This is a genomic window from Flavobacterium sp. CAU 1735, from assembly GCF_039888695.1.
Taxonomy (GTDB): domain Bacteria; phylum Bacteroidota; class Bacteroidia; order Flavobacteriales; family Flavobacteriaceae; genus Flavobacterium.
In genome coordinates this window covers 172,269-220,646 of the sequence record NZ_JBDQQQ010000007.1, presented here as the reverse complement: position 1 = coordinate 220,646, position 48,378 = coordinate 172,269, and the positions used below count along the sequence as shown (strand labels likewise).

Genomic DNA, 48,378 nt, shown 5'->3' with positions numbered 1-48,378 from the left:
CCATAACGATATGATTCTGAGGACTCATGACGGTTTGGTACTAGCATCCCAAACGGATAGTAATTTTATTTATGTAACTATCATGTTTATAATAACTTGAATTATATTTCTAACTCGATAAAAATACTAATTCCGGTAAAAAAGCCTCTTTTTTTTAACTAAAAAAATAGGATTTAACGACTCAAATTAACGTGTTTTTAGAAATAATATCGGTATAAAAAGGTTTTTTCTCAGGTTAAGGAAAAAATATTATCTTGCGTCGGTTAAAAATATAATTGAATCCCTTGAAAACAAAGACTTTATTTCGTTTTTTTTACATACCATTAGTAGTACTATTCCTTTCTTTTACGGATCCGTACCTGATAAAACGAATTTCTGATAGTAGCTTTCGTTACGAATTCTATACAACCGATAAAAGTATAAGTCCTAAATCCGGAAAAACCTATTATTGGTTTAAAGGTGGCGCTATCCATAACGCACAGGGTGGTGTTGCCGGTCAATTGCTACACGACGGTTATACCAAAATGTACCACAGTAACCAACTCGCAGAACAAGGGAAGTTTGACGAAGGACTAAAAACCGGCTGGTGGAAAACCTGGTATACTAACGGAACGCTAGAAACAACCCAATACTGGAACAACGGTTTAAAAACCGGAGCATTTAACCATTTTAATGACAAAGGAGAGTTAATCGAAAAAGGTTATTTTAAAAATGATCAAAGACATGGTAAATGGATCGATCTGGTAAAAAAAGATACGGTAGTCTATAAAGGCGGAGTTGTTTTTGTTGCCAAACCAAAGCTTACAAAAGAAGAAAAGGCCAAATTAAAAGAAGATCAAAAAGCAGCAAAAGCAGCTAAAAAAGCACAGGAGAAACTGGATGCAGAGAAAAAAGCGCGCGATAAAGAAAATAAAAAACAACAAAAGGAACGCGAAAAAGAACAGAAAAACCTGAATCAGCAACAACAGCCTCAGGAAAAGGAAAGTTTCTTTAAACGATTGTTCCGCAAAAAAGAACCAAAAGTAAATACCAATGGTAAAGGCGCATAGTCTGTTATACGCAGTCTATATCTGTCTGATTGTATCCATCATTTGCGGAGCATTGTTGTATTTCTCCGGTTTGTACAATCAGTTGAATTTATATTACAATTTACAAGAGGAATTATACATTCACAATCAGTCGGTGGTGAATTATGCCTTAGGGAATAAACTGGCGGGTGAGGAGCTTCCGGTAGACGAAGAATCCGGAGTGGAAGGAAGTTATGAAGCAAAACCGTATGGCTTATTGCACGTGCTGCTCGCCAAAACAATGCTTAGAAACGATACGGTTGTCTCGGCACACATCGTAGGAAGTTATTCCAAAGATAAAACCGCCATTCATTTGGCGAATCTATCGAAGTCGCTTCGGTATTCGGGAACGGTTCGGTTAAATGGTGATAATCAATTGCCGTCAACATTTATAGAAACATCGTATCTCACCAATAAAGCGAGTCAGCTTACGGTTACCGGACAAAATACGGTATCCGAAATTAAGCTTCCGGAGATCAATGCAAGTTTTAAAAAGATCTTTGAAGGAATCAAAACGGAAAAGGTGGCCTTGTCTGATTTTGAAAAAGAAAAAGGGATGCCCTATTTTAATTCGTTTCTAAAGGATACCAAAGAAATTGAGGTGGGCGTAAACACGCTTTCCGGTTTGAATGTGAAGGGAAATTTTGTGTTGCGAGCGAAAGATTCCATCGTGGTAAGTAAAAATGCCGTATTGGAAGATGTGATACTGATCGCACCGAAGATAACATTTGAAGAAGGTTTCAAAGGCACGGTTCAGGCGTTTGCTACCAAAGGAATTGAATTACAGGAAAAAGTGACTTTAAAATATCCGTCTGTGGTTTGTGTGTATAACGATACCGATGGGGAAAGTAAACTTAAAATCAAAAAGGAATGTAAAATTGAAGGCGCCATAGTGTTGTTTGGAAATACAATTCTGACGATTAATAAGAATCTCATGGTGATTGACGAAAAGAGTAAAATACTTGGAGATATCTATTGTACCGGAAAACTGGATTTGAAAAGCGACGTACAAGGTTCGGTTTATACCAATTATTTTTTCCATAAAAACGGCTCTTCCGTCAACGATAATATGATTGTGGATATTGAAATCGATCCGCAGAAGCGACCGGAATATTTTATGGCGATTCCGCTATTTGAGGCGAAAAAAAATAAATATGGCATTATTAAAAAAGTATTGTAAAATCCCGGCAAATTCCATTTTGGAATCTGTAATCGCGCTGACGATCATTTCGATCTGTCTCTATATCGCGATTTCGGTGTATGCAGCCGTATTTACACCACGTACTTCGGCGAAGTTTTACAATACGCAGAATAAAGTCAATGAAATGTTTTATCTGATGCAATTGCAAGGCGATTCGTTGCAATATGAGGGTGAAGATCCGAATCTGGAAATAGAAGAAGAAACCGTGAATCCCGGAGTGAAAAAAATATCCGTACACTATAAAGACAGTACCAATTTCAAGTTTGAAAAGAATTTTTACATACAAGGTAACGGCGAATAATACGCAGCTAAAAGCCTTTTCAATGATTGAGGCAATTGTGAGCATGGCGATTACGGCCATTATCATGAGCCTGATTTTTGCGGTGTTTTCGATTATTAGCGAAAGATTACTGGATTTTAAAAACCAGAATCAGCCGGTGAACGATCTGAATCGGTTTACGTATTCGGTGAATAAAGACATTTTTGAAAATGAAAAAATAAAGCTTCAGGAAGAAGCACTCCTGTTTACCGGATATGCCGGCGAACAGGTTTTTTATACAGTAGAGAATGACTATCTGTTGCGAACAAAAGGGGAGTTTGTCGACACCTTTAGAATTCAGATAAAAGAAATACAATTGGATTCGGTTTACAGTCGTTCCAAACAACTGGCTTTCCGAAAACTAAATGTAAAGCTCGATGTGAATGAAAAAGAAATGGGATTGCATTTTTATAAACAGATTTATGCCAGTGAATTAGTACAGGCAATACAGGAACCATGAGTTTTGATTTAAGTACCTATAAAAAGGAAGCCCCGGAAAAAAAAGAGTTTAAACTCGATACCGGACAATTTCAGTTCTCGAAAAAACTATCCGATAAAAAGAAGGAAGTTTTTTATCGCGAATTGGGAATGCTGCTAAAATCGGGTGTGGATTTTAAAAAAGCGCTGGAAATATTAAGTAACCAGTCGGCCAATAAACTGGAAAAGGAAATCATTCTCCGGATTAAAGAACGGGTGGTCGAAGGAAGAAGTATTTACGAATCGATGCGGGAAACCAATCAGTTTTCGCCCTACGAATATTACAGTATTCAGATTGGGGAAGAAACCCGAAAGCTGGAAGAAGTACTAACCGAGTTGCAAAAATATTTTAACCGTAAAATCCAGATGCAACGACAAATTGTTTCGGTGTTAACCTATCCGACGATTGTCATGTTGGTGACGATATTGGTACTGTATTTTATGTTGAATAAAGTGGTGCCGATGTTTAGCTCCGTTTTTAAACAATTCGGAAGTGAGCTACCAAAAAGTACGCAGGTGATTCTGAAAATTTCAAACCATTCGGGAACTATTTTTACGATGGTTGCCATTGTGATTTTTGGTCTGATTGCGGTTCATTTTCTGCTAAAAGGGAAAAACAGTTATCGGGCTTTTACAACCGGTTTGTTACTTCGGATTCCGTATTTCGGAAACCTGGTTCGAAAGATTTATATCTCCCGGTTTTGTCAGGCGATGAATTTATTGATCACATCAAAAACAACCTTGATCAATGCGCTTACGCTCACGTCCAAGATGATCGGTTTTTACCCGATTGAAGTCGCGATCGAAGCAATTAAGGAAGATATTACCCGCGGTGTTTCGTTAAGCGATAGCTTAAAAAAGCATACTGTTTTTGAAAATAAAATGGTTTCGATGGTCGAAGTGGCCGAACAGGTAAATCAGTTGGATACCATGTTCGAAAGACTTTCGGAGCAATACAATGAAGAAATCAGCCACCAAACCAAAATGATTGGTGTGGTTTTAGAACCGATGATCATCATTGTAATTGGCGTCATTGTCGGTGTTATCATGGTATCGATGTATGCACCAATGTTCGATTTAAGTAAAATAATTAGGAACTAATACACGTGTCATTAATGTTTGTATTTTAGCGCGCGTTTATAATTAACACTTTTTTAATAAATAAAATAATATAAAGATGTTTAACACTACTAAAAAATATCTTCAAAAAATAAAGAAAGCTGCTGTTAAAGCCTATTCCCTAACGGAGATTCTTATCGTTTTATGTATCATCGGAATTCTATTACTGATGGTATTACCCAATCAGACGTCGGTAATTAGTCAGGCCAAAGCCATCGAAGCGCAGGCGATGCTGAACCAGGTATACGGTTTGCAGAAAAGTTACTTTTACCGCCATTCCAAATATTCCAACAGTTTGGAAGAATTGGGTTTTGAACAGGAAAAAACGGTTCAGGAAGGCGGACAGGCGGTTTATAAAGTGGAAATTATCGAAGCGTCAAACGATTCGTTTATGGCTAGAGCCACTTCGGTTTCCGATTTGGACGGCGACGGAAATTTTAATACCTGGGAAATCGATAATAAAAAAGTACTGACAGAGGTTACGAAAGAATAATATGCTACTCGCGGTACTCCTTTTTTGTTTACTACTAATGGTTTTTCAGGACTGGAAAAACAGGATGATCCATGTGGCATTGCCCGTGGTGGTTTTTGTGCTATCCCTGTTGCAGGTAAAACAGGATTATGGCGCTACGGTCTGGACCATTACGGCTTATAATGTCGCCTTCTTCGGGATAACATTCGTAGGACTAATCGGCTATATGAGTTGGAAAAACAAAGGCTTTCTAAATCCGTTTGAACATTATTTCGGATTGGGTGATTTGTTGTTCTATCTGTCCATAACACCGTTGTTTTTGCTTAAAAATTATGTGGTTTATTTTATCGGATCGATGCTTGTTTCCATACTGTTACAGTTAACGCTAAAAAAGCGTATGAAGCATCAAACCGTACCATTGGCAGGGTTTGCATCGCTTTTATTAGTGGTGCTTATTCTTAAAGATCTCTTTTTAAATGTTTATAAAATTACATTGATCAACAAGATATGAATATAATGATCAATCAAGATATACAGCATATTATTTCCAGTGACATGGCGAACCATTACCGGGTTTTGCCAAAAGCAGTCACTGAAACGACGATTGAGTTGTATAGCGATGGCTCCGGCGATCGTAACGACTTGAAAGATGAATTGGAATTGTTGCTTGGAAAGCAGGTGGTGTTTGAATTGTGTGATGCGGTGGAAATAGAAAAAGCACTTTCCATTCATTATCGAAAAGAACGGGAAACCGGTAGTAAGAAATCGCTGAATATCGAAAAAGGGGATTTCCTGGAAAACCTGCTGGAAGAGGCGAAGTCACTTAAAAGTAGTGATATCCATTTTGAAGTATACGAAGAATCGGCGCGAATCCGTTTCCGAATCGACGGTCAGCTTATTGAGCGGTATAAAATCGAAAAGGAGAATTATCTGGAGTTGGTCAATAAGGTTAAGATTCGTTCGAAACTGAATATTACCGAAAAACGATTGCCGCAGGACGGACGGATTACCAACGAAACGTTCGATATCCGGGTTTCGATTTTGCCGACCTTATTTGGAGAGAAAATCGTAATGCGTTTATTGGGTCAGGATGCCTCCAATATCGATCTGAATACGCTTGGATTGGAAAAAGAGGAACTGAGAAGTTATCTGGAAGCGGTAAAAAAACCAAACGGAATTATATTGATCAGTGGTCCTACGGGTTCCGGTAAAACGACGACACTGTATGCGACCCTACGCTTGCTTAACGATTCCAAACGGAATATTGTAACCGTAGAGGATCCGATCGAGTATACGCTTAAAGGGATCAATCAGGTACAATTAAAAGAAGATATCGGACTAACGTTTGCCTCGGCTTTAAAATCGTTCCTGCGTCAGGATCCGGACGTGATCATGTTGGGGGAGATTCGGGATTCCGAAACGGCTTTAATGGCGATTCGGGCGTCCTTAACGGGTCACCTGGTATTGTCGACGATTCACACCAATTCGGCAATCGGAACCATTTCCCGATTGGTAGATATGGGCGTGCCATCCTATCTGATCGCAGAAACACTAAATCTTTCCGTAGCGCAACGATTGGTGCGAAAGCTGTGTAACGATTGTAAAAAAGAAACCGTTTGCAATAAAGAGGACTTTCCGTCGCATTTTGATTTTCCGTTTGAAATCGAAACCTATTTTAAACCGGTTGGTTGTAATAAATGCTACCATAGCGGTTACAAAGGACGACGTGCCATTTATGAGGTGCTAAACATCAATCATACGGTATCGGAATCCATAAAAAATAATACCATCGCGCAAACGATGGGGAATGATAAAAAACACCAGTCATTGTCCGAAAAAGCCTTTGCTATTTTGGCCGAAGGAGAAACCTCGCTGGAAGAAATATACTCTATTTTAATTAACGCATAAATAATGTTGAAACAAACTGTTTTTTTAATTATAAGTCTTCTGATTACGGGTCTGGCATCAGCACAGGATGCGGATCTGCAGCAAAAACTGGATGAATTTGCCAAACAGAAAAAAGGACTGAATGAAGTGATCAAAATTGATGTCTCCGGATTGACATTACATGATTTTATCCTTTCCATTGCCGAAGAGCATCAGTTAAACGTAAGTCCGGATGCCGATTTAACACAGTCGGTGGTGAATAACTTTTTCGATGTTACGGTAAAGGATGTATTTGTATTCCTGGCCCAAAAATACGATCTGGAGATCGGTTTTGTAAGTAATATCATCACCTTTAAAAAGCGAAAAGAGGTGAAAATTATCGAAAAGAAGCAACCTAAATTCGTCGATGTCACTTATAACCCGCAAAACGACTTCCTGTCGGTAAAATTGGAAAACGATTCCCTTCCGGCTGTAGCCAAAGCGATTATCGATAAATCGAGTAAAAACTTAATTCTGGCACCGGATATTAAAGGAATGAAGGTGTCGTCGTATATCCTGAACCGACCGTTTGATCAGGTTATCGATATGATGGCAAAATCGAACGATTTGATTGCGACCAAAGACGAAAACGGATTCTTTTATCTTGAAAAAAATAAAGAGGTAAGCGTAAATACAGGAAACGGTAGTATGTCCGGAAGTGGTAGCCGTAACAAGCAGGCCAAAGCGTCGGTAGGTGTGCCGGGTTATTATGAAGTGGATCTGAATAAAGCCGGTTATCTATCGGTAAAAGCGTATGTTGCCGATGTTTCGGATTTGATTACCGAAGCCGCCGAAAAATTACACATCAACTATTTCTTATACAACAAACCTGAAAATGAGAAAACGACTTTGGCAGCTGATAATATTACATTCGACGACTTGCTGGAACACGTTTTTAAAGGGAAAAAATATATTTTTAGAAAACAGGATAATCTATATCTGATTGGCGAACACATTACAGAAGGATTGCGGGCTACCGAATTGATCGCATTGGAAAATCGTTCAATCGAATCCGTACTGTCGTCATTGCCAAAAATATTTTCCGAAAAATTGGAAATCAAGGAGTTTGTAGAGCTTAACGGATTGGTGGTGTCGGGTTCTAAATTGACCATTGAAGAGCTTCGGGTGTATATGAAGCAGATCGATAAAGTGGTTCCTTTGGTACAAATCGAAGTGATCATCGCACAGTACAATAAATCCTACGATATCCAGTCGGGAATTAAAGCGGGTATTGATAAAAGTAATATCCCGAAAACAAGTGGCGGTTTATTTCCATCCGCGGATATGACCTTAAACGGTTCGTCTGTGAATAGTTTGATCAACGCATTCAATGGCTTCGGACTATTTAAACTTGGAAAAGTGACCGAGGCGTTCTATCTGAATCTGAAATTGCTGGAAAACAACTCGATAGTGAAAATCGAATCGACACCTAAAATTGCGACGATTAGCGGTCACGAGGCCAAACTGGCAATCGGAGAAACCAGTTATTATTTCGAACAAAACAACCGATTACTAACGAATAGTATCGGAAATGATATTTTACAATCCGGTACCTGGAAGTCGACCGATGCCAACCTGAGTGTGTCGATCAAACCGTATGTGTCGGCAGACGAAAACGTAACACTGAATATTGCAGTGGAAAAAAGTTCCTTCCTGGGAAGAGCGGGAGATACCGCGCCTCCGGGGAAAGCAACGCAAAAGTTTGAATCGCTGGTACGGGTGAAAAACAACGAAATGATTTTATTAGGCGGATTGGATGAATTGAAAAAGGAAAACTCCGGTTCGGGGGTTCCGTTAATTTCCCGTATTCCGATTATTAAGTGGTTTTTCAGTAGCCGTAAAAAAGCGAAAAACGATTCGAAATTGCACATTTTTATTAAACCTACCGTTGTTTACTAATGCTGACTTTTCTGTCTAAAATAATAAAGATCAACACGGTCAATATCGTTGGGGTTTCCAGAGATGAAAATACGGAAACCTATAATCTGCTTACGGTAAAACGCAAGGGGAATACGATTGATATTGTCGAAACGGCCACCTACGATTCGTTCGAAAATCTAAAGAAAAAGATCGATCTCAAATTACCGGTCATTATTGCGCTCGATGGTAAAGGCGTACTGAATAAAAAGATCGATTTTAATAATGAAGCCGACGTAAACTGGCAAAAGAATGTCGATTATAATTCGATTTACTTTACGGCCTATAAAGCGGGAACGGCCAATTATATGAGTTTTTGCCGGAAAAATGCCGTAACGGAAGTACTGCAAAAATTCACCGCCGAAAAATTTCAGGTAATCGATGTGTATGTCGGTGCTTTTCTGGCGGCTTTATTGCAAACGGCTATCGGGGAACCAAAAATCCTGGCGAGCGATCTGATGCTGGAATTTGACGATACCGGACTTTCGGGTTTTGAAAAACAATTCGCCGAAATCCCGATGAAGTTGAAATACAAAATAAACGACGATATAATCAACAGCGATTTTATCCCGCTTTATGGTGTACTGGTGCATTTCTTTTTACAACCGAAAGCCGTTACCAAAACGGAAAGCGGTATGCTTAATGTAGAGGAGATCATTTATAAAAAAGCATTTACGCTGTTCGGAACGGTGATGTTGGTGGGCTTTTTACTGAGTTTGCTCACGAGTTATCTGCTAATCCACTATTACGGGAGTAAAAATGCCGAACTCAATCTTCAGAATGTGTATTCCAATCAGTCGTATCAATTGGTACTGGATATGGAAAAACAAAAGGAGAAAAAAGAAAATATACTAAAAGAATCCGGTTTTGGTTCGTCGCGTTTCCTTTCGTTCTATTCCTACGAATTGATCAAAATGACACCGGGCGATATCGTACTGAATGAATTAAACGTTGTACCGTTGGCCAAAGAGGTAAAAGCGACCGAAAGGGTATTGCTCGATCCGGGAACGATTGTGTTAAAAGGAGAAACCTATAACGAAGCGTCTTTTAATAACTGGATGGGCAATCTGAAGAACAACAAATGGATCAGAAAGTTTGAGATTACACAGTTAAAAAAGGATAAAAAGAATAAAACCCAGTTTGAAGTAAAAATCACGATTAAAGATGTTTGAGAATTATTCCTATAAACAGAAATGCGGTGCGCTGGTGGTGGTTTTTATCATGCTGTCGGTTACTGCCTATAAAAGGTCTTTTTCGTCCCTGTTTCAGGTGGTAAAAGAGTACCGGGAGCTTTCATCGCGCGTGGAGGATATTAACAAGAAAGCCAAAAATGCCGACGAATTGCGAAAAGAGATTGCCTATCTCGATGCCATGCTGGGGAAAGAAGGCGTAACAAAAGAAATGGTACAGCAGGGAATGGTCGATTTTGCTACGCGGTCACAACCCGGAGTGTCGATCCACGAATTGGCGCCAATTCACAGTTTTACGGACGAGAATTATACGGTTTTTACGAACCAGCTGGATGTGGTCGGAAATACCAATCAGTTGTTGAAAATGGCCTATGATTTCGAAAAACAATACGACTATTCGCGAATGGTCGGAATCAAATTGTTTACAGCAAAAAAGAATAATAAAGAAGAAGTTTTACATTTAAAAATGATATTTCAAAACTATGAGAACAATAAGTAAGATTGCCCTTTTTCTGGTAGCGGTTTTTATGTCTTCCTGTGAAGATATTTTGGAAAAGGATATTTCCAATAGTACGGTTCAGGCGACTTATCCGTTAAATGCGGCAGTTGTTCAGAGCAATGTGGTGAATTTCCAGTGGAATAAAATGGACGGTGCCAAAACCTACAGAGTTCAGGTTTATGATAACCATCAGTCGCTGATTGCCGAAAAAGAAACGGAAGATTTGCATTTGGAACAAGAATTGCCATCCGGTCAGTACCAATGGCGTGTACGCGGGGAAAACTTTGCGTATCAATCGCAATATACATTCCCGATTTCGTTTTCCACACAAATCACTGAAGATCTAACCAATCAGTTGGTTGTATTATCCAGTCCGGATTCCGATATTTATACCAATCTGGCTACGATGACCTTAAGCTGGCAAAGTCTGCAGGCGGCGACAAATTATAGTGCCGAAGTAGTGAATACCAGTACGGGTCAGTCGGTATATTCCAATACCAACCTAACGGCAACTTCTATTTCGTTGGATAATGTGGCCTTGACATCAGATGGCGTTTACCAGTGGAAAGTTCAGGCGATGAACAGTAACAATAGTACACAAACGCAATTCAGTACCCGTAAGTTTAATATCGATCGTGTAAATCCGAATCAGCCGCAAAATACGGCACCGGCGAATAATGCTACGTTGAGTCTCAACCAGCAGATTACTTTTTCCTGGACGATTTCGCAGGATTCCGGAACGGTACAATCGCCAATAAGCTATGTTTTACAGTTTTCAGATAACCAGAGCTTTTCAAGTATCTCTCAGCAATTTGATGTAACGTCAACTTCTTTCCAGCAAACATTCACGACGGCTGGAACGTATTACTGGCGTGTAAAAGCTAAAGATAAAGCGGGTAATGAAGGAACGTATAGCGCAGGCTTTAAAATTGTTTTAAACTAAAATACTATGGCAAAAAAGAAAATAAATATTGTATTGATCCTGGCCGTTTTGGGGTTATGGGGAACCGTGGTCTATAAAGCCGTGTCTCAATATTTTTTTTCGGAAGAGGTAAAAACTGCTGCCGTTGCATCCGATTATAATTTTAAAGCCAGAAAGATCGAAAGGGATACGTTTACACTTGAAAAAATAAACCGGGATCCTTTTCTGAACAAGGCATTGCTACGCGCCGAAAGTAATCCTACTGTCGTGCCAAGAGCGGCTGTTTCGGGAGCGAAAAGGACTATGCCGGTAAAAACGGTTGACGATAAGCCTAAAGCGGCAAAATACTGGCCAATAGTGTCGTATTACGGTTATATCAAAAGTGGTGATAAAAACGAATTGGTGATGCTTAAAATCGGAAATAAAATTCATCGCCTTCATAAAGGCCAGGAAGTGGAAGGTTTGATGCTGAATAAAGTTTTTAAAGATTCCGTTGAGGTACGTTTTAATAAAGAAAACAAAATCGTCCGAAAAGGATAAGATAATAAGAAATGCCCTGTTTGTCAGGGTATTTTTTTTGTGATTACGATTCCTAAAGTAGCGATGGTTTTAAGGATAGCATCCACTGTGGTATAATTATCGAACCGATTCGAAGCCAATCAGGATCAAATGGAAGCACTTTGGGATAATAGTAAAACGATGGTGTAGATGAATTTGTAAAAGTTAAGGCAATAGGTAATTAACCGTAATATGTCAAATCTCCTATCGGTGTAGAAACGTATTTCTAAAGTTATGAGCAAAGTGAAGAAAGACTTATTGGTTTAAATTACTATATTTACAAGATCACTTTAAATTCGCTTCATCTAGGGAGCTACTGTAAAAAGTGATCCTTTTAAATGAGTAGTAAAATTATTGGTGTCGGTAATTACATTCCTTCACAAACCATTACTAATCTATTTTTTGATAAACATCACTTTTTAGACCAGGCAGGTTCCGTATTAAAACAAGATAATGCTACAATAGCGAGTAAGCTTAAAGAAATAACAGGTATTGAAGAAAGGCGTTATGCGAATTCGGATCAGGTGACTTCCGATCTGGGTTTTTTAGCGGCGCAATCTGCTATAACTGATTCCGGGATTGATCCGGAAACGTTAGACTATATTATTTTTGCGCATAATTTTGGAGATGTTCAGGTAGGGACAATACAGTCCGATATGGTTCCAAGTCTTGCCTCCCGGGTTAAGCATCTTTTAAAAATCAAAAACAATTTTTGTGTAGCTTATGATGTTTTGTTCGGATGCCCGGGATGGGTCGAAGGTATGATACAGGCTAATGCTTTTATAAAATCCGGAATAGCCAAAAGATGTCTTGTTATAGGAGCGGAAACACTTTCCCGTGTGGTCGATATTCATGACAGAGACAGTATGATTTATGCTGATGGAGCCGGTGCCGCTATTTTGGAACTATCGAATGATGAATCCGGAATAAAATCGCATATATCCGGTTCATTTACCTTAAATGAAAAGGATTATTTACATTTTGGAAAATCGTACAACAATGAAAATTGTCCAAGTATACGTTATCTGAAAATGGATGGTAAAAAAATTTATGAGTTTGCCCTTTTAAACGTACCGGGAGCCATGCAAAAATGTCTGGACGAAAGTGGTTATTCGATTAATGATCTTACTAAAATAATCATCCATCAGGCAAACGAAAAAATGGATGAGGCAATCGTTAAACGATTTTATAAAATCTATAAGACAGAAGTGCCCGAAAATATAATGCCAATGGTTATTCAAAAACTGGGAAATAGTAGTGTGGCTACCATTCCATCGCTATTAAAAATGATCATGAAAGGTGAGCTGCCCGAGCATTCTGTCAAAAAAAATGATATCGTTCTTTTTGCATCCGTGGGAGCGGGAATGAATATTAATGCATTTGTATATCGGTTTTAAAATAAAAAAAGGCGTGTATAAAATTTATACACACCTTTTTACAAACAGAACAGGCATTTATTTTCTTTTGACATTGATTGCCGTTAGTCCTTTTCTACCTTTTTCTACGTCAAATACAACTTTGTCATTTTCTTTAATATTGTCTAATAGTCCCGTGCTGTGGACGAAAATATCGGTATTATTACTTTCCTGAAAAATAAATCCAAACCCTTTGGATTCATTAAAAAATTTTACGGTGCCTTCTTGCATCTCTTGTTTATTTAATTTGTTATTATATTACTTTTTTTTAATAGTTGTGGCCTGATAGCCTTTTGGTGTTTGCTCCTTTTTAAAGTGAACCAAATCGCCCTTGCTGACAGGTTCGTTTAATTGGCCGTAGTGGAAAAACACGTTTTCGTTGGTGTTATCTTCCGTGATAAACCCATATCCTTTCTCGCTCATATAAGACACTATGCCTGAAAAATCAGAGTCGAGCATATCTGCCTGAGCCTTTTTAGCCCGTTTTGCTTTTGCAAAATCCTCTTCCTTATTCTGAAGATGAGGAGGTAATGTGGTAAAGTTTCCATTGACATCGATATAAATGATCATATCGTCAAGGCTTTTTCCTTTATTGTTGTTTGTTTTCCGTTCTTCCCTGCGGGATATTTTATCTTGTTGCTTTTTTTGCTTCTTTTTATTGTTCTCTTTTTTTGAAAACGAATCTGCCATATTTATTGATTTCTTTTAAATTAAACGGGAATGGAGTAGCTTTTTTTGGGATGTAGGACCATTGTGCTAGGACCAATTAGTTTCTGAATGCTTTTCAATTCTTTTTTCTCTTCATCATCACAAAATGAAATAGCAATACCTTGCATTCCGGCACGTCCTGTTCTTCCTATTCTGTGAACGTAGGTTTCCGGTACATTGGGCAATTCGTAATTGACAACATGTGGTAATTCATCTATGTCGATTCCTCTTGCTGCAATGTCGGTTGCAATTAAAACGCGAATACGATTGTTTTTAAAATCATTTAATGCTTTTTGTCGGGCATTTTGGGACTTATTGCCATGTATTGCGGCGGCATAGATTCCTGTTTTAGCCAGCCTTTTCGCTAACTTGTCGGCTCCATATTTTGTACGGGCGAAAACTAAGGATCTCTCGATCGAAGAATCATCCAGAATATTCATAAGTAAGTCAAACTTTTCATTTTTATCTACAAAATACACCGACTGTTTTACAGTTTGTGCGGTAGATGAAACGGGAGTCACATTGATTTCTATAGGGTTGTGTACCATAGTATGTGCCAGTTTCCGTATTTCGGGAGGCATTGTTGCCGAAAAAAACAGGGTTTGTCTTTTTGGCGGAAGCTTTGCCACTATTTTTTTGACATCCTTTACGAATCCCATATCTAACATACGATCGGCTTCGTCAAGTACCAGTATTTCGATAGCGGATAGGTTGACATGGCCACTTGCCAGTAGGTCTAATAATCTACCCGGGGTGGCAATCAGAATCTCAATATTTTTTTTAAGAGCCTTTATTTGGGGTTCTTGGGGTACGCCTCCAAAAATCACCAAATGATTTGATGCGAGTTTTTTGCTATACATTTTGAAATTTTCATCAATTTGTATTGCTAATTCTCTTGTGGGAGCCAATACTAAGGTTCGGATACGTTTTTTAGCAGTAGGATTCTGGTGTAATAATTGCAAAACAGGTATCGCAAATGAGGCCGTTTTTCCGGTTCCCGTTTGCGCACAACCGATTACGTCCTTACCTTCTAAAATAGGAGGAATCGCCTGATGCTGAATTTCGGTCGCCTCTTTATATCCGGCCAGATTTATGGCTTCTATAATAGGCGGTATTATATTTAAATTTTTAAAGTTCATTATAGGAGTGTCGGAATACCGATGTTTTTAGTATGTAAAATAGACTTATAAAACCATCTAAAAAGAAATATCTTTTGAGATGATTGCTGTTTTCCTTTTACGATTTAAATGATGGGAGATTTTTAAATCGTAAAGAATATGTATTAGAAAAGGGAACTATTGCTTATTACTACTAGTAGTTTTTTTTCTTAAAGGGAGTGTTGTTTTCTTGCGGTAGCGCTTCTTTTACTACCATCATACGGGAATCCAGTTCGGAATTGTTCAAATTGGTTATCGCATTTTCTGCTTCTGCTAATTCTGTCATTTCTACAAAAGCAAACCCTCTTGAATGTCCGGAAAATTTGTCTGTGATGATTTTAACCGAAGTAACTTTTCCAAACGTAGCAAATGCGTTTAACAATTGTTCTTCAGAGGTTTTAAAGTTCAGGTTGCCAACAAAAATATTCATAAGTAAATAAATTAAGATTAAAAAATGGCACCTGAAAAAAGCAAAAACTGAGAGAGAGAAAAAGAATGTTTTAAACTATTCCAGAGAAGTCAACAGAAACCTGTTTGTATTTTATTAGGACAAATGTAGTCAAAAATAATTGATAATCAGTAAAATATAAAATATATTTTGAAATAGAACGGTCGCTTTTAATTAATGCAGTAACAAAAGCCCATTTTTTGTATTGCGTTTTTGCGACTATAATCATTACAATTTCGCTAAATCAAACAACGGCGTTCATTTGCTTCGTGAAAAAAAGAAGTTCGCTAAAGCAATAAAAGGGATAATGAATATCCCTCGAAAAAAGGGCATTACCTGTTTGGTAAAATATGAAATGAAAAACTTGTGCAGAGGGCAATTAAAAAGCCCTTTCGCGTATAATTAGATTATGTGCTTACTCCGCCATTTTGTAATGCCCTTGTTGACTGTAGTTGTTTAACGGTTGTAATCTGTTACAGCTAAACTTTTAGGAATGGGATTGTTAAGTACCCATTTTACACCTAATTCACTCATTACATATATGTTTTCAGTATTTTTAGCTTTTACTTCATTTGTAATAATTGCCAGTTCTTCTATTTCTTCTTTGGAAAGTTGATTTTCTTGCTGAATATATTTGAAATAACCGTCTACCATTTTTTTATATTCAATGTCCCAATTGCCACCTCCATTGTCTAGTAATTCCCGGGCTACTTTTCCTGTGATACGAATAACTTCTCCCTGTACGGTTTGGGCAGCACCACGTCCGGGAACCAAAAGCGCCCATAATTCTTCGTGTTGCTTCTGCCAGGTTGTAGCTGTGACGGTAATAGGCGATTTGCCGTCATATACGATCCGTCTTGGAACAGGATCAACCTCGAAGATACTGTAAAGTTCATCTAAAGCATTGCTTGTTTGTTCCGTTTCTTCATTATAAAAATTCGGTCGGTGTTGTTCAAACCTTTTTCCGATTTCAGTAACGAATTCTTTCATTTTTTCTGTTTTCTCAGTACCGGCGTTTAGTAATATTTTGGAAATTTCAAGGGTATCTTCTATGTCGATATTGTTACAACTCCTCAAAGCCGACTCCAATGGGGTGTAGTCGCCATAACCGTCCGAAACCAAAGCCTTAATGTCGGCTCCGTGTTCAAGCAGTATTTTTATGTTCTCAGTATTATGGTTTTTTGCGGCACAATGTAATGCTGTTCCTTGACGGGTGTTTGTATTTACATTTGCGCCCAATTCTAATAAACTCCTTATGTTGCTCGAAAAACGTTGCTTAGAGCGCTCCTGAAGTGGCGTATAGCTATAGTCATTAAGCGCTTCTATATCGGCGCTCTGTTCAACCAGCCATTTGGCTAATTCGTGTGGGCATTCTGCAAACGACAACGCTGTTCCTTTGCTGTAGCCACCACGAGCTTCTATCTCGCATTTGTCGAATAGTTGAATAAGTTCTTGAATGTCTCCTTTCTTAAGAAGTTCCTTAAAGTCTTTCGGTAATGTTTTCTTTTTTGCCATATTGTTTTTTAATTGTAGCTAATGGTTCGGCAGCTTGGTGAAGTGGCGGATAAATTAGATGGAAAGTTCAATTTAGCAGAAATGTAAACAATGCAGCGAGCCGTTGACTAAAATAATAAAAAAGCCAATACGGAATAGTATTAGTAGTGAAAAAAATGTGCGAAATTTCAATCATTATCAAATCCCGATGGTGTGGATGTGTCTCGGGATGAGGTTTGCATTTGTTCTTTAAATACCCAAGCGAAGAGAAGGTGTGGTAGCATAAAGGATATAAAAACAAAAAAGCTCCAAACAACGTTTGGAGCTTTTGTACTCAAGGCGGGACTTGAACCCGCACGAACATTACTGTTCACTGGATTTTAAGTCCAGCGTGTCTACCAATTCCACCACTCGAGCATTTCTTGGTATCGGCTGCAAAGGTAGTATTATATTTTAATTCTGCAAGCTTTATTTGTAATTGAATGCCTTTAAACTACAGGGTTTTTCGAATGATGCTGAAAATAAGCACTGTTAGCGATTCAAAAAATGTGAAAAAGTGCTTTTAAAAGAAAACGTCAACGCTAAAATCCAGTACTTCGGCTATTTCGACATTGCGCTGAATCTCTTCAATTCCCTTGGCAATCCGTAATTCGGTTGTAAACTTCCGACTGGTGGCATAAATATGATCCTGAATGACCACACGGAAAAAATACTTTCCACCCGGGGTTTTAAACTTTAAAAACAAAGTGTCGGCATGGTAGAGCTTTAGCATCTGTATATCCCGTACGCAACCCACTTTCTGATTATGACTCGCGCCGGTAAGGATGATCTTTCCTTTCCGGGAAGTATAATTAAAGCGGTATTGTCCGTTTTCTCTTTTGGTGATTACAAATGCCCCCATCTAAATGTATGCTGTTTTTAAAGGACGGCAAAACTAACAAAAAAGTCCCTTATTAGGGACTTTTTACTATGCTTCTTTTTGCATTTCTTTCTTTTTTGTCACGTCATTTTTTACATAACTTGATTTGCAATTCCAACCGCTTGAGCATGATGCGGATAAAACAGATACAGTAATAATACCTGCAATGAATAATTTTTTCATGGCGTTTGTTTAAGTGTAATTATAGTGGTTTATTTTTTTATGATAAATTCAACTCGGCGGTTCTGGCTTTCCTGTTCTTCAGTACAATTGCCGTTGCATTTAAGTTTTGATTTTCCGTAACCTTTGTAAATTAAACGGTCTTTGGAAATACCATTGCTGGTTAAATATTTAAAAGCCGATTGTGCGCGTTTTTCAGACAATGCCATATTGTATTCCGGCTTACCTTTGGAATCGGTATGGGCATTGATGCTGATCTTCATTTCCGGGTTGTCGTTCAATACCTCGATGATTTTGTTTAACGATAATTCGGATTCCTTTTTAAGGGTTGCTTTGTTGAAATCGAAATAAATGTTCTCAATCTCAATAGCGCTATCGGTTACTTTTGCTTTTAACTGACTTAAGTCGATTTTACCGCTATAGGCAACACTATTTCCGTTTGGTTTAAAATAGTGAGTGTTCGGCTCGTAACCTTCTTTGGATGTTTCGATAGTGTAATCCACTAATGGATCCATTTTAAGACCGAATTTACCGTGGTCGTCAGATTTAAGGGTTTTGATGATGTCACCAAATTCGTTTTTAACAACAACGGTAGCATTTGGTAGTGCTGTTTTGGTTTTGTTTTCTTCTACTACACCGTTGAAATTCTGTTCCAATACAACCAATTCGAATTTGTAAATATCAAAATCGGATTTGTCGGCTTTTCGGTTGGATGAAATATAACCTTTGTTCTGATAGCTGAATGTAAAAGCGATCTCGTCGTTGTTGGAGTTGATCGTTTCACCCAGGTTCGAACGGTTGATAAAATCACCGTTTACCGATGAAACACGGAAAACATCATATCCGCCAAACGTTTCGTGTCCGTTAGACGAATAATACAGGTAACGGTTATCACCGGTTACATACGGATATTTTTCGTCTTTGGCGGAGTTAACCGTTGGTCCAAGATTGGTAACGTTGGTTAAAGTTCCGTCGGTCATTACATCGGCACTATATATATCGTAACCGCCAAAACCACCTTTCATATCTGATGAAAAGTATATTTTCTGACCGTTTGGTCCCATAAATGGGGTTTCGATAGAGTAGTTTCCATTAATAGCCAAAGGTTGGATGTCTTTCCAGAATCCTTTTGCTTCTAAATCAAGCGTAGCTTTATACAATGAAAATTGTTTGCTGTTTTCTTCTTTCGAACGAGTTAAGTAAATGGTCTTTTGATCGGCCGAAAAGGTTACGCCACCTTCATTACCATCGCTATCCAATAATTTGGAAAAAATTACCGGACGCGACAGGTTTCCCTGTTTGTCGAATTCAACACAGAACAAATTGTTGTTTGGCGTATTTGTTTTCGGATCGATTGAAACATTCGAAAACCCTCTTTTCTTATTGGATAAGATCAGGTACTTATTCATAAAGAAGGCGGTGCCAATTTCCGATAGTTCACTATTTACACCTGCGTCATAGGTAGTGAAACTAAAACCGTTACTTTGCGGTATTTTTATGTTTTTAGTAAAACTGCTTTGTCCTTGTGCAAATAATTGAATGGAAAAAAGCAGCGAAAAAACAAAAAGATTGGGAGATTTCATTTTTGTTATATTGTCAAAGTTTATACTGTATTATTCTGATACTGTCACGAATATATACTTGATTATTATGATTGCGTTAATAAATCTTTAAACAGACGTAAAAAATCGATAAAATGCACGGATGTAAAATTAGGATTACATTATGCGGATTTTACGCCTTTTTAAGAAATAACAATAGAAGATGGAAATGTGAAATTTAATTGCCGTTATTTCAGTAGTTTGTTTGTTGATTATGTGGTGGTTAGATTTTATTTTTGTATAGGGAGGTTGATCGTTTTGTAGTTGTTATGGTTCGTCCGTTTATGAAGAAAAAATTAAATTTTGACGAAATATTTGCGGTTTTTAAAAATGCGCATATGGGACGTTTTTTTTGCCCGACTTTTAGGAAGGGTTTTCTTAAAATATTTATTTTCACACTATTGTGAAAAATGTATAAACGCAAAATGTACTAACCCTAATCGGAATTAAGGAGTGTTTTTCTTTTGAAAAGAGGTGATGATTTGGATTTTGTAGATGAATAAGGTTGTTATAAAAATATTATTCGAAGTGTAAAGCTTCAATTGGGTCGAGTTTTGAAGCTTTTAAAGCGGGATAATAACCGAAAAAAATACCGGTTATGGCACAAACCAAAAACGAAAGAATAACCGAAGATTCTGAAATCAAAGTTGGCCACTGTAGGAATATTTGGATCAGTTTTGAGGCGATAATGCCTAATAGGATCCCGATAAGTCCGCCGGTTAAACTGATCAATATTGCTTCTACCAGGAATTGTAGTAAAATATCACGTCCGTTAGCGCCTATCGACATGCGTAAACCAATTTCTTTGGTGCGTTCCGTAACCGATACATACATGATATTCATAATGCCAATACCGCCAATTAATAAGGAAATGCCGGATATGGCCGTTAACAACACGGTTAGCAACTGACTAGTGGAGCTAAAGGTATTGATCAATTCGGCTTGGGTTCGCACCGAAAAATCATCGTCATCTTTCGCTTTTAATCGATGGGAAGTCCGCATGATTTGTTCGATTTCGGCTGTTGCCAAAGCGGTTTGGCTTTCATCGGCCGTGGCGGCATAAATATTTTGCAGGTAGATGGAGTTGGTAATTCGTTTCTGAACGGTACTATAAGGAGCAATAATCACGTCATCCTGATCTTGTCCGAATGCATTTTCGCCTTTGATTTCCAAAATACCGATAATTCGAAATGGGATTTTATTAAACCGGATGGTCTGTCCGATCGGATCGGTACCCGGGGGGAAAATATTGTCGGCTACCGTTTGTCCTATAAGGCAGACTTTATTGGCCACATGGATGTCCGATTCCCGAAAAGCAATACCTTCTTTTAACGGCCAGTTGCGAATCTTTAAATAATCCACATCAACACCCTGCATCGATGTTGGCCAGTTTAGCGAACCGTTGATGGCTTGTCCTTTTGACGATACGGCCGGTGATACAGCATTCAGATAGGTTGCTTCTTTTTTTAGCGCGTCCACATCGGCAAGTGTTAAAGTCTGTACGCTGGATATGTCTAAGCGCGCTCCGGCAGTAACATTACTGTTAGGGCGTATTGTAATCATATTGGAACCCATGCTCGATAACTGATCCTGTATGCTTTGTTTGGATCCTTGTCCGATGGCAACCATGGCAATAACCGATGCCACACCTATAATAATACCGAGCATGGTTAATAATGCCCGGAGCTTATTGCGGCGTAATGCCTTTAATGCGATTAAAAAAAGATTAGCTATTTTCATATTTGTAATCGTCATCGACATTAAAATCGGACAGCATCTGCTTCGCCGATTTTATGTTTTGGTTGTAAAAATCTTTCGTGATTTTGCCATCTCGCAGGGTTATCGTCCGACTGCTAAAAGCGGCGATGTCGGGTTCGTGGGTTACAAAGATGATCGTTTTTCCCTGAGCGTTTAATTCCTGAATCAACGCCATGATTTCGTAGGATGTCCGGGTGTCGAGATTACCGGTGGCTTCATCGGCAAGAATCATCACGGGATCGTTTACCAAAGCGCGTGCAATCGCAACCCGCTGTTGTTGTCCGCCCGAAAGTTGGTTAGGGAAGTGATCCAGGCGATCGGCCAGTTTTACGGCTTCCAGGGCTTTAATGGCTCTTTCCTTTCGTTCTTTTGTTGATACTTTGGAATTATAGAGTAGTGGCAATTCTACATTTTCTATAGCCGAAGTACGCGCCAATAGGTTATACGACTGAAATATAAATCCGATTTTGGTGTTGCGCAACGCTGCCAGTTCGTTTTTGGATAAGGATTTTACATTTACATCATCCAATAAATAATTCCCTTCCGATGGTTTGTCCAGGCAACCTAAAATGTTGAGCAGTGTGGTTTTTCCCGAGCCGCTGCTACCCATTATAGTCATGAATTCGCCTTCCATAACGTCAAAAGAAACGCCTTTTAAAGCCCGAACGGTTTCGGAGCCCATGACGAATTCTCTTTTCATATCCTGTATTTCCAGAATTTTTTTACCCATTGCGATTCATTTTAGGCTAAAATTAATTTCTACCGCCACCGCCGCCCGGACGTTTAGGAATAAACGGACTTGAATTGTTTGCTTTATTGTTTTTGGATTGCCGTGGTACGTTAATCCCGGTTGCAATCTCATTTTTGTCGGTTATACCTTTAATCACCTGAACATCTATATCGTTGTCTAATCCGATTTCGATTTGTTTCGGAACGAGTGTCATTCCTTCTTTTATCCATACGGTCGCCTTTTTGGGGATAATACTGTCGGTTTGATGAACGTTGCTTTTTGATGCCTTTCTGCCTGTCCTGTTGTGAGTGGGGGCTTTCCCGATTTTGTACTGTTTTGTCAAGGTCGAATCGGGTTGAAAAGCGATGGCTTTGGCGGATACTAATAAGGTGTTTTTGATTTCTTTGGTATAGATCACAATGTTGGCTGTCATACCCGGCTTGAGTTTTAGGTCGTCATTCGGAGCATTGATAATAGTGGTATAGGTTACTACATTGGACGAAATTGTTGGTTGCAGGCGTACTTCTATTACGGTACCTGTAAATACATCGTCCGGGAAGGCGTCTACGGTAAAACTGGCGCGTTCTCCAACTTTTACATTTCCAACATCGGCTTCGTCTACCGATGCCTGAACCTGCATTTTGGTAAGATCTTTAGCAATGCTAAATAAGGTAGGCGTGTTTAAGCTCGCAGCAACGGTTTGTCCTTCGCTAACTTTTCGGGATAAAACGGTGCCGTCTATCGGTGAGGCTATAGTGGTAAAAGAAAGGCTTTTTTGTATCGATCGCAATTGCGCCGATACACTATTTACATTGTCTCGGGCGACTTCATATTGGTTTTTTGCTGCTTCAAAGTCGGCTTTACTGATCCCTCCGGCATTATATAATTGTGTTTGTCGGGTAAAGTTGGATTGCTGGTAGCTATAATTGCTTTTTGCTTGTTGCAGGTTGGCGGTAATTTGTTGAACCTGGGCTAATAATAACGACTGATCAATCTGAGCGAGCAATTGTCCTTTTTTAACAACCGAATTAAAATCGACAAATACTTTTTGTATCGTGCCCGATACCTGAGTGCCGACAGCTACCGTATCGACCGGTTGTATCTTTCCTGTGGCCGATACGCTGGTCGAAATAGCGCCATAATGCGGTTTTTCGGTGGTTAACTGTATTATGTTTTCTTCTTTGTTAAATATAAAATATGCTATACCTCCTATAAGTAATAAGCCAATGATGATGCCAATGATTAATCTGCTTTTTTTCATGGTGCTTTTTTTAGAGTTTGATCGGTTCTCCTTTATAGAAGTCGTATATTTTTAAGCTCACTACGGCATTGAATTTTGCCTGTATAAAATTTTGGAAGGCCTGCACATACAGGTTTTTTTGTAATAAGTAATCGACGGTACTGATGCCGCCCAACCGCAATTGTTCGTTTGCAATTCGATAGTTTTCTTTGTTAGCATCCATCTGTTCTTTGGCGGCCGAATACTGGGATTGAGCATTGAGTGCACTGATATAGGCTTGTTCGACCTGTTGCGATAGTATTGTTTCAGTATTGGTCAGATTTAATTTGGACTGGTCAATCGCAATCTTGGATTTTTCAACATTGGTCTTTGCAATTCGGTTGTTAAAAATCGGGATGGAAAGCGAAAGCCCTAATCGTTGGTAAAAATTATTGTCCAATTGCGTCGCGTAGGCAATTTGCTGGTTGTCGGAATACCCGGAAGCCAGGGTTCCGCTTGCGCTTAGAGTGGGTTGAAAACCGGCTTTTGATTTTTGTAAATCCAATGCGGCACTTTCGGTAGCCAGCTGACTACTTTTTACTTCGGGCCGTTGTTCTAAGGCTATTTTTTGTGCTTCCGCTAAAGCAACCACGGGTAAAATTGTGATCAATGTATCGGGTTTCTGAATAACCAAATTATAGCCCGATGGAAGTTGTAGTAGTTGTTTTAGGGTTAATGTGTTTTGTTTTTCACTATTTTGAGAGTTGATGAGGTTGTAGTTGTCGGTGGCTAATTGTGCTTTTAACTGTACCAGATCTTTTTTGGCAATGCTTCCCGCGTTATATTTTAACTCGCCTAATTTTAGTTGCGCTTCGGAGGTGGTTGCAATTTCGCTTAAATAGGTGCTGTTTTCTTTTGTCAGTAAAACGGTCAGATAGGCTTGGGTAATTTGTAATGCAATCTCATTTTCGGCTGCTTGGGCATTGTATTTTGCGGTTTCGATTAATAGCTTTTTTTGTTTGACATCATTGTTTAGATAACCACCGTTATACAATGTCACCGATGAACCAAGGGAATAATTTCCGGCAAAAGTGGCTTGTGTTTGAAAACCGCCTACAACTAAATCGGCATTTTTAGCATTGGTATAGCTTTGTGAGGCGCTACCGGAAAGGCTTGGGAATTTTGCCGCTTTGGCTTGTAGTAAATCCTGTTCGGTGGATTTTTCGGTCAGTCGCAACGTGTTTATTTGTATGTTGTTTTCTTTGGAATAGGAAATGCATTGTTCCAGATTCCAGACCGAAGGGAGTTGCTCTTTTTGTATATTCTGAGCTTGAATATGAAACGTATGACAAATCGAAATTACAGTAAAACTGTTAATGATAAATGATTTCATACATGTACTCTAATTTAAATTCTGAAAAAATAAATTAAGTCTGGATTAGCTTATTATCAATCAATAGAGGTTCTTTTTAAATCGGAAAATCTTGTTTGAGAAATAAGGTATATCAAATATAATCAATATTTTAACTGTATTACTGATTTAACAATGTTTTAATTGTTAATTTGTTAGTCTATTCAGGTTGAAGTGCGTAAGAAAAGTGGCTGTTTGTATTTTGTAGCAAAAGGTCGGAGCTGGGTTTTGTGACTTGGTATGGATGCTAAATAAAAAAGCTCCAAACATCGTTTGGAGCTTTTTGTACCTAGGGTGGGAATCGAACCCACACACCGAAGTACACGAGTTTGAGTCGTGCGCGTCTACCAATTCCGCCACCTAGGCTTGTGGACAACTGGTTGTCAATTGTGGGTGCAAATGTAAATAAAAAAATTAGAAATAATCAAAAAAATAAAGGAAAATATTCTTTAAGTGTGGAATTTAATTTCTAAATTTGCACCTCGTTTAAACACGACAACACTAACTAACTACTAAACAACGAATTAAAATGTCACATATAGAACCGGAAGCAAAGATATTTGCATGTTCTCAAAGTGAATATCTTGCTGAACAGATAGCAAAACACTATGGTGTGGCGCTGGGTAAAGTTACAATTTCAAAATACAGCGATGGAGAATTCCAGCCGTCTTTTGAAGAGTCAATACGCGGATTACGTGTGTTTTTAGTTTGCTCGACATTTCCGAGTTCCGACAATCTGATGGAGCTTTTATTGATGATCGATGCGGCTAAAAGAGCTTCGGCGCGACACATTACAGCAGTAATTCCATATTTCGGATGGGCACGTCAGGATCGGAAAGATAAACCAAGAGTGCCGATAGGGGCAAAATTGGTGGCAAAACTGATCGAAGCGGCGGGAGCTACCCGAATTATGACGATGGATTTACATGCCGATCAGATTCAGGGCTTTTTTGAAAAGCCGGTTGACCATTTGTTTGCGTCGACTATTTTCTTGCCATATGTAAGAAGTCTGAACCTGGATAAATTAACAATTGCTTCGCCGGATATGGGTGGATCGAAACGTGCTTATGCATACTCGAAATTCCTGGAGTCGGATGTGGTAATTTGTTACAAACAAAGAAAACAGGCTAACGTGATCGATACTATGGAATTGATCGGAGATGTTACCGGAAGAAATGTGATTCTGGTGGACGATATGATTGATACCGGAGGAACGCTTGCAAAAGCAGCTGATATGATGATGGAAAGAGGTGCCCTGAGTGTTCGTGCAATCTGTACGCATGCTATTTTATCAGGTGACGCTTACCAGAAAATAGAGAACTCAAAAATTGAGGAATTGATTGTTACGGATTCCATACCGTTGAAAAAATCAAGCCCGAAAATCAGAGTGGTGAGCTGTGCCGAATTATTTGCCGATGTAATGCATATGGTACACAATAATAATTCGATCAGCAGCAAATTTATTGTTTAAGAATTTTTTATTAATTTAATTATATTTCAAAATGAAATCAATTACGATCAAAGGATCTGAAAGAGAAAGCGTGGGCAAATCGGCAACGAAAGCGGCACGTAATGCTGGAATGGTTCCTTGCGTGTTATACGGAGGAGAACAACCAGTACATTTTAACGCAGAAGAAAAAGCGTTTAAAAGTTTAGTTTACACTCCAAACGTACACACTGTTGTAGTTGAATTGGAAAATGGTAAATCATTCAACGCTATTTTACAAGATATCCAGGTTCACCCGGTATCTGATAAAATTTTACACATCGATTTCTATCAGTTACACGAAGACAGAGAAATCACTATGGAAGTTCCTGTGAAAATCGTTGGTAACTCTAAAGGTGTTATGGCCGGAGGTGTTTTACGTTTAAACCAACGTAAACTTAAAGTAAGAGCTTTACCTGCTAACCTACCTGATTTCGTTGAAGCAGATATCACTGAATTAGAAATGGGTAACAAATTGTATGTAACTAAATTACCTACAAACAACTACCGTTTATTACACCCGGACAATACAGTAGTATGTCAGGTGAGAATTTCACGTGCTGCTATGAAAGCTGCTCAGGAAGCTGCAAAAGCTGCAAAAGCACCAGCAAAAGGAAAGAAAAAATAATTTTATTTTTCAAATACTTGAAAAGCACCGGAATCCCCGGTGCTTTTTTTATGCCTATAGCCGGGTAGTCAGGGTGTGATTGCGTTTGGAAATAGTTTACTTTTGCAACATGAAAATAATTGACTGGTTATTCCGGAAAAAAGAAATAGAAGAAAATACAGATCCGATGAAAAAGTTTTTAATTGTGGGCTTGGGAAATATAGGAGCAGAATATGTCAATACACGTCATAATATTGGGTTTAAGGTTTTGGATCACCTGGCAAAAAAGGAAGGTCTTTCGTTCGAAACCGTAAAACTGGGTACTATGGCGGAATATAAAATAAAAGGACGTACCTTGCTGTTACTCAAACCGAATACCTATATGAACCTTAGCGGTAAAGCCGTTCAATACTGGATGGATAAGGAAAAAATCGCTAAAGAAAATATATTTGTGATTACCGACGATCTTAACCTGTCGTTTGGGACAATCCGTATCAAAGCCAAAGGGAGCGATGGCGGTCATAACGGACTTAAAAATATTCAGTTGTTGCTCAATTCAGTTGAATATCCGCGTTTCCGGTTTGGTATTAGTGATCAGTTTAAAAAAGGACAACAGGTCGATTATGTCTTGGGAGAATGGAGCGAAGAAGAAAAGAGTAAACTTCCGGAGCGACTGGATGTTGCAGTGGAGTCAATCCGTTCTTTTGCCTTGTCAGGTTTGGACATCACCATGAATACTTTTAATGGGAAATAATACTTTTAGTATATTTGCTTGATCATTAAATATTTAACGTATGAAAAAATTATTGCTTATTCCGGTATTGTTAACCATGTCGTTTTGCGATACCGCTAATCCAAATAAAAGTAATATGACAACTATAATCGCCTCCGAATGTCCTAGTGATGGTAAATGTACCATCCAATTGCTTAAAAATAAAGGTATGGATAAAAAAATTGATGGTATTGGTAAGTTGTATTATCAGCTGGTGGATAACGATAATAAATCCGTTATTATTTATGAATACAATCGAAATACGGAAGAAGGATTGGAGGATGGACAACACAAGGAAGAGATTGTCTTTGAAGTTGATAATGGTGTTTTTGATCTTAAATTAAAAGATGTTCAATTGGAAAATGTAAAGATGTTGTTTGGAAGGCATTGTTTTTGCCGTGGTCAGGCCGGTTACTTTGCTGTTGGCAAAGGGACTCTGGATTTATCACAAAAAGAAAATTACATAGCCTTTGATCTCGATTTTAAAGTGGATGAGGTGCCGCAACTGTATACAAAAGTAAAAGCTACCCTAGCAAAATAAAAAGAGCCCCAAATAGGGCTCTTTTTTTGTTTGTATTGAATGTTGTCTTATTCGATAACAATCTTTCTTACTTCTTTACGATCTCCGTCAAGAACAGAAACGATATAGATACCAGACTGAACATTGTTTAACTGAATATCCTGGTTGAATAAACCTGCATTTTGATACGATTGGTTAAAAATTTCACGACCTCTGATGTCATGTAATACCACTTTAATCTCATTGCTTGAATTCGAGTTAAATGAAACTTTGAAGTTTCCGTTGTTCGGGTTCGGGTAGATGTTGAAATCTTGTAATCCGAAGCTTTCGCTACCTAATGTTACCGTTCTGGAACAGATGTTAACACCAAAACTGTTTAAAGTTCCGCTGTTTGCTACTGTTAAATCGGCAATAACAAGTCTCCATGCTCCTAAAGAACTTTGTCCGTTAAAGATGTCTAACGTGTTAAGTGGTTTGTAAGCATTACCAGCGGTATTAATACCAGAACAGTTTAAGTTTAATCCTGCATCATCGAAAGTAGTATTCATGTTGCTAAACAATGTAGAACAACCTTGTTGGTATACGATACGGATTTCACCTACTGTTGTAGCTCCCGGTTTTAATAAACCGATATATAAATCGTTAATTCTTGTGTGTGTGATGTTCACGTTTAAGTTAAGATCAGAAATCGTTACGTTATCCGGAACGTTTACACTACCTTGAATTGCCCATGACGGTTGCGCAGAACCTGCAATAGCTGTATTAGGGTTTGCAGTATACGTGTTGCAAGTTGTAGTTACAGTATAACCAACCGCAATGTTTGGAGATAACGCATAGAAAATGTTTCCTACTGCTTCGATCATAATTCTACAGTTTGGAGAAGCAACGTTAGGAACGGTAATAGCTTGAGAACCGTCATTTGGAGTGTTGGCTACCAAAGTAGTAAATGTAGCTCCGTTATCGCTGGAGAATAAAATGTTTACGTTAGCAGTGTTGATTCCGTTTGCTGTAGTTCCGGCTACGTTCCAGGTAACTGTTTGTGTTGATCCCTGAGTCCAGGTAACGTCTGCTGTAGCAGGAGAAGTAACGCGGAAAGGTCCTGTGTTTGCAAAAGTTACTACCATGTTTCCACGGTTTGTTTGTCCTCCGTTTGGCGCTTTGTTATCACGTACAGTTAAAGCGAAATTCATCGTTCTGGCTGCATTTGGAACAACTTCCCATGTTGGTGTAAGGTTACCAGCCAATACGTCCTCGAAACGAGGCATATAACGGTTTGGTGACGTTGTTGGAGGGAAAGAACGGAAATTAGGTCCTGATGTAGACGTTGCTACCGGTGGTTGTGTCGAAATCTGAGTATCGGTTTGTTCCCAACAGTATGTTAGTACTTCTCCGGCTGTATCGGTTGCACTTCCTTTAAGAATAAAAGCTGTTCCGTATGGAATAGTGTAGTTGGCTCCAGCGTTTACTACCGGTGCTGCGTTACCATTGTTTGTTGTAACTGAACAGGTTCCTGTTGTAGTTACAAATGTTTGCATCTGAGCAATACTCACAGCGTGGAAATGTGCATCAGAGTTGTTCTGAACGTCAACTCCAGGACAGATACCAGCGTATCCCATAATCGTGTTACCACTACCTGGTTCTACAGCTGTTCCGGCGCTACGGGTTGAAGTAGTACAGTTACCACCAAGTCCGTTAAAGGTATGTGTTGCTCCAAACTGGTGACCCATTTCGTGAGCTACATAATCAATATCGTACGGATCTCCAACCGGCGAAGGAGAACCTGTGATTCCTCTTGCTTTGTTAGCAGTACATGGAGAGTTTAACTGTGCTAAACCACCACCACCTGTACTTACAGTGTGTCCGATATCGTAATTAGATGAACCGATGTTCGCGTCAATTACAGTCTGACTTTCGTTGATTAATGTATTCGCGTTATCGTTACTGAAGTTATCCGAATCGATAAAAATAATTACGTCATTGTTGGCTACAAGGTTCATGTGTATGGCCATGTCTCTTTCGTAAAGACCGTTAACACGTGCCATTGTAACGTTCATTGCAGCTAATACAGCTGCTTTTTTCTGTGCAGTTGTACCACCGCCTAATCCGGCTGCATTTACGTGGAAAGCTGCATATTCAATTGTACAAGCCATAGCAAGACGGTATACTCTGTATTTTCCGTCGTTAGCTAAAGCAGTTGTATTATCGTTCATTACTCGTCCGGCTACTTCCTCAGCGTCGTCTTCAGTCATACAGCTAAAAGAACGGTTCGTAGTTAGTTCGTTTCTTGAGTAAACGATATAGTTGTTCAAGTCTTTGGTATACGTGTCGATATACGAAGTGCCGTTTGTCCCGGATAATGTCATCGTGTGAAGACCAAAAAGGGTAACACTAAAGTTAATAGTCGCACTTGGATCGTCAATACCTTGACCAACATAGGTCTTAATACCAGGATATTTGGCCGCTAGTTCAGCTTCCATTACCGGAGATTCGAAAATACGGTAGTTTTCCAATTTTCCTTGTGGGTTAGGGAAGGCTAAAACAACATCGGAGTTGCCATTGGAAACATCGCGTAAAGGAGCATTTTGCAACTTGGCTTTCATCGCTTGAAGGTCAAGTGAAAACACTTCAAACTTCAGTGGTTGAGAAGCACGCTCCATCTTTTCGTACATCTGGATTCGCTCTTCTTTGACCTTCGTCCAGAGAGAACCCTGTGCATAGCCCGATGCCGCAAGACATAAGGCTGATACTACGAATAGTAATCTTCTTTTCATTAGTTATTTGATTTATAGTTAATAATTATAAGGTTCGAATCATATGATTTTGTGTAGAAATGCTATAAATAGAAAAGCCCCAGAAGTGTTTTTCTGAGGCTTTTTATTAAGTCGAATTATTCTATAACAATCTTTCTAACTTCTTTTCTGTCGCCATCCTGAACAGTTACCAGGTAAATTCCCGATTGTGCATTATTTAACTGTAAGTTTTGGTTAAATAAGCCTGAGTTCTGGTACGATTTGTTGAAGATTTCTCTACCTCTGATATCGTGAACAACCACTTTGATTTCGTTGTTTGAATTCGATTTGAACTCAACATTGAAGTTTCCGGTGTTCGGGTTCGGGTAGATGTTGAAATCTTGTAAATTAAAGCTTTCAGATCCAAGAGTTATCGAAGTTTCTGTTTTACAGAACTGGAATGTGATGCTGTTTAATGTTGCCGATCTTGACGCATTTGCTTTTTTAGCAGCTAACATCCATTGTCCGGCAGAGTTCATTCCTTCGTAAACGCTTAACGGTGAACTTGGTTTGTACGTCTGGTTGGTTCCTGTTGCAGCACAACTGAAGTTGGCTCCGTCATCATCGAAAGTAGCTTTTAAGTTACCAATTGATGCCAAACAGTTTCCTCCTGTAAAGAATAAAGAGTTAATTGTTGAAGAGTTTGGTAAGGCAATACCTAAACTTAAATCACTAGTTCTTTGACTGTTGATGTCTACTTTGATGTTGAAATCAGAGATAGTATAGTTGTCCGGAACTGGAATAGCATATCCTGTATAACCTGTTGGTAATTCAAGTGCACTAAATGTTCTGGTGTAATCCGTACAGATTTTTTGTACCGTTACAGTATATCCTACAGAGATGTTTTTAGATAGAGCGTAGAAAATATTTCCTACAGATTCTACTTTAATTCTACAGTAAGGAGCCGCTACGTTAGGAACGGTGATTGCCTGTGAACCGTCGTTTGGAGTATTTGCTACTAAAGTAGTAAATGTTGCTCCGTTGTCGCTTGAGAATAAGATGTTAACATTAGCCGTGTTGATGTTGTTAGCAGTTGTACCGGCAACATCCCATGTAATCGTTTGTGTAGAACCTTGTGTCCATGAAGCGTTGTCGTTTGCAGGAGAAGTTACTTTAAATGGACCTGCAGAAGCGTTAACAGTTACAGCCATTGAAGACGTGTTTGTTTGTCCTACGTTGGCAACGTTATCTCTTCCCGTAAGGGTAAAGTTAAGTGTTCTGGCTACATCGGATACCGATTCCCATGTAGTAGATAATTTGTTTTGTAATACAGTAGCAAAATCAGGCATATAACGAACCGGAGATGTAGACGGTGCTACAGAACGGAAAGTTGGACCAGTTGCTTTTGTTGGCGTTGCCACACTGTTTGCTCCTGTGTTACCCGAAACGGCAGTGTCGTTTTGTTCCCAGTTGTAAGTAAGTGGGTTTCCGTCCGGATCAGTTCCTGTACCTCTCAATACGAAAGCTGTTCCTTTTGGAATTGTATAGTTTGATCCAGCACTAATAACCGGAGCCTGGTTTCCTGTTGGAGTGGTTACCGGACAAGATTTACCAGCCATATTCGTTTGAATCTGTAAGATACTTCTGTAAGTGAAATAGTCATCAGAATGTGCCTGAACGTTATAGTCAGTAATTCCGGCATATCCCATGATAGAGGATCCTGAACCTGGCTCAACATTCACACCTGTTCCTTCGATATTGTGAGAGAACGTGTGGTTAGCTCCTAATTGGTGACCTAATTCGTGTGCCACATAGTCAATATCAAAAGTGTCTCCCATTGGAACATCATCAGCAGGCGATGTATAACCGCTACCTTTGCTGTTGTCTACGCAAACACAACCAATACATCCTGCATTACCACCACCTCCGGAAGCACCAAATAAGTGTCCGATATCGTATGCGGCATTCCCAAGAACACTGGTTAAGTTGTTTTGTAATTCGGCATTCCAGGCACCATTGGCACCAGCAGCTGCGTCAGAATAAGGATCTGTTGCGGCATTGGTGTAAATTACCAATGAGTTGTTGGCAATGATGTTTAAGTGAATGGCAAGGTCTTTTTCAAATACACCGTTTACACGCGCCATTGTTGCATTCATAGCGGCTAAAGCTCCGGCAACTGTACCACCGTGGAAAGTAGTGTATTCTCCTGTACAGGATAATGCCAAACGCATCGTTTTTAACTGTCCCGTGTTGGAAAGTTGTTGCGATGGGTTGATTTTATGTAATAATTCATCGTTTAATGCTTCTTCGTGCGGTGTAGAACAGTTAAAAGGAAGTTTTCCTTTTTCTCTTGCCGAAGTATAGAAAGCATAGGTTTTGCCATCTGCTGAATAAGGCTCCATGAATTCCGCTTTTTTACCAGCTCTGAATACCATAGTCTGAATACCTTCCGGAGCGATACTTATACGCAATTGTGCATATTGATCATCAATTCCGATTCCGATATAAGAACGAATATCCGGGAATTGTAATTGCAATTCCGGAGCAAAGTTAGAAGCTTCGTAAATTCTGAATTTCTCTATTTTTCCGTCTGCATTAGGGATGGAAATAATAACATCCGAATTGTTGGAAAAACGACTTGGAGCTTTGGAAAGTTCTGCTTTTAAGCTACTGAAGTCTAAATTATAAAGAGAATAGTTAGTAGGGAAAGATTCTCTCTGTGCTTTTTTTGAAATAACTACTCTTTCTTGTTTTGCAGGGGTCCATAATCGGCCATTTTGGGCATAGCCAACGGACATAGCAAATACTGATGCGAAAGACAAAAGTATTTTTCTTTTCATCTGAGGGATTTTAGGTTGTTAAACAGTTAAGTTTTGTAAAAGTACACCATTTATATAAAAAAAAAAGATTTTTCCTTTTTTTAACAAAAAACAGCACACTAAAAGCATTGATACTGTATATTATAGTCAAATTTATCAATAGTAAGTAAAGACTTTTTGGTGTTTTAAAATGTAAAATAAAAATCTGTAATGTTAAAATAAAACATTATTAAATGATTTTTATGTGATTTAATTGTTTTTAGTGTGTCTTTTTGTGGGATTTGAGGTGTTTTGTGCGAAAAAAAATACTTAAATTCTTGGGTTAAATAATTCTTATCAGAATATTATATAAAAACTACAGTATTACAATGTTAAGGTGGGGCTTATTTCGATGTTAATCCAAATTTACCGGCTTTAAACAAATAGAACCGGACGCTGCCAGATAACAATTGGTATCAGTTTACTTTTTTCGATGATTATAACGATAGTTTAGTTGCGACTATGGTGATAGATAGTATCGTATGGCAATACCTGCAGGGACAATTGCTGTCTAAGGTGGACAATTTGATAAGTAAGGAACAAACAATTTTATACGACTCCATGCACTGTCGGTTTGTTTAGACCCGGCAAAAGAAATTTTAAATGGCGTTGTGCTGAAAGGAGTTGATTTTACCGATAGCGGTGTAGTTTATAGTTATCTTGGTCAAGCTGTAGTACGACGAAATACTGAGGGCTACTGCGGCTCTGGCGATTAATATTGATGATTTAGATAACGGAGTGTCTTTTATAATGCTTGGTGAAACAGGTGGTTTTAAAATGATCAAATTTATTAAAGGCTAAATGGAAATAGACTGTTTTTTATAGAAGAGCTGTGTGGGTTTACGCACAGCTTTTTTTGTATAATAGGATTTTTTGAAGTTGATCACTAAAGTTTTATATATCAAAATAAATTTACTATTTGTTATATTTGAAACAATAAGTATATGTTTTAAAACAAAGAAATGTGAAGAGGATAGTCAGAAAACTATTTTTTTGGATTTTACTGTTTCTGATTTTAGATGGTAAGGCTCAGGAAATAAAACAGCAGAACCAAAAAGAATATACGAGATGTTATACTGTGGAAAATGAATTTTTTTTGCAGGAAGAAGAAACCGGAAGAGCAACGATCAACGAATTTGAAACCTGGTTGGCTCCATTGGTAGAACAAGTCAAAGAGGGAGGTGGAGATGGACAAAATAGTAGGATGAGTAGTGTAATCAGAATACCGGTAGTGGTTCATGTAATTCATAACGGACAAGAGGTTGGGGTAGGTTCCAATATTGCAGACGAACAGGTGTTGTCGCAAATTGAAGTGCTCAATCAGGATTTTAGAAAGAAAGTCAATACACCCGGATATAATGAGAATCCGGTTGGCGTAGATACCGAAATTGAATTCTGTCTGGCGCAACGAACACCAGATGGTAATCCGACTAATGGAATCGACAGGGTAAATACAGGTGTGTCCGGCTATACATCGCGACAACAAGTAGAGAATGTGTTAAAGCCAGCTACAGTATGGGACTCGGAACGCTATCTAAATATTTGGGTGATCAATATTGAGGGAACCGGAGAATGGTCGAAACGGCTGGGGTATGCCCAACCTCCTTCAGCTTCTAGATTAACCGGACTTAGAGGACCAAATGGAATGACATATAGTGATGGTGTCGTAATAAAATATAAGGCATTTGGTTCCAGAAGTATTTATCCGGATGGAACATACCAATTGTTATACGATCATGGCCGAACAGCCACCCATGAAATTGGACATTGGTTGGGATTGCGCCATATATGGGGAGATGGCGGTTGCGATGTCGATGATTTTTGCGCCGATACGCCCTTGGCAGCAAGACCTAACGAATTGTATTGTAAAGATCAGGGAGTAGATTCCTGTCCGGATTCGCCTGGTCGTGATATGGTCGAAAATTATATGGACTATACAAGAGATATTTGCATGAATGTATTTACCCGGGATCAAAAATATAGAATGCAGGCTGTTTTGTACCATGCACCCCGGCGTTCGGCATTGCGCTTTTCAAATGCCTGCGTGCCCTTACATCTTCAAACAGAAGCAGCCATTAGCATGAAGGAGTTGGCGATGCTAAAATGTGAAAATACCGTTGTGCCTTCTGTCGTTTTGAAAAATAATGGAAGTGAAACAATCACAAGTGCAAGCATAGCCTTTGGAATAGACGAAACAGACGAACAGCGTTATAACTGGACCGGAACATTGGGTAGTAATGCTTCCGTTACCATAAATCTTCCGGAACAAAATAGCATCCCGGGTATACATACGTTTTATGCGAGTCTGAAAACGGTAAATGACAAAACAGATGAGTATAGCGGAAATAATGATATAGGGAAAACGTTTGCAACCAGTTATACTGCCGATGAACTGATATTTACACTCCAAACAGATTATTTTGGAGCGGATACAACCTGGGCATTGACCGATAGTGCTGGAACCGTATTGTATTCGGGTGGGCCTTACAGGAATACGCCTAGATGGATTGGCTTTAAACCAAATCCACTTGATCCTCCAATTGTAGAAAACTGGAAACTGCAGGAAAGCGGTTGTTATACCTTTAGGATATATGATCTCGGTGATGACGGAATTAACAACAGAACAGACGGGGCAGGCTATTATAGTATAGAAACGGCAAATCATATCCCTATAGTAAGAGGGGGCGTTTTTGAAACGGAAGACGAACATAGTTTTAAAATCGATAAGTTGAATGCTGGGCTTGATGATTCCGATGAAGCAGGAACAATTAGTCTTTACCCGAATCCATCGAACGAAAAAATAACAATTTCACTTCCTGCCGCAATCGGATTGCCGGAGTACATGTGCTTGTTTAATAGCTTGGGACAGGAATTATTGCGGGTTGTCGTTCGAACGGATAGCGACTTAACGATGGGTGTTTCCGGATTGAGTACCGGTATTTATTTTGTTGAACTGAATAAATCAGGGCGCTTAAAAATGATGAAGTTTGTCAAAAAATAAAAGAAATAGCCTAATTATTGAATCAAAGAGGATTGTTTTATTGCAATCCTCTTTTTTTATATAAATGGGAACACGTAAATTTGCCAATCAAAATCAATCCATTGAAAGTATTTTCATCAATTCAGGAATTTAAAACAAATACCAGAACCGTAGTAACGCTGGGAACGTTTGATGGTGTTCATTTGGGGCACAGAAGTATATTGGAAAAAGTAATGGCCAGTAGTAAAAAAATGCAGGCCGAAAGCCTTTTGCTAACCTTTTTTCCACATCCGAGGATGGTATTACAGCAGGATTCGGATATCAAATTACTGAATACAATCGATGAAAAAATCATTTTACTACGCGAATTCGGAATCGAAAATCTGATTATTCATCCATTTGATCAGTCATTTTCAAGATTGACAGCGGAAGAGTTTGTAAAAAACATACTCGTGGATCAGTTTAATATCTGTAAAATAATTATCGGATATGATCATCGATTCGGACGAAACAGAACAGCGACAATCGACGATCTGATTCGTTTTGGAAAAGAATACGGTTTTGAAGTAGAACAGATTTCGGCTCAGGAAATCGACGACGTGTCCATCAGTTCCACCAAAATACGAAATGCATTGGCCGAAGGAAATGTGGCGCTGGCCAATTCGTACCTCGGATACCATTACTTTTTTACCGGAACGGTGGTAAAAGGAAATCAACTGGGACGAACCATTAATTTTCCAACTGCCAATTTTAAAATTGAAGAAGACTACAAGCTGATTCCGCAAAATGGTGTCTATATTGTGTCGTCTGTAATTGATGGTCAGTTTGTGCCGGGCATGATGAATATCGGAGTGCGTCCAACCGTAGATGGCGTGGCGTTAACCGTAGAAGTAAATTACCTGGACTTCGACGGTGATTTATACGGACAAAAACTGAGTGTTTCCATTTATGAAAAAATCAGGGACGAACAAAAATTCCCTTCCCTCGACGATCTGAAAAAGCAATTGGCGTTGGATAAGCAAACAGCCAAAAACTATTTTTTAGAAAGAGAAAACAAGTCACTTTAACGATTAATCTGCCAAATTAAAATAATCAGGCTTAAAATTTTGTAAATTTGATAAGTGCTTGAGGCTGAAACCATTCGTTTTTTAGCTTCGAAGACAAAATCCATGTCTCACTTTAAAATTTACGATTATGTTTAAGTCAAGAGAATTTAAAAACGGGATGGTTATTTTTATCGGAATTGCACTGTATTTCCTCATCATGGAACTACTAGGGTTAACCGATAAATTGTATTTGCGATTGTTTAATGCGGTAATTGTACTCTATGGTGCCAACAGAACCATCAAAGAAAACTTCAGAGATGGCAATACCGAATACCTGAACAATATGCTTTCAAGTTTTAAAACCTGTGTAATCGGTATCGTGGTCAGTGTGGTCGCGCTTATTGTTTATGTGCATATACGAGGCGGCGAACCGTATCTGGCGCGTCTTTCGGATGGCTTCCTGTTTGTAGGTGGAAAACCAAAAGTAAACGAATATTGTATCGGACTACTATTTGAAGGAATTGCATCCTCTGTAGTAGGTTGTATCTTATTAATGCAATATTGGCATGGTAAAGTCCTAAAACCAAGACCGCATCATCATTGATCGGTGAATTTTTTCAGTTCGAAAGTGGCTCCGTCAAAAATACCGTAGGTAAAATAATGAATCCAGTCACCAAGATTGAAATATTTGGCCGTCTCGGAAAGCGTAATTTCGAGCGGTAAATGCCTGTGCCCAAAAACGAAATAGTCATATCGTTTCGATTGCAGTTTCATTTTGGAATACTGTACCAGCCATTCGTTTTCTTCGCCCAGGTATTTTACATCTTCGGCGCCCGAAATCAGTTTGTTTTTTACCGAAAGGTATTGCGCCAGACGTACGCCCAAATCCGGATGTAACCAACGGAACAACCATTTCGAAAACGGATTGGTAAAGACTTTTTTCATCCTTTTGTAGCCTTTGTCGCCAGGACCTAAGCCATCGCCGTGACCAATCAGGAACAATTTGTTGTTGAAAGTGAATTCCTGTGGCGTATGATATACCGGAATGTTTAATTCCCGTTCAAAATAATCGTACATCCACAAGTCGTGGTTACCTACAAAAAAATAAATCTGAATACCGCTATCGCGCAATTCGGCCAGCTTACCCAAAACCCGGATAAATCCTTTTGGGACGACTGTTTTGTACTCAAACCAGAAATCAAAAAGATCGCCAAGTAGGAAAAGTACTTCAGCATCTTTTTTGATCATATCCAGCCAGGCTACGAATTTCTGTTCCCGTGGAAAGCTTTTTTCCGCAGTTGGTGCACCAAAATGCTGGTCGGAGGCAAAATATATTTTTTTGTTTAACGGAATGTTCATAAGCCTACAGATTATCCGATTGATACCATTCTGCAAATGAGGTTTCCGTTTCCTGTAATCGTAGGGAATGCAATTGAATGCCTTTTGGAAGTCGGTTTTTGATTTTTGCAGCAAAATCGATAACCATATTTTCGCTCGTTGGTTGATAATCGACCAAAATTACATGATGACCACGGTTTTTTAATTCGTTCGCCAGTTCAAGATGTGGCGTATTCTGGTTGAAAACCGTAGCATGATCAAAAACATCCACAATCTCTTCTTTTACGATATGCTTTAAATCGCCAAAATCGATGACCATACCAAACTTTACATTCGAATGGTCCGTTATCGGAGTGCCAATTACCGTTACCGATAACTTATAACTGTGTCCGTGTACGTTTTTGCATTTGCCGTCGTAGCCATATAGCGCATGACCGGTTTCAAAAGTAAATTGTTTGGTGATTCTGATGTTACTCATCCTGTAGAAATTAGATTGCAAATTTAGTAAATAAATTTAAGCGATCGAATTTCACTTTTGTCATATATTTGTTGCTACTTTATAACAGGGTATGAGCGATTTCCAATTGAATCCACTATACGAACAAATCATCGACGATTTGTTAAACCAACAATTCAGCATTGCTGACCATTTCTTTTCGGACAATGAGGTCGTTGCCTTACGCGAAAGTTTACTTTATAAATACGAAGAAGATCAGTTTAAAAAATCCGCTATCGGAAACCAAACTAACGAACAGGTTATGACAGCCGTTCGCGGGGATTTTATTTTCTGGCTGAATGAAGCCGAAAGTAATCCGGCCGAAAAAGCCTATTTCGATAAGATTAATGATTTTATAGAATACCTGAATCGGACGTGTTTTATGGGAATCCGCGATAAGGAGTTTCATTATGCCTATTATCCGGAAGGGACTTTTTATAAAAGACATCTGGATACGTTTCAGAATGACGACCGACGAAAATTGTCAATCGTATGTTATCTGAACGAACAGGACTGGCAACCGGAATATGGTGGTGAACTGGCGATTTATATCAATAAAGAGGATGGAGAAGTGACCGAAACGATTTACCCGGTAAAAGGGCGTATGGTTATTTTTGAAAGTCAGGTGCTGGAACACGAGGTAAAACCCGTAAAACAACCCCGGTTAAGTATTACCGGTTGGTTGCGAACCCGATAATTAAAAACACCTATATAGTACACCTGACAGGTTTTCGAAACCTGTCAGGTGTTTTTAGTTAGGAGTTGCTTTTATTCCTTTTTTTCGCGCGGTAATACATCAGATAGGCAATACAGGCGAGTACTACAAACGGAACCAACGAGCCAATAAAGACACCGATTTCATAATTTTTATCGGGTGCATTCTGGATTTTCTCTTCAATATTAACTTGTAGTAGTAGGAATAAGGCCCTCATTTTATTTCTTTTTAAATTGATTCAGTGCGTTTACGGTAAAATCGGATAAAACCAGTTTTCCGGAAATCCCGGCGCGTTCGTATAGTAACGTATCCCAGTTTTCGGTTCCTTCCCACAACACCTTTTTCATTTCGGATAATGCTTCCGGATTGTAGCTGGCCAACTTCGATACAAATAGATCCAGTTCTTTATCCAGATCGGAAACGTTTTCGAGTACTTTGGCATACAATCCTTTTTCCTGAGCCCAATAGGCATTTTTCCATTCGTGTGCAGCTAACGTCATTTCAGCCAATGCTGCTTTTCCGATTTTACGGGAAACAGCCGGTTCGATTACAAAAGGCCCGATTCCGATCGCTAATTCCGAAAGTTTGATCGCGCTTTGTTCGGTAGCCAGTGCATAATCGCAGGCTGCCGCTAATCCAACACCACCACCAACGGCTTTTCCGTGAATACGGCCGATGATTAGTTTGGAGCAGTTGCGCATCGCATTGATCACATTTGCAAAGCCTGAAAAGAATTTCGCACCGTCTTCCAGATTGGATACGGCAAGTAGTTCGTCAAACGAAGCACCGGCACAAAAAGCACCGTCGCCTTCACTTTTTAATACAATTACCGAAACCTCAGAATTGGTGCTGAGTCCGTTCAATTCGTCGGTAAGGCGTTGTAATAATTCGCCGGGAAAAGAATTGCTGGCCGGATGACCGAATTCCACAAAGGCGATTTTATTTTCAATTCGGGTATATAAAGAACCGTTTTGTCTGTCTGTTGTCATGCGTAAAAATAATTTGCCTTAAAAATACACTTTTTGCCACAAAGTATTGGTAGGTTCCCCGAAAAAGCTATATTTGTACCCGAATTCAAACGGGGATGTAGCTCAGATGGCTAGAGCGTTTGGCTGGCAGCCAAAAGGTCGTGGGTTCGAGCCCCATCTTCTCCACTTGAAAATAAAAACCTGTACTGAAAAGTGCAGGTTTTTTTGTTTGTTATAGAATAAAACTTTCCGATTGAGATTATAAATTGATTTTTTCTAAACAATTAAATTAAGCTTTATTTTGAGATGTATTTTACAAGTACTAATGCTAAAATGCAAAGAACCGTCAGTATTCTCCAAACCCAATGTAGAATTATATCAATTCTTACCGCTTTACGATCATCCTTAGTTGTTCCGTGTAACCTGCATTCTCCTCGCTCATAAAAAAAAGGAGAATTCTTTTTAATTTTTTCCATCTCATTAGGTTTTAAGATTTAACAACCCATTTTCGAGAGCATAAACTACAAGGCCTACTCTATTTTTTAAGTTAAGGTTGCGTATCATACTAGTAGTATGTGCTTCTAGAGTCCTGATATTAATAGACAATTTTTCAGCTATTTCTAAAGATGTATATTGTAAAGCTATTAGTTTGATGATTTCCAATTCTCGGGCACTTAAAGGTTCTTGTTTATCTTTCGCTAAAATTGCTTTGTGTAAAATCTCAGAAACCGATTCAGTATAATAATATCCTTTTTCTTTTATTGAACTAATAGCTCCCATGAGTTCTTCTGTAGTATGACTTTTATTAATAAATGCATTTGCACCTAATCGAAATACTAATGAAATTACTTCAGGAGTGTTATATTGGGTAAGAACAATAATACGAATTTCGGGATGATTTTCTTTTAACCATTTAATTGTTTCATATCCATCCATTTCGGGCATTCTTATATCGGTAATAATAGCCTCGGGATAGTTGTTTGTATTGCAATTTTGCAATTTTGTAATCATGTCTCTTCCATCATGAGCTTTAAAGACGATATCTATATTAGAATTGGATAATTTTAAAAAGTTTGACAAAGATTCCAAAAATAAGATGTGATCATCAACAAGACCTAAATTCATAGCTTTTATTTTGGACAAATATATAAATAAATGTTGATTGTACTATTTTTTGTATAGTATTTTTACTATTTTTAAAATAGTGTTTATACTTGATGTGGTCAAAGTTATTTTTTAGATAAAAAATTAGCCATAGTACATGGTTTGTTATCTTAATATTTGACACTTGAAAAAAATAAAAATTAAGATTAAAATGTGGGTTCGAGCCCCATCTTCTCCACTTGAAAATAAAAACCTGTACTGAAAAGTGCAGGTTTTTTTGTTTGAAATCAATGCATAAAAAAAGTCGGAAGATTTTTCTTCCGACTCCGACTGCTCCAATAGAGACATTTTATCTTTTTAAAATTCAAAAAAAGTAACCTTATAATAATTGCTGTTATCGGATTCGATTAGCCAGACCCCTTTTTCGGATACATCACTATTAACGGATATTTCTTTTTTTGATGATTTATTTAATTCGATCAGGTAATCCTGAACTTTTTTGTTACTACCGTTAAAATACAATGTTGTAAAATCAAACTTTAATTTTTTGTATTCCTTTAATGTGAAAAAAGCTAAAACCTGAGTATTGCGAAGTTCAGCTTGCCACATTTTATCAACACTGAATGGAATTTTAGACGAATTTATCATATTTCCCGATGCTAAATCGATCTGGCTATAGTAATAAAATTTTCTGGAGAAGTGTTGGTAAAAGGTAAGACGCCCTTGATTGTTCACTATTGAAAAATCAAGATTGATTCGTGTTTTAGAAGCATCATGCGTTAGGTCGTCATCTGAAAATTCCTCCGTTTTTTGCCATAGCAGTTTTCCTTCGGCATCAAACTTAACAACATAATATCCGCCTACGTCAGTATTGTATAACCTTTTGTCTTTTTTTCCATACAATCCATAAATGTATAGCTCATTTGTGTCTTTATCTATGAGATAATTATTAATAGATAATTGATCAACAAATTTCAAGGCGTTTGATGATACATGAGCACTCACATCCATTTTGCCACCTCCATTATTCGAAAATATAAGTGGTTTTCCAATATTTACATTGTACGTTATGGTTTTAATGTTCTTTCCGTTAAGATCAAAAATAGCTCTGTGAAGGACAAAAGACTTAATGTCTTTATTGATATATTTAGTAGCGATCTCAAAAGAGTTTTTATGAAAGCGTGTTGTATAAGCAAGGTCATCTAAATCATAGTAGTCTTTTTTATTTACGTTATTAAAAAAAGAAGGTTTCTCTAATTTGATAACCTGCGTTTTCTTTAGCTTGTTGTCGTATTTATGCCAAAATAAATCATGCTTTTCAATATTATCAACTATTTTGTTTTTTTCACTTCCTAGACCGTAGGAAAAGTCTTTTGAAAAAAGAAAGAGTCTCTTGTCACCATCTACTGTAGCGATTACTTTATTTCCGTCGTAAATTTTAGTGTCAGTCTGCCAACCTACAGTGTTAAATCCATCACCGGAATAGATGTTGTCGTCAAATGGTGACGGTATAAAACGTAAGAATTTCTCATCTTTAACCAATTCCATTGGTTCGGGATTGTCAAGGCTATATAGTTCTACTTTGTTAATTCCTCGGATAGTACCATACGATTTTCCTTTTTTGACAAGCAACTTGTTTTGTTTGGATAAGACTTCAAAGTCCATCGGGTTGTTGTCTTTTTCTATTTTTTCATTGATAATAGTGGTTTGCGCCGATGAAAGAAGAGATGAAAGTAAAGCAATGCTAAAAAATAGTCTTCGCATAAATTTTTATTTTTTTAAATCGGCGGCAAAAATAGAATAATTTATAATGTAAAATGCCTTTCAATCCCAGTGAACACGTACAAAAGGATAATTTATAATGTTTCTTTTTAGTGTCTGTTTTATGGCTTTGAAAGTCAAAATGATAATCGATTTAGTCTGATGTTTGATGTAAAAACAGTACTATGGGTAATCGAAGTTTTTTGTTTTTATTCGGACTGAATTTTAAAAATAAGCCCGTAATTGGATATTTCCGGTATGAATCGTTTGACTCGTTTCGCTTTTACGTCCTTGGTAGTTCAGATTAACGTCCAGGTATTGCGTCAGGTTTTTTTGTAAAAGTAAACGCCAGGTTAGGTTTTCACCGGCCTGTAATCCTTCCAACATCTGATAGGCCACTGGCGATAGTTCGTTTCCGGTAAATTTATTCTGGTAGTACGACAACTCTCCGTTTATCGTAAAACGTTTGTCGGAGGCATAGCTAAACGACGTTCCAATCCGTTGTTGGTTAAGCGTTTCAAAATCGGATATTTTATTCTCTTTTAACTGGTATTCGTAGAAAACATCCCAACTGGCATTTTTGGAGAATAAATAGGATACTTTGGGTGCCAGTTGATAGCCTTTTAATTCGAAGTTCCGACTCGCATAGTTTTCGGAATAGGTGTTGGATTGAATGGTTTTTCCGTTAAATCCAAACAACCAGATCTTCTGAACCAAATGTGCATACTGGATTTGATGGGACGAATTGGTGTTTTCCTGCGATCCTACCGATAGTAAGTTTTTCGAACGGTTGGTTAAAAAAGTATAGGTCACGGAATGATCCTGCTTTCCGCGGTTGTAAAACAAACTGTTTCGAAAACTGGAATTCAGTCCGAGTAGGTCGTCGTCTTTTCCAAAAAATGGATTCAAGTCGAAGTTGTCGCTCTTACGAATAATTTTCCGATCGATGATAAAAGACGTCTGGTTATAAAAATAGGATAATAGTTTTCGAAACCCGGTTTCGTTTTGCCATTGGTTCGGATTTAAGGTTACCGATTGCGAAAATTTGTTCTGATGGGTTTTGATAAAAATCTGGTTCGGTAAAAACACGCGGACATATTTTGTCTGATCCGGGAATTGCGCAATCTCAAATTCTTCGAGTTCCTGAATGCCGTTTCCGTTATAATCGTTCCACATATAAATCCCTTGTCCGGCTTCGACCTGTAAGTAGGTAAATTCCTGCTGGGCAATGCGCCCGGAAGTGGTTTCGTAGGCAGTTGTTACCTGAATCAATTGATTAAAATAACGATCGTTATATAATAAACGGGAGTTTAAAGAAGGTTCGCTACCCCGTGCCGGATCTTCGTATTTCAAGTTTCGATAATTGACAAATAGCGATAAATCACTTTTTTCGGTTTGTAGCAAACGCGATTTCAAATAATAAGAACGGGACGTATTGACTTTGGTCAGCAGACCGTTTTGTAAACTGTCGTTTGTACGTTGTAAATACCCGAATTCCATATAAACTTTTGTACTGTCACCACGACCTACAAAAGCGCCAAATTCTTTAAACCGCTGACTTAAGGCGGTGAATTGGTTGGTTTCTTTTATTTTTTCTTCGTTGTTTTCCATACGTACGCTACCGCCAACCCAGTTTTTACCAATATGATATTTTGCCTGAGTGTTGCTTCGGATAAATTTAGAAGTGGAATACGTACTACTACTATTTAGGAAGCTGTTATTGTTGCGAATCGACCATTTGTCCAGTTGAAACTGACCTTCGACTACATGTCGTGTTCCGGAAAAGCTTTCGGAAAAATCGAGTTTCTCCAATTGATAACGCGCAAAACCATTATTGCGGGATTGAGTTGTTTGTGGTAAACGGAAATTTAATCCCGAAACCAATAAGCTTTGATCGCCAAGCGGATTCGTAAGGTTCCAGTCGCGGTCAAATTCGATACTGAAAAGACGTTCGATGGTTTTGAATTTCTGCTGTACAAACTGATAGTTCGCAAAACCGTCTATTTCCCAACGTTTGGACCATAGTCGTTGTTTAACGTTAAAACGTCCGGCCAATCCCTGGTTGTCCTGATCATCGATCGTCGAAAATAAGTTTTTGTCGTTATTGCTCAAACCAATTTCAAAGTCAACGAGTGTTTTTTCACTGGGATTAAATTTTCCGAGGAAGGTTGCAATCTGAATACTCGTTGGTGCAACCAGTCGCACAATCGGTTCGTAGTTTCCTTGTGGAGCGCCGTTTAACGGAGCGATATATTCATAGATACGTCCAACGGCCTGATTGTTGGCCAGAATATAATTTCCCTGGTTATTGCCAACCAAGGTAAAGCGTACATTGTACAATTCGTCCTGCGGATTGTTGGAATAGACATAGGTGGTCACGCCGTTAACGATGACTTTTTTATATAGAATTTTGTTTTCGGAATAGCTGTCCGGATAGGCCGAAGGCGCGTTCATCAGGTTGGGATCGTTCCCCGCTTCGCTCAAAATCTGAATTTGTTCGGCCGAAAGGTTTTGTTGTAACGGCTGACTTTTAATATCGCTTTCGGAATACAAAAATCCACCTACGCTCCAGGTGTCGCGTTCGTGGGTTACGCCGCCATAAGCTACATATCGGGTGTAATTTCGATCGGTATATTGGTATTCGATGTTGATCCGCATTTCGGAAGTGATCGGAAATAACGACGTAAAACGGATCTCACCGGCATTGTAGTCAATGATATAATCGTTGCTTTCGCCGCGTTTCAACAGGATTCCGTTTACATAAACGCGTTCGGATCCGGAGATAACCAACACATATAATTCGCCATTCGGACCTTTTAATTTATAGGGTCCCTGATTACCTTCCTGTCCCACAAAGGTACTGCGGGTATATTGTCCGCGAACCAAGGCTCCGGCTGCAAAAACATCGGTTTTGCCACCCGTGTCGCCAAAGGTAAAATGGGTGGAGAGTCCCTGTACTTTTTTGTTGAAATTCAGAAAACGGGATTGTCGGTTTTCTAAAAATAAGTCACCGGCACGGACATTCCATTTGTCGGAAAACAATTCGATAAAAATCTGATCGAATTCGTCCAGTTTCTGCGAATAACCGCCTTCCTGTAACGGAATATTGCTATCCTGAATCGACGCGCGAAGGCTTACTTTGTCGGAAATCTTTCCGGTGATTTGTAAGTCAAGATTGGAATTTAAAACCGTGTTCTGATTGTTTCCGATCGTGATACCACGGGTGATGCTTCCGGAAGTGTTTAATCCGTCGAACGGTTTAAAGTTGTTAACCGGTTCTCTTTTGATGGTATATAATTGTTGACCGTTTCCGTTGCTCACCACGCGCGACGGATCGTAAATCGTATATTTTTTGGTAAGGTATTCCGGGAATTTTAAATAACGGACGGTTAGTGTGTCGTTACTTTGGAAATTATTTTTGAAATGCAATTTGCCTTTCTGGAAATCGACGGCATAATAGGTCGTGTCAATTTCATTTCCGGCCTTATCCAATACTTTAAAAAAAGCTTTGTTGATGCTAACGTTGTCAATCGCAATGGTGTCTTGGGTTACCTGGATTTTTTTGGATTTATAGGGCGTTTCAATTTCCTGGGCATAAAGGCCGGAAATACAAAACAATACCAGAATCAAAATCCATTTTTTCAGCATACAGATATAACTCCAAAATGCCAAAAGTAGTGTAATTTCAATAGAAATTTTAAAAAGCGGGAAGTGTAAGCGGAAAAAACCGGTAAAAAGAACCCTTCTTTGACTGTTCCTTTTACCGGTTTGCGGTTTTATTTATTCTTTGGTGATGATTTGCATCGTCTCACGGCTCATTTGTTTTACCAGTACCGTTTTGTCTTTTTCGACCATTTGTACCGCTTTGTCTGTGAAATGACGAATTGTGTACAAGGAGACATTTTCGTTATAGGTCACTTTGAATTTTTTAGAGAGTGCCGCTTTTAGTTCGTTGAAATGATTAAACTTGTCTTCAATGCAAACGGAAAAACTAATCGCCGTATTCTGGATCAGGCTCACCTTTATTTTGTACTGGTGGAATAATCCGAAAATTGCACTGATGTTTTCTTCCATGATAAACGAAAAATCAATTGATGACAGGGAAATCAACATCTGGTTTTTCTTAACGATAAAGCAGGAAGTCTGTGGTTCCAGATCGGCTCCTTTGGAAACACTGGTTCCCGGTAATAATGGGTTGACAAACGACTTTACATATAACGGAATTTCCTTTTTTTGTAGTGGTTGTAAGGTTTTCGGGTGAATTACCGAAGCACCGTAAAACGCCAGTTCA

44 protein-coding genes and 3 tRNA genes (1 of these 47 cut by a window edge) are annotated in these 48,378 nt (G+C 38.6%); 23 read left to right on the top strand and 24 right to left on the bottom strand.

Annotation, left to right across the window (positions count from 1 at the left end; genetic code table 11):
* Positions 1 to 284: 284 nt before the first annotated feature.
* The 14 genes from AAFN64_RS15415 (at position 285) to AAFN64_RS15350 (ending at position 13,064) form a co-directional block, all read left to right on the top strand.
* Complete coding sequence (locus tag AAFN64_RS15415; RefSeq protein ID WP_347761130.1) at positions 285 to 1,049, top strand: hypothetical protein; 765 nt, start codon at positions 285 to 287, stop codon at positions 1,047 to 1,049.
* On the top strand, positions 1,033 to 2,247 hold the full coding sequence (locus tag AAFN64_RS15410; protein ID WP_347761129.1) for a hypothetical protein: 1,215 nt from the start codon (positions 1,033 to 1,035) through the stop codon (positions 2,245 to 2,247). The genes AAFN64_RS15415 and AAFN64_RS15410 overlap by 17 nt, the downstream gene beginning before the upstream one ends.
* Complete coding sequence (locus AAFN64_RS15405) at positions 2,222 to 2,569, top strand: hypothetical protein (RefSeq protein WP_300491892.1); 348 nt, start codon at positions 2,222 to 2,224, stop codon at positions 2,567 to 2,569. Before AAFN64_RS15410 ends, AAFN64_RS15405 begins: the two co-directional genes overlap by 26 nt.
* 22 nt (positions 2,570 to 2,591) lie before the next feature.
* Positions 2,592 to 3,047, top strand: coding sequence for a hypothetical protein (locus tag AAFN64_RS15400; protein ID WP_347761127.1), 456 nt, complete (start codon positions 2,592 to 2,594; stop codon positions 3,045 to 3,047).
* A complete protein-coding gene (locus tag AAFN64_RS15395) occupies positions 3,044 to 4,165 on the top strand; it encodes a type II secretion system F family protein (RefSeq protein ID WP_300491888.1) in 1,122 nt (373 codons plus the stop codon). Before AAFN64_RS15400 ends, AAFN64_RS15395 begins: the two co-directional genes overlap by 4 nt.
* Before the next feature lie 76 nt (positions 4,166 to 4,241).
* Complete coding sequence (locus AAFN64_RS15390) at positions 4,242 to 4,676, top strand: type II secretion system protein (RefSeq protein ID WP_300491885.1); 435 nt, start codon at positions 4,242 to 4,244, stop codon at positions 4,674 to 4,676.
* Between the two features lies 1 nt (position 4,677).
* Positions 4,678 to 5,166 (top strand): hypothetical protein, encoded by a 489-nt coding sequence (locus AAFN64_RS15385; RefSeq protein WP_347761125.1) that lies wholly within the window; start codon positions 4,678 to 4,680, stop codon positions 5,164 to 5,166.
* Between the two features lie 5 nt (positions 5,167 to 5,171).
* On the top strand, positions 5,172 to 6,563 hold the full coding sequence (locus AAFN64_RS15380; protein ID WP_300491881.1) for a GspE/PulE family protein: 1,392 nt from the start codon (positions 5,172 to 5,174) through the stop codon (positions 6,561 to 6,563).
* A gap of 3 nt (positions 6,564 to 6,566) precedes the next feature.
* Positions 6,567 to 8,480: a type II and III secretion system protein gene (locus tag AAFN64_RS15375; RefSeq protein ID WP_300491878.1), complete on the top strand. Its 1,914-nt coding sequence runs from the start codon at positions 6,567 to 6,569 to the stop codon at positions 8,478 to 8,480.
* Complete coding sequence (locus AAFN64_RS15370; protein ID WP_347761123.1) at positions 8,480 to 9,670, top strand: hypothetical protein; 1,191 nt, start codon at positions 8,480 to 8,482, stop codon at positions 9,668 to 9,670. Before AAFN64_RS15375 ends, AAFN64_RS15370 begins: the two co-directional genes overlap by 1 nt.
* Positions 9,663 to 10,187, top strand: coding sequence for a hypothetical protein (locus AAFN64_RS15365; protein WP_300491873.1), 525 nt, complete (start codon positions 9,663 to 9,665; stop codon positions 10,185 to 10,187). Before AAFN64_RS15370 ends, AAFN64_RS15365 begins: the two co-directional genes overlap by 8 nt.
* Complete coding sequence (locus AAFN64_RS15360; RefSeq protein WP_347761122.1) at positions 10,171 to 11,130, top strand: hypothetical protein; 960 nt, start codon at positions 10,171 to 10,173, stop codon at positions 11,128 to 11,130. Before AAFN64_RS15365 ends, AAFN64_RS15360 begins: the two co-directional genes overlap by 17 nt.
* A gap of 6 nt (positions 11,131 to 11,136) precedes the next feature.
* Positions 11,137 to 11,649 (top strand): hypothetical protein, encoded by a 513-nt coding sequence (locus tag AAFN64_RS15355; protein WP_347761120.1) that lies wholly within the window; start codon positions 11,137 to 11,139, stop codon positions 11,647 to 11,649.
* 356 nt (positions 11,650 to 12,005) lie between these two features.
* Positions 12,006 to 13,064: a ketoacyl-ACP synthase III gene (locus AAFN64_RS15350; RefSeq protein WP_347761119.1), complete on the top strand. Its 1,059-nt coding sequence runs from the start codon at positions 12,006 to 12,008 to the stop codon at positions 13,062 to 13,064.
* Between the two features lie 57 nt (positions 13,065 to 13,121).
* Here the strand turns inward: AAFN64_RS15350 and AAFN64_RS15345 are convergent, their stop codons facing one another.
* From AAFN64_RS15345 to AAFN64_RS15280, 14 genes are all read right to left on the bottom strand, one after another.
* Positions 13,122 to 13,313 (bottom strand): cold shock domain-containing protein, encoded by a 192-nt coding sequence (locus AAFN64_RS15345; protein WP_300491863.1) that lies wholly within the window; start codon positions 13,311 to 13,313, stop codon positions 13,122 to 13,124.
* A 27-nt stretch (positions 13,314 to 13,340) separates the two neighbouring features.
* Positions 13,341 to 13,772, bottom strand: a complete 432-nt coding sequence (locus AAFN64_RS15340) for a cold shock domain-containing protein (RefSeq protein ID WP_347761117.1) — start codon at positions 13,770 to 13,772, stop codon at positions 13,341 to 13,343.
* Between the two features lie 20 nt (positions 13,773 to 13,792).
* Positions 13,793 to 14,929, bottom strand: coding sequence for a DEAD/DEAH box helicase (locus AAFN64_RS15335; RefSeq protein WP_347761116.1), 1,137 nt, complete (start codon positions 14,927 to 14,929; stop codon positions 13,793 to 13,795).
* Between the two features lie 172 nt (positions 14,930 to 15,101).
* A complete protein-coding gene (locus AAFN64_RS15330; RefSeq protein ID WP_300491856.1) occupies positions 15,102 to 15,377 on the bottom strand; it encodes an RNA-binding protein in 276 nt (91 codons plus the stop codon).
* 474 nt (positions 15,378 to 15,851) lie between these two features.
* Positions 15,852 to 16,910: an ankyrin repeat domain-containing protein gene (locus AAFN64_RS15325; RefSeq protein WP_347761114.1), complete on the bottom strand. Its 1,059-nt coding sequence runs from the start codon at positions 16,908 to 16,910 to the stop codon at positions 15,852 to 15,854.
* Positions 16,911 to 17,220: 310 nt separating this feature from the next.
* Positions 17,221 to 17,306 (bottom strand) — tRNA-Leu (locus AAFN64_RS15320).
* 145 nt (positions 17,307 to 17,451) lie between these two features.
* Positions 17,452 to 17,790 carry a DUF1508 domain-containing protein gene (locus tag AAFN64_RS15315; protein WP_300490342.1) on the bottom strand — a complete coding sequence of 113 codons (339 nt, stop codon included), beginning with the start codon at positions 17,788 to 17,790 and terminating at the stop codon, positions 17,452 to 17,454.
* Positions 17,791 to 17,856: 66 nt separating this feature from the next.
* Positions 17,857 to 17,991: a hypothetical protein gene (locus AAFN64_RS15310; RefSeq protein ID WP_300490339.1), complete on the bottom strand. Its 135-nt coding sequence runs from the start codon at positions 17,989 to 17,991 to the stop codon at positions 17,857 to 17,859.
* 29 nt (positions 17,992 to 18,020) lie between these two features.
* Positions 18,021 to 19,571: an OmpA family protein gene (locus AAFN64_RS15305; RefSeq protein WP_300490336.1), complete on the bottom strand. Its 1,551-nt coding sequence runs from the start codon at positions 19,569 to 19,571 to the stop codon at positions 18,021 to 18,023.
* Between the two features lie 537 nt (positions 19,572 to 20,108).
* Positions 20,109 to 21,329 (bottom strand): ABC transporter permease, encoded by a 1,221-nt coding sequence (locus AAFN64_RS15300; protein ID WP_347761113.1) that lies wholly within the window; start codon positions 21,327 to 21,329, stop codon positions 20,109 to 20,111.
* Complete coding sequence (locus tag AAFN64_RS15295; protein ID WP_300490329.1) at positions 21,316 to 22,077, bottom strand: ABC transporter ATP-binding protein; 762 nt, start codon at positions 22,075 to 22,077, stop codon at positions 21,316 to 21,318. Before AAFN64_RS15295 ends, AAFN64_RS15300 begins: the two co-directional genes overlap by 14 nt.
* A gap of 22 nt (positions 22,078 to 22,099) precedes the next feature.
* The gene (locus tag AAFN64_RS15290) at positions 22,100 to 23,338 is read right to left on the bottom strand and encodes an efflux RND transporter periplasmic adaptor subunit (RefSeq protein WP_347761111.1); all 1,239 of its coding nucleotides are present in this window, start codon (positions 23,336 to 23,338) and stop codon (positions 22,100 to 22,102) included.
* Between the two features lie 10 nt (positions 23,339 to 23,348).
* On the bottom strand, positions 23,349 to 24,689 hold the full coding sequence (locus AAFN64_RS15285; RefSeq protein ID WP_347761109.1) for a TolC family protein: 1,341 nt from the start codon (positions 24,687 to 24,689) through the stop codon (positions 23,349 to 23,351).
* A gap of 304 nt (positions 24,690 to 24,993) precedes the next feature.
* Positions 24,994 to 25,073: transfer RNA gene (locus tag AAFN64_RS15280), tRNA-Leu, on the bottom strand.
* Positions 25,074 to 25,236: 163 nt separating this feature from the next.
* Between AAFN64_RS15280 and AAFN64_RS15275 the strand changes: the two genes are divergently transcribed.
* From AAFN64_RS15275 to AAFN64_RS15260, 4 genes are all read left to right on the top strand, one after another.
* The gene (locus AAFN64_RS15275) at positions 25,237 to 26,178 is read left to right on the top strand and encodes a ribose-phosphate pyrophosphokinase (protein ID WP_300490535.1); all 942 of its coding nucleotides are present in this window, start codon (positions 25,237 to 25,239) and stop codon (positions 26,176 to 26,178) included.
* A 31-nt stretch (positions 26,179 to 26,209) separates the two neighbouring features.
* A complete protein-coding gene (locus AAFN64_RS15270; protein ID WP_347761107.1) occupies positions 26,210 to 26,821 on the top strand; it encodes a 50S ribosomal protein L25/general stress protein Ctc in 612 nt (203 codons plus the stop codon).
* A gap of 109 nt (positions 26,822 to 26,930) precedes the next feature.
* On the top strand, positions 26,931 to 27,554 hold the full coding sequence (pth, locus tag AAFN64_RS15265; RefSeq protein ID WP_347761106.1) for an aminoacyl-tRNA hydrolase: 624 nt from the start codon (positions 26,931 to 26,933) through the stop codon (positions 27,552 to 27,554).
* Positions 27,555 to 27,594: 40 nt separating this feature from the next.
* Entirely contained in the window at positions 27,595 to 28,113 is a 519-nt protein-coding gene (locus AAFN64_RS15260; RefSeq protein WP_300490526.1) for a hypothetical protein, read from the top strand.
* A gap of 47 nt (positions 28,114 to 28,160) precedes the next feature.
* Here the strand turns inward: AAFN64_RS15260 and AAFN64_RS15255 are convergent, their stop codons facing one another.
* Positions 28,161 to 30,863 (bottom strand): reprolysin-like metallopeptidase, encoded by a 2,703-nt coding sequence (locus AAFN64_RS15255; RefSeq protein WP_347761104.1) that lies wholly within the window; start codon positions 30,861 to 30,863, stop codon positions 28,161 to 28,163.
* A gap of 116 nt (positions 30,864 to 30,979) precedes the next feature.
* Complete coding sequence (locus AAFN64_RS15250) at positions 30,980 to 33,661, bottom strand: reprolysin-like metallopeptidase (RefSeq protein WP_347761102.1); 2,682 nt, start codon at positions 33,659 to 33,661, stop codon at positions 30,980 to 30,982.
* Positions 33,662 to 34,643: 982 nt separating this feature from the next.
* On the opposite strand from AAFN64_RS15250, the gene AAFN64_RS15245 reads away from it, so the two are divergent.
* From AAFN64_RS15245 to AAFN64_RS15235, 3 genes are all read left to right on the top strand, one after another.
* Positions 34,644 to 36,680 carry a M43 family zinc metalloprotease gene (locus AAFN64_RS15245; protein WP_347761101.1) on the top strand — a complete coding sequence of 679 codons (2,037 nt, stop codon included), beginning with the start codon at positions 34,644 to 34,646 and terminating at the stop codon, positions 36,678 to 36,680.
* Positions 36,681 to 36,781: 101 nt separating this feature from the next.
* The gene (locus AAFN64_RS15240; RefSeq protein ID WP_347761099.1) at positions 36,782 to 37,726 is read left to right on the top strand and encodes a bifunctional riboflavin kinase/FAD synthetase; all 945 of its coding nucleotides are present in this window, start codon (positions 36,782 to 36,784) and stop codon (positions 37,724 to 37,726) included.
* 127 nt (positions 37,727 to 37,853) lie between these two features.
* On the top strand, positions 37,854 to 38,309 hold the full coding sequence (locus tag AAFN64_RS15235; RefSeq protein ID WP_300486862.1) for a hypothetical protein: 456 nt from the start codon (positions 37,854 to 37,856) through the stop codon (positions 38,307 to 38,309).
* Here the strand turns inward: AAFN64_RS15235 and AAFN64_RS15230 are convergent.
* Entirely contained in the window at positions 38,303 to 39,064 is a 762-nt protein-coding gene (locus AAFN64_RS15230; protein ID WP_300486865.1) for a UDP-2,3-diacylglucosamine diphosphatase, read from the bottom strand. The two genes, AAFN64_RS15235 and AAFN64_RS15230, sit on opposite strands and share 7 nt — an antisense overlap.
* A 4-nt stretch (positions 39,065 to 39,068) precedes the next feature.
* The gene (locus AAFN64_RS15225; RefSeq protein ID WP_300486867.1) at positions 39,069 to 39,521 is read right to left on the bottom strand and encodes a 6-carboxytetrahydropterin synthase; all 453 of its coding nucleotides are present in this window, start codon (positions 39,519 to 39,521) and stop codon (positions 39,069 to 39,071) included.
* 91 nt (positions 39,522 to 39,612) lie between these two features.
* Here AAFN64_RS15225 and AAFN64_RS15220 point away from each other — a divergent pair, with 91 nt between their 5' ends.
* Complete coding sequence (locus AAFN64_RS15220) at positions 39,613 to 40,236, top strand: 2OG-Fe(II) oxygenase (protein WP_347761097.1); 624 nt, start codon at positions 39,613 to 39,615, stop codon at positions 40,234 to 40,236.
* 58 nt (positions 40,237 to 40,294) lie between these two features.
* On the opposite strand, the gene AAFN64_RS15215 is transcribed toward AAFN64_RS15220, so the two are convergent.
* Entirely contained in the window at positions 40,295 to 40,471 is a 177-nt protein-coding gene (locus tag AAFN64_RS15215; protein ID WP_168732822.1) for a hypothetical protein, read from the bottom strand.
* 1 nt (position 40,472) lies between these two features.
* Entirely contained in the window at positions 40,473 to 41,243 is a 771-nt protein-coding gene (locus AAFN64_RS15210; RefSeq protein WP_300486874.1) for an enoyl-CoA hydratase/isomerase family protein, read from the bottom strand.
* Between the two features lie 91 nt (positions 41,244 to 41,334).
* Here AAFN64_RS15210 and AAFN64_RS15205 point away from each other — a divergent pair.
* A tRNA-Ala gene (locus tag AAFN64_RS15205) sits at positions 41,335 to 41,408 on the top strand.
* A 294-nt stretch (positions 41,409 to 41,702) separates the two neighbouring features.
* Here the strand turns inward: AAFN64_RS15205 and AAFN64_RS15200 are convergent.
* The 4 genes from AAFN64_RS15200 to AAFN64_RS15185 form a co-directional block, all read right to left on the bottom strand.
* Positions 41,703 to 42,347, bottom strand: a complete 645-nt coding sequence (locus AAFN64_RS15200) for a response regulator transcription factor (protein WP_347761096.1) — start codon at positions 42,345 to 42,347, stop codon at positions 41,703 to 41,705.
* A 336-nt stretch (positions 42,348 to 42,683) separates the two neighbouring features.
* Positions 42,684 to 44,090 (bottom strand): hypothetical protein, encoded by a 1,407-nt coding sequence (locus AAFN64_RS15195; protein WP_347761095.1) that lies wholly within the window; start codon positions 44,088 to 44,090, stop codon positions 42,684 to 42,686.
* A gap of 222 nt (positions 44,091 to 44,312) precedes the next feature.
* Positions 44,313 to 47,735 (bottom strand): hypothetical protein, encoded by a 3,423-nt coding sequence (locus AAFN64_RS15190; protein WP_347761134.1) that lies wholly within the window; start codon positions 47,733 to 47,735, stop codon positions 44,313 to 44,315.
* A 132-nt stretch (positions 47,736 to 47,867) separates the two neighbouring features.
* A protein-coding gene (locus AAFN64_RS15185) for an aspartate kinase (RefSeq protein WP_300486880.1) crosses the window boundary here: on the bottom strand, positions 47,868 to 48,378 show its 3' portion. 743 nt of this gene lie beyond the right edge of the window; only the last 511 of its 1,254 coding nucleotides appear in the window; its start codon lies off the right edge, out of view; it ends in the stop codon at positions 47,868 to 47,870.

Bases quoted from the DNA above. Each gene is read 5' to 3' on its own strand.
- AAFN64_RS15355 (WP_347761120.1), top strand. From the start codon at position 11,137: ATGGCAAAAAAGAAAATAAATATTGTATTGATCCTGGCCGTTTTGGGG.
- AAFN64_RS15350 (WP_347761119.1), top strand. From the start codon at position 12,006: ATGAGTAGTAAAATTATTGGTGTCGGTAATTACATTCCTTCACAAACC.
- AAFN64_RS15400 (WP_347761127.1), top strand. From the start codon at position 2,592: ATGATTGAGGCAATTGTGAGCATGGCGATTACGGCCATTATCATGAGC.
- AAFN64_RS15380 (WP_300491881.1), top strand. From the start codon at position 5,172: ATGATCAATCAAGATATACAGCATATTATTTCCAGTGACATGGCGAAC.
- pth (WP_347761106.1), top strand. From the start codon at position 26,931: ATGAAAATAATTGACTGGTTATTCCGGAAAAAAGAAATAGAAGAAAAT.
- AAFN64_RS15335 (WP_347761116.1), bottom strand. From the start codon at position 14,929: ATGAACTTTAAAAATTTAAATATAATACCGCCTATTATAGAAGCCATA.
- AAFN64_RS15275 (WP_300490535.1), top strand. From the start codon at position 25,237: ATGTCACATATAGAACCGGAAGCAAAGATATTTGCATGTTCTCAAAGT.
- AAFN64_RS15200 (WP_347761096.1), bottom strand. From the start codon at position 42,347: ATGAATTTAGGTCTTGTTGATGATCACATCTTATTTTTGGAATCTTTG.
- AAFN64_RS15295 (WP_300490329.1), bottom strand. From the start codon at position 22,077: ATGGGTAAAAAAATTCTGGAAATACAGGATATGAAAAGAGAATTCGTC.
- AAFN64_RS15300 (WP_347761113.1), bottom strand. From the start codon at position 21,329: ATGAAAATAGCTAATCTTTTTTTAATCGCATTAAAGGCATTACGCCGC.
- AAFN64_RS15330 (WP_300491856.1), bottom strand. From the start codon at position 15,377: ATGAATATTTTTGTTGGCAACCTGAACTTTAAAACCTCTGAAGAACAA.
- AAFN64_RS15225 (WP_300486867.1), bottom strand. From the start codon at position 39,521: ATGAGTAACATCAGAATCACCAAACAATTTACTTTTGAAACCGGTCAT.
- AAFN64_RS15235 (WP_300486862.1), top strand. From the start codon at position 37,854: ATGTTTAAGTCAAGAGAATTTAAAAACGGGATGGTTATTTTTATCGGA.
- AAFN64_RS15310 (WP_300490339.1), bottom strand. From the start codon at position 17,991: ATGAAAAAATTATTCATTGCAGGTATTATTACTGTATCTGTTTTATCC.
- AAFN64_RS15375 (WP_300491878.1), top strand. From the start codon at position 6,567: ATGTTGAAACAAACTGTTTTTTTAATTATAAGTCTTCTGATTACGGGT.
- AAFN64_RS15255 (WP_347761104.1), bottom strand. From the start codon at position 30,863: ATGAAAAGAAGATTACTATTCGTAGTATCAGCCTTATGTCTTGCGGCA.
- AAFN64_RS15210 (WP_300486874.1), bottom strand. From the start codon at position 41,243: ATGACAACAGACAGACAAAACGGTTCTTTATATACCCGAATTGAAAAT.
- AAFN64_RS15395 (WP_300491888.1), top strand. From the start codon at position 3,044: ATGAGTTTTGATTTAAGTACCTATAAAAAGGAAGCCCCGGAAAAAAAA.
- AAFN64_RS15365 (WP_300491873.1), top strand. From the start codon at position 9,663: ATGTTTGAGAATTATTCCTATAAACAGAAATGCGGTGCGCTGGTGGTG.
- AAFN64_RS15250 (WP_347761102.1), bottom strand. From the start codon at position 33,661: ATGAAAAGAAAAATACTTTTGTCTTTCGCATCAGTATTTGCTATGTCC.
- AAFN64_RS15270 (WP_347761107.1), top strand. From the start codon at position 26,210: ATGAAATCAATTACGATCAAAGGATCTGAAAGAGAAAGCGTGGGCAAA.
- AAFN64_RS15285 (WP_347761109.1), bottom strand. From the start codon at position 24,689: ATGAAATCATTTATCATTAACAGTTTTACTGTAATTTCGATTTGTCAT.
- AAFN64_RS15340 (WP_347761117.1), bottom strand. From the start codon at position 13,772: ATGGCAGATTCGTTTTCAAAAAAAGAGAACAATAAAAAGAAGCAAAAA.
- AAFN64_RS15260 (WP_300490526.1), top strand. From the start codon at position 27,595: ATGAAAAAATTATTGCTTATTCCGGTATTGTTAACCATGTCGTTTTGC.
- AAFN64_RS15220 (WP_347761097.1), top strand. From the start codon at position 39,613: ATGAGCGATTTCCAATTGAATCCACTATACGAACAAATCATCGACGAT.
- AAFN64_RS15215 (WP_168732822.1), bottom strand. From the start codon at position 40,471: ATGAGGGCCTTATTCCTACTACTACAAGTTAATATTGAAGAGAAAATC.
- AAFN64_RS15195 (WP_347761095.1), bottom strand. From the start codon at position 44,090: ATGCGAAGACTATTTTTTAGCATTGCTTTACTTTCATCTCTTCTTTCA.
- AAFN64_RS15360 (WP_347761122.1), top strand. From the start codon at position 10,171: ATGAGAACAATAAGTAAGATTGCCCTTTTTCTGGTAGCGGTTTTTATG.
- AAFN64_RS15410 (WP_347761129.1), top strand. From the start codon at position 1,033: ATGGTAAAGGCGCATAGTCTGTTATACGCAGTCTATATCTGTCTGATT.
- AAFN64_RS15190 (WP_347761134.1), bottom strand. From the start codon at position 47,735: ATGCTGAAAAAATGGATTTTGATTCTGGTATTGTTTTGTATTTCCGGC.
- AAFN64_RS15290 (WP_347761111.1), bottom strand. From the start codon at position 23,338: ATGAAAAAAAGCAGATTAATCATTGGCATCATCATTGGCTTATTACTT.
- AAFN64_RS15305 (WP_300490336.1), bottom strand. From the start codon at position 19,571: ATGAAATCTCCCAATCTTTTTGTTTTTTCGCTGCTTTTTTCCATTCAA.
- AAFN64_RS15385 (WP_347761125.1), top strand. From the start codon at position 4,678: ATGCTACTCGCGGTACTCCTTTTTTGTTTACTACTAATGGTTTTTCAG.
- AAFN64_RS15315 (WP_300490342.1), bottom strand. From the start codon at position 17,790: ATGGGGGCATTTGTAATCACCAAAAGAGAAAACGGACAATACCGCTTT.
- AAFN64_RS15230 (WP_300486865.1), bottom strand. From the start codon at position 39,064: ATGAACATTCCGTTAAACAAAAAAATATATTTTGCCTCCGACCAGCAT.
- AAFN64_RS15325 (WP_347761114.1), bottom strand. From the start codon at position 16,910: ATGGCAAAAAAGAAAACATTACCGAAAGACTTTAAGGAACTTCTTAAG.
- AAFN64_RS15405 (WP_300491892.1), top strand. From the start codon at position 2,222: ATGGCATTATTAAAAAAGTATTGTAAAATCCCGGCAAATTCCATTTTG.
- AAFN64_RS15370 (WP_347761123.1), top strand. From the start codon at position 8,480: ATGCTGACTTTTCTGTCTAAAATAATAAAGATCAACACGGTCAATATC.
- AAFN64_RS15345 (WP_300491863.1), bottom strand. From the start codon at position 13,313: ATGCAAGAAGGCACCGTAAAATTTTTTAATGAATCCAAAGGGTTTGGA.
- AAFN64_RS15390 (WP_300491885.1), top strand. From the start codon at position 4,242: ATGTTTAACACTACTAAAAAATATCTTCAAAAAATAAAGAAAGCTGCT.